This is a genomic window from Streptomyces sp. NPDC001093 (assembly GCF_040298985.1).
GTDB lineage: Bacteria > Actinomycetota > Actinomycetes > Streptomycetales > Streptomycetaceae > Streptomyces.
Genome location: NZ_JBEPBF010000073.1, coordinates 1 through 49,977 on the forward strand (window position 1 = coordinate 1; position 49,977 = coordinate 49,977).

At 70.3% G+C, this 49,977-nt stretch carries 45 protein-coding genes and 2 pseudogenes; 29 read left to right on the forward strand and 18 right to left on the reverse strand.

The features are described from left to right. The first annotated feature begins 1,069 nt into the window (after window positions 1-1,069). A complete protein-coding gene (locus tag ABT288_RS29845) occupies window positions 1,070-1,657 on the forward strand; it encodes a helix-turn-helix domain-containing protein (RefSeq protein WP_351614111.1) in 588 nt (195 codons plus the stop codon). Between the two features lie 355 nt (window positions 1,658-2,012). Here ABT288_RS29845 and ABT288_RS29850 read toward each other — a convergent pair whose 3' ends face one another. Beyond that, window positions 2,013-2,447, reverse strand: coding sequence for an ATP-binding protein (locus tag ABT288_RS29850; protein WP_351614114.1), 435 nt, complete (start codon window positions 2,445-2,447; stop codon window positions 2,013-2,015). Beyond that, window positions 2,444-2,875 carry a DUF6415 family natural product biosynthesis protein gene (locus tag ABT288_RS29855; protein WP_351614117.1) on the reverse strand — a complete coding sequence of 144 codons (432 nt, stop codon included), beginning with the start codon at window positions 2,873-2,875 and terminating at the stop codon, window positions 2,444-2,446. The genes ABT288_RS29850 and ABT288_RS29855 overlap by 4 nt, the downstream gene beginning before the upstream one ends. Before the next feature lie 193 nt (window positions 2,876-3,068). Between ABT288_RS29855 and ABT288_RS29860 the strand changes: the two genes are divergently transcribed. Continuing rightward, on the forward strand, window positions 3,069-4,424 hold the full coding sequence (locus ABT288_RS29860; protein WP_351614120.1) for an NsdA family TPR-like regulatory protein: 1,356 nt from the start codon (window positions 3,069-3,071) through the stop codon (window positions 4,422-4,424). A gap of 163 nt (window positions 4,425-4,587) precedes the next feature. Here ABT288_RS29860 and ABT288_RS29865 read toward each other — a convergent pair. After that, window positions 4,588-4,901, reverse strand: a pseudogene (locus ABT288_RS29865) (transposase); the annotation flags it as partial. A gap of 131 nt (window positions 4,902-5,032) precedes the next feature. Between ABT288_RS29865 and ABT288_RS29870 the strand changes: the two are divergent. Next, on the forward strand, window positions 5,033-5,698 hold the full coding sequence (locus tag ABT288_RS29870; protein ID WP_351614123.1) for a nitroreductase: 666 nt from the start codon (window positions 5,033-5,035) through the stop codon (window positions 5,696-5,698). A 71-nt stretch (window positions 5,699-5,769) separates the two neighbouring features. On the opposite strand, the gene ABT288_RS29875 is transcribed toward ABT288_RS29870, so the two are convergent. Further along, window positions 5,770-6,432, reverse strand: a complete 663-nt coding sequence (locus ABT288_RS29875; RefSeq protein WP_351614125.1) for a DUF4097 family beta strand repeat-containing protein — start codon at window positions 6,430-6,432, stop codon at window positions 5,770-5,772. Window positions 6,433-6,694: 262 nt separating this feature from the next. Between ABT288_RS29875 and ABT288_RS50315 the strand changes: the two genes are divergently transcribed. Next, complete coding sequence (locus ABT288_RS50315) at window positions 6,695-7,420, forward strand: GbsR/MarR family transcriptional regulator (RefSeq protein WP_450863529.1); 726 nt, start codon at window positions 6,695-6,697, stop codon at window positions 7,418-7,420. A 58-nt stretch (window positions 7,421-7,478) separates the two neighbouring features. Here ABT288_RS50315 and ABT288_RS29890 read toward each other — a convergent pair whose 3' ends face one another. Continuing rightward, on the reverse strand, window positions 7,479-8,048 hold the full coding sequence (locus ABT288_RS29890) for a dihydrofolate reductase family protein (RefSeq protein ID WP_351614128.1): 570 nt from the start codon (window positions 8,046-8,048) through the stop codon (window positions 7,479-7,481). A 103-nt stretch (window positions 8,049-8,151) separates the two neighbouring features. On the opposite strand from ABT288_RS29890, the gene ABT288_RS29895 reads away from it, so the two are divergent. Beyond that, window positions 8,152-8,742: a TetR/AcrR family transcriptional regulator gene (locus ABT288_RS29895; RefSeq protein ID WP_351614131.1), complete on the forward strand. Its 591-nt coding sequence runs from the start codon at window positions 8,152-8,154 to the stop codon at window positions 8,740-8,742. Here ABT288_RS29895 and ABT288_RS29900 read toward each other — a convergent pair. The 7 genes and pseudogenes from ABT288_RS29900 to ABT288_RS29930 form a co-directional block, all read right to left on the reverse strand. After that, window positions 8,717-9,052, reverse strand: a pseudogene (locus ABT288_RS29900) (cytochrome P450); the annotation flags it as partial. The gene ABT288_RS29895 and the pseudogene ABT288_RS29900 overlap by 26 nt on opposite strands. Window positions 9,053-9,134: 82 nt before the next feature. Further along, window positions 9,135-9,923: an ABC transporter permease gene (locus tag ABT288_RS29905; protein WP_351614134.1), complete on the reverse strand. Its 789-nt coding sequence runs from the start codon at window positions 9,921-9,923 to the stop codon at window positions 9,135-9,137. Further along, window positions 9,920-10,936, reverse strand: a complete 1,017-nt coding sequence (locus tag ABT288_RS29910; protein WP_351614136.1) for an ATP-binding cassette domain-containing protein — start codon at window positions 10,934-10,936, stop codon at window positions 9,920-9,922. The genes ABT288_RS29905 and ABT288_RS29910 overlap by 4 nt, the downstream gene beginning before the upstream one ends. Window positions 10,937-11,026: 90 nt before the next feature. Continuing rightward, on the reverse strand, window positions 11,027-11,869 hold the full coding sequence (locus tag ABT288_RS29915) for a DUF4097 family beta strand repeat-containing protein (RefSeq protein WP_351614139.1): 843 nt from the start codon (window positions 11,867-11,869) through the stop codon (window positions 11,027-11,029). 82 nt (window positions 11,870-11,951) lie between these two features. Then, the gene (locus ABT288_RS29920; RefSeq protein WP_351614141.1) at window positions 11,952-12,470 is read right to left on the reverse strand and encodes a hypothetical protein; all 519 of its coding nucleotides are present in this window, start codon (window positions 12,468-12,470) and stop codon (window positions 11,952-11,954) included. Between the two features lie 770 nt (window positions 12,471-13,240). Then, a complete protein-coding gene (locus ABT288_RS29925) occupies window positions 13,241-13,552 on the reverse strand; it encodes a cyclic nucleotide-binding domain-containing protein (RefSeq protein ID WP_351614218.1) in 312 nt (103 codons plus the stop codon). Next, window positions 13,552-14,004 carry a MarR family transcriptional regulator gene (locus ABT288_RS29930; RefSeq protein ID WP_228626272.1) on the reverse strand — a complete coding sequence of 151 codons (453 nt, stop codon included), beginning with the start codon at window positions 14,002-14,004 and terminating at the stop codon, window positions 13,552-13,554. The genes ABT288_RS29925 and ABT288_RS29930 overlap by 1 nt, the downstream gene beginning before the upstream one ends. Window positions 14,005-14,985: 981 nt before the next feature. Here ABT288_RS29930 and ABT288_RS29935 point away from each other — a divergent pair. Further along, window positions 14,986-16,251 (forward strand): ParA family protein, encoded by a 1,266-nt coding sequence (locus ABT288_RS29935; protein ID WP_351614144.1) that lies wholly within the window; start codon window positions 14,986-14,988, stop codon window positions 16,249-16,251. 50 nt (window positions 16,252-16,301) lie between these two features. After that, a complete protein-coding gene (locus ABT288_RS29940) occupies window positions 16,302-17,528 on the forward strand; it encodes a ParB/RepB/Spo0J family partition protein (protein ID WP_502972858.1) in 1,227 nt (408 codons plus the stop codon). A gap of 148 nt (window positions 17,529-17,676) precedes the next feature. Here ABT288_RS29940 and tpg read toward each other — a convergent pair whose 3' ends face one another. Beyond that, window positions 17,677-18,231 carry a telomere-protecting terminal protein Tpg gene (gene tpg, locus ABT288_RS29945; protein WP_351614150.1) on the reverse strand — a complete coding sequence of 185 codons (555 nt, stop codon included), beginning with the start codon at window positions 18,229-18,231 and terminating at the stop codon, window positions 17,677-17,679. 6 nt (window positions 18,232-18,237) lie between these two features. Then, the gene (tap, locus tag ABT288_RS29950; protein WP_351614152.1) at window positions 18,238-20,448 is read right to left on the reverse strand and encodes a telomere-associated protein Tap; all 2,211 of its coding nucleotides are present in this window, start codon (window positions 20,446-20,448) and stop codon (window positions 18,238-18,240) included. An 811-nt stretch (window positions 20,449-21,259) separates the two neighbouring features. On the opposite strand from tap, the gene ABT288_RS29955 reads away from it, so the two are divergent. From ABT288_RS29955 to ABT288_RS29980, 6 genes are all read left to right on the forward strand, one after another. Next, window positions 21,260-22,279 (forward strand): bifunctional DNA primase/polymerase, encoded by a 1,020-nt coding sequence (locus tag ABT288_RS29955; RefSeq protein WP_351614155.1) that lies wholly within the window; start codon window positions 21,260-21,262, stop codon window positions 22,277-22,279. After that, entirely contained in the window at window positions 22,276-23,817 is a 1,542-nt protein-coding gene (locus ABT288_RS29960) for a DNA primase family protein (RefSeq protein WP_351614158.1), read from the forward strand. The genes ABT288_RS29955 and ABT288_RS29960 overlap by 4 nt, the downstream gene beginning before the upstream one ends. 214 nt (window positions 23,818-24,031) lie before the next feature. Next, window positions 24,032-24,412 carry a DUF6009 family protein gene (locus ABT288_RS29965; RefSeq protein WP_351614160.1) on the forward strand — a complete coding sequence of 127 codons (381 nt, stop codon included), beginning with the start codon at window positions 24,032-24,034 and terminating at the stop codon, window positions 24,410-24,412. A gap of 657 nt (window positions 24,413-25,069) precedes the next feature. Further along, complete coding sequence (locus ABT288_RS29970) at window positions 25,070-26,182, forward strand: bifunctional DNA primase/polymerase (protein ID WP_351614163.1); 1,113 nt, start codon at window positions 25,070-25,072, stop codon at window positions 26,180-26,182. Beyond that, on the forward strand, window positions 26,179-27,741 hold the full coding sequence (locus ABT288_RS29975; RefSeq protein WP_450863515.1) for a DNA primase family protein: 1,563 nt from the start codon (window positions 26,179-26,181) through the stop codon (window positions 27,739-27,741). The genes ABT288_RS29970 and ABT288_RS29975 overlap by 4 nt, the downstream gene beginning before the upstream one ends. Further along, window positions 27,738-28,133: a DUF6009 family protein gene (locus ABT288_RS29980; RefSeq protein WP_351614165.1), complete on the forward strand. Its 396-nt coding sequence runs from the start codon at window positions 27,738-27,740 to the stop codon at window positions 28,131-28,133. Before ABT288_RS29975 ends, ABT288_RS29980 begins: the two co-directional genes overlap by 4 nt. A gap of 312 nt (window positions 28,134-28,445) precedes the next feature. On the opposite strand, the gene ABT288_RS29985 is transcribed toward ABT288_RS29980, so the two are convergent. Next, window positions 28,446-29,390, reverse strand: a complete 945-nt coding sequence (locus ABT288_RS29985) for a ScbA/BarX family gamma-butyrolactone biosynthesis protein (protein ID WP_351614166.1) — start codon at window positions 29,388-29,390, stop codon at window positions 28,446-28,448. Window positions 29,391-29,678: 288 nt separating this feature from the next. Between ABT288_RS29985 and ABT288_RS29990 the strand changes: the two genes are divergently transcribed. The 15 genes from ABT288_RS29990 (at window position 29,679) to ABT288_RS30060 (ending at window position 45,576) form a co-directional block, all read left to right on the forward strand. Continuing rightward, the gene (locus tag ABT288_RS29990; protein WP_351614168.1) at window positions 29,679-30,911 is read left to right on the forward strand and encodes a cytochrome P450 family protein; all 1,233 of its coding nucleotides are present in this window, start codon (window positions 29,679-29,681) and stop codon (window positions 30,909-30,911) included. 29 nt (window positions 30,912-30,940) lie between these two features. Next, on the forward strand, window positions 30,941-31,693 hold the full coding sequence (locus ABT288_RS29995; protein ID WP_351614170.1) for an HAD family hydrolase: 753 nt from the start codon (window positions 30,941-30,943) through the stop codon (window positions 31,691-31,693). Further along, entirely contained in the window at window positions 31,690-32,466 is a 777-nt protein-coding gene (locus ABT288_RS30000) for an SDR family NAD(P)-dependent oxidoreductase (protein WP_351614173.1), read from the forward strand. Before ABT288_RS29995 ends, ABT288_RS30000 begins: the two co-directional genes overlap by 4 nt. 118 nt (window positions 32,467-32,584) lie before the next feature. Next, window positions 32,585-33,244, forward strand: coding sequence for a ScbR family autoregulator-binding transcription factor (locus ABT288_RS30005; RefSeq protein WP_351614176.1), 660 nt, complete (start codon window positions 32,585-32,587; stop codon window positions 33,242-33,244). A 310-nt stretch (window positions 33,245-33,554) separates the two neighbouring features. Further along, window positions 33,555-34,217 carry a ScbR family autoregulator-binding transcription factor gene (locus ABT288_RS30010; RefSeq protein ID WP_351614178.1) on the forward strand — a complete coding sequence of 221 codons (663 nt, stop codon included), beginning with the start codon at window positions 33,555-33,557 and terminating at the stop codon, window positions 34,215-34,217. Between the two features lie 214 nt (window positions 34,218-34,431). Next, window positions 34,432-35,265: an AfsR/SARP family transcriptional regulator gene (locus ABT288_RS30015; RefSeq protein WP_351614181.1), complete on the forward strand. Its 834-nt coding sequence runs from the start codon at window positions 34,432-34,434 to the stop codon at window positions 35,263-35,265. A gap of 94 nt (window positions 35,266-35,359) precedes the next feature. After that, window positions 35,360-36,304, forward strand: a complete 945-nt coding sequence (locus tag ABT288_RS30020; RefSeq protein WP_351614184.1) for an SRPBCC family protein — start codon at window positions 35,360-35,362, stop codon at window positions 36,302-36,304. A 55-nt stretch (window positions 36,305-36,359) separates the two neighbouring features. Further along, window positions 36,360-37,685: a hypothetical protein gene (locus tag ABT288_RS30025; protein ID WP_351614187.1), complete on the forward strand. Its 1,326-nt coding sequence runs from the start codon at window positions 36,360-36,362 to the stop codon at window positions 37,683-37,685. After that, window positions 37,682-38,557: a 4'-phosphopantetheinyl transferase family protein gene (locus ABT288_RS30030; RefSeq protein ID WP_351614191.1), complete on the forward strand. Its 876-nt coding sequence runs from the start codon at window positions 37,682-37,684 to the stop codon at window positions 38,555-38,557. The genes ABT288_RS30025 and ABT288_RS30030 overlap by 4 nt, the downstream gene beginning before the upstream one ends. Window positions 38,558-38,690: 133 nt before the next feature. Continuing rightward, the gene (locus ABT288_RS30035) at window positions 38,691-40,736 is read left to right on the forward strand and encodes a condensation domain-containing protein (protein ID WP_351614194.1); all 2,046 of its coding nucleotides are present in this window, start codon (window positions 38,691-38,693) and stop codon (window positions 40,734-40,736) included. A gap of 87 nt (window positions 40,737-40,823) precedes the next feature. Next, complete coding sequence (locus ABT288_RS30040) at window positions 40,824-41,024, forward strand: acyl-CoA carboxylase subunit epsilon (protein ID WP_351614197.1); 201 nt, start codon at window positions 40,824-40,826, stop codon at window positions 41,022-41,024. Between the two features lie 42 nt (window positions 41,025-41,066). Then, window positions 41,067-42,659, forward strand: a complete 1,593-nt coding sequence (locus ABT288_RS30045) for an acyl-CoA carboxylase subunit beta (protein ID WP_351614223.1) — start codon at window positions 41,067-41,069, stop codon at window positions 42,657-42,659. 307 nt (window positions 42,660-42,966) lie between these two features. After that, window positions 42,967-43,842 (forward strand): AfsR/SARP family transcriptional regulator, encoded by an 876-nt coding sequence (locus ABT288_RS30050; protein ID WP_351614200.1) that lies wholly within the window; start codon window positions 42,967-42,969, stop codon window positions 43,840-43,842. A 38-nt stretch (window positions 43,843-43,880) separates the two neighbouring features. After that, window positions 43,881-44,612 carry a phosphopantetheine-binding protein gene (locus ABT288_RS30055; protein WP_351614203.1) on the forward strand — a complete coding sequence of 244 codons (732 nt, stop codon included), beginning with the start codon at window positions 43,881-43,883 and terminating at the stop codon, window positions 44,610-44,612. A 121-nt stretch (window positions 44,613-44,733) separates the two neighbouring features. Next, window positions 44,734-45,576 carry a 4'-phosphopantetheinyl transferase family protein gene (locus ABT288_RS30060; protein WP_351614206.1) on the forward strand — a complete coding sequence of 281 codons (843 nt, stop codon included), beginning with the start codon at window positions 44,734-44,736 and terminating at the stop codon, window positions 45,574-45,576. 64 nt (window positions 45,577-45,640) lie between these two features. Here ABT288_RS30060 and ABT288_RS30065 read toward each other — a convergent pair whose 3' ends face one another. Next, window positions 45,641-46,381, reverse strand: a complete 741-nt coding sequence (locus ABT288_RS30065; protein WP_351614209.1) for a thioesterase II family protein — start codon at window positions 46,379-46,381, stop codon at window positions 45,641-45,643. A gap of 285 nt (window positions 46,382-46,666) precedes the next feature. Between ABT288_RS30065 and ABT288_RS30070 the strand changes: the two genes are divergently transcribed. Then, entirely contained in the window at window positions 46,667-47,488 is an 822-nt protein-coding gene (locus ABT288_RS30070) for an AfsR/SARP family transcriptional regulator (protein WP_351614212.1), read from the forward strand. A 139-nt stretch (window positions 47,489-47,627) separates the two neighbouring features. Here ABT288_RS30070 and ABT288_RS30075 read toward each other — a convergent pair whose 3' ends face one another. After that, window positions 47,628-47,876, reverse strand: a complete 249-nt coding sequence (locus ABT288_RS30075) for a phosphopantetheine-binding protein (protein ID WP_351614215.1) — start codon at window positions 47,874-47,876, stop codon at window positions 47,628-47,630. A 118-nt stretch (window positions 47,877-47,994) separates the two neighbouring features. After that, window positions 47,995-49,122, reverse strand: coding sequence for a helix-turn-helix transcriptional regulator (locus ABT288_RS30080; protein WP_351614226.1), 1,128 nt, complete (start codon window positions 49,120-49,122; stop codon window positions 47,995-47,997). Between the last annotated feature and the right edge of the window lie 855 nt (window positions 49,123-49,977).

Consider the following 49,977-nt stretch of genomic DNA (forward strand, 5'->3'; position numbering starts at 1 on the left):
CTTCGGGCTGCGCCCGAAGCCAGCGAACACCCGCGCTCCGCGCGGCTGTTCCGCTCCCGCTCCGCGTGAGCGGAAACCGGCTCGCTACGCTCCCCGCTCAACGAGCCTGCTGCGCAGTCTCGTTGACGCTCCCTCCGCTGCGCTTCGGGAGCAACACACCCCGCAGTGCGGGGTGTGGCCGACCTTCGGTCGGCTGGTGGCCTCCGCTGCGCTCCAGCCACCCGTGACGCTCCGCGCCACCAGGCATGCCACGCTCCGCGCGGCCCAAATTACGGGCCTGACGGCCCGAGCTGGCGGCAGGAACAGTGTGGGCGGGAATGGTAACTGCCCGTCAGAGTGGCAGACCGTCCAGGAGCCAGACCTGCTGTGCAAGGGCCACCCTCATGTGCTTCAAAAACTGATGCGGATAGATCCTGGAAAAGACCACGACTCCCGGAACGGGATCTCCGCACCGCTGACACCGGACAAGTGGAGCCGCGTGTCACCGGCCGGCGCCCGGAACCGTGGCAGCCAACCGTAGAGAACAGGCCCGCGGAGACCGTGTCTGATACCTCCCACACGGATGAACCGAAACCACACACAAACCGACACCCAGGCCAGCTTCCTGAGACAACGCCAGATCCACCCCAGGCTACTGAAGACCCGACAGAGCGCTTCTTGGACAGGGTTAGAGCGGCCTGTCCGTTCGAGGGCTGTGAGGGTGTGGGCGGTGAGCCGAGCCCAGTTGCGGAAGTTGCCGTGCGCTGCGTGGCGGTCAGTGTAGGCGATTGTGAGAGGGCGCTCGTTCGTCGCATGTAGAGGGCGTAGCCCCCGCAAGCCTCTGACCTGCGGAAATATGCGCGCAATAGGCATCCTGCGATGCCCATATCGGCATCCTAGGATGCCGATACATGTCCTCCGTGATCATGTCGTGTTTGGTAATCGAAGGAACCGAGGGGTTCCTTCGATTACCAAACACGACATGATGTAAGTGGTAATCTACAGGTCGTCAGAAAGCAGGCCAAAGAACAGCGCAGGTCGGGGGACGTACGTGTCAGAGCAGGGACGCGGCCGACACGGCCGGAAGCTGGTGAACACCGCGACCGGCGAAATCCATGAGTTATGGGAGATCCGTGAGGAAGACGACCCTCGCCGCTCCTACGCCTTCGGCGGCCGGCACGGGCAGTTCAGCTTCGCCCGCATCATGGCCATGCTGGCCAAGGACTCCGGGATCACCGGTGACGATTTCCGCGTCTTTTTCTACTGCGGGATCATGACGTACGAAGAAGGTGGCGCGACCGCGAAGGAGGCCGCAGAGTTCCTCGGACTGACCCCGCAAGCCACCCGGAGGATCACCAAGAAGCTCGCCGAGCACAAGATGCTCCTCGTAGCCGAGATCATCGGCCGGACCATCAAATACCGGGCCAGCCCTCACATCATCTCCGCCCTCTCCGGACGGCAACAGTCCGAGCAAGCCGCCGCCTTCCACCTGCCGACCCTGCCAGGACGCTCCGGATCAGCGACGAAGGGCCGAACCAATGACACGTCAAGACCCGTACCCCGAACTCACCGCCCTGCAGGAACGGACGAGAGAACTGCCGCACCTGAAACAGAACATACTGATGACGTACGCGATCCTGGGCGGCCTGGAGCACGCCGTCGAACGCACCGCGGCTGAGCTGGCCGAACGCATAGGGGTTCCCGCCCCTCACTTCTCACGCGCCCGCGGAGAACTGACCGAAGACGAATGGCTGGAGCACACACACAGCCAAGGCCAGGTGAAGTTCTTCCGCCTCGGCAAAAAAGCCACTGGACGAGCAGTCGTAGTACCACTACGAAACCGAACAATCACCTGAAACGCGCGTCTCACCCGACAGCCTGCCCAACCACCGCCGCCTCTGTGCGGCATGCAGCTGTGCTCGGCCGGAGAGCACGGGGCCGACGAGGTCTATCCCAACGCCGAGGAACCGCGCGGAGACGAGCAAAGAGCACGGTTTCTGCGCGGCGGTGGTGCGTCGCGGTACGCCACAGCCTCACGGGCGTGTCTCCAGCAGGGCCCACACGCGCTTGCCCCAGGGAGAGATGCCACCGAGGACGTCACAACCCCAGCGCAGGGCGCACGCGTCGACCAGGAGGAGCCCTCGGCCGGCGGTCTCGTCCGGGCCCGGGATCCGCAGCGCGGGCAGGCGGCGCGGGGCACGGTCAACAACGGCGACATACACGCGGCCAGCATCGGGCCGGTCCACTCTGATCCGCAGCGCAGACCCCGCCGCATGCCGCACAGCGTTCGCGACGAGTTCAGCGACGACGAGTTCGGCCGTGTCGACATCGCGGCGGTCCACGCCCCACGCTGACAGTGCCACCCGGACCAGGCGCCGGGCCTCCTCGCCGCTCTGGGGGACTCGCTCACGTACGAGGGTGTAACCGGGGTAGCCGCGACTGCGGGGCCTCGCTGCTGTACGGGTCACCACTGGTCCCCGTCCGCGCAGTCCGCGGGCCGGTCATCTCCTGCGCTGAGCTGCTGGTACATGGCCAGCAGAGCGCGGCAGTGCGTGGCCAGGTCCAACAGGCCGGATGTGTCCGCAGGGTGGGGAGCGCCGGTGCGTACGGCGGAGAGGGTACGGCGGGCGTGGGTGAGAACGTGCAGGCCGGTGCGCCACCATTCGCCGCGCGCACGATACACGAGGCTGCGGACTTCGGGAAGCAGCAGCTGCACGTGCCCGACCAGCAACGCAGCCACGTCCCGTTCGTGTCCGGACAGGCGGGGAGCCCACAAGACCGCTTCGCAGGTGCGGCGGATCATGTCGGTATCAACCGCGGCGGATTGTGCGTCATCGACGACGAGTTCGTGCGCGGCGCGCCGTGTCGCGGTCGTCTCCTCGGACGCTCTGATCATGGTGGTGGGCCTCTTCGACATCGATGGGTGCCCGGCCCGCGCCCTCGGGGGCTGCGGAACGAGCCGGGCCGTCAGCCTGGTCGGACTCGGTCCCCGAACGGCTGGTAATCACTCAACGCCTGTGCGCGACTACGGAATAGGGAGGAAGCTGGAGTAACGGTTGAACTGGTTGAACGCACTCGGGGGTGCATCGATGGCACGTCGACCGCGAACACCGAACACAGCTCTTGCCGCCCTCATGCAGGCTGAGGGCGTCGGAAACGCACAGCTTGCGCGCCGGGTGAACGCTGTCGGCCGTGAACTGGGGCTCCAACTGCACTACGACAAGACGACCGTGTCCCACTGGCTCGCCGGGTCCACCCCAAAGTCCGAGGCGCGCGCTGCGATCGCCGAGGCACTGTCGCGGCTGGTCGACCGGCCCGTAACGTGCGCTGAGCTGGGCTGGGACACCAAGGGCGAGACCGGTGCAGAACCAGCTGACGGCCGCGATGTGGTGGCGGGAGTGATCGACCTGAGCCGAGCAGACATGGACCCCTCACGCCGAGGCATGCTCCAGACCGGGCTGTACGCCGCCGCCCTGGCCGTGCCCCGGTTCGAGGACGTCGCCGGACGGACGGAGGCAGCGAAGGCTGGACGGACCGTGCGCATCGGCGCCGCTGACGTCGAGACGGTCAGGCTCATGACCGACAAGGTGGCCGACATCCTTGATCAGGTCGGTGCAGGGCACGCCCGCCCGATGGCCGCAGCGTGGCTGGCGAACACCGCCGGACCCTACTTGCAGGCGGGCGGCACGGACCGGGCCCAACGCGACATGCGCGCCGCCGTCGCCGACTTCGTGTATCTGGTCGGCTGGATGGCCATGTACGAGAACCAACAGGGCCTCGGTCAGCAGTACTACCTGCGGGCCCTCGATCTCGCGGGCGCCGCCGAGGACCACGTGACCTACTGCCGCACCCTGCGCGGCATGTCGTTGCAGGCCACACACCTCGGGCATGGGCAGAAGGGTCTCGACCTGGCCGACGCCGCTGCCGAAGCCGCCCCGGCGGCCGGCCCCCGCTTGGTGGCGTTCCTGCGCGGGCAGCAAGCTGCCGCCTCTGCCATGGTCCCCGGCGACCGACGTACCGCTCTTGCCCGACTCCGCGAAGCCGAGGCCGCACTGTCCCGCGCCGACGACCGCCGAGACGCCGTAGGCGGCTACGACCGGGCCGCCCTCCTGTTCCACGAGGGACAAGTTCGGTGGTCAACCGGTGACCGCGCCGGCTCCATCGCGGCGCTGCGCCGCTCGAACCAGGCCCGGTCGCCGCTGGAGCGGCAGGGACGACTTCACTGCCTCGGGGTGATCGCAGAACGGCAGATGACCATGCGCCACGTTGAGGCCGCCTGCGAGACGTGGGGCGAATTCCTCGATGCTTACGCAGGCTTGTCATCAGCCCGGGGCGACCAACACCTGAAGACACTCCTCAAGTCTCTGTCTCCCCACCGCGGACTCGCCGCCGTCCGGGACCTGGAAGAGCGTGCGCGGCAGGTAGCCAAACTCAAAGCAGCCTAGAAGCACCCTGTACGGCCCTGCCGGCGCCGATCTGCATTCCCGATATCGGGACACTTACCAAGAAAGGCTGATCGGCGCCTACAGGTACTCAGCAGGTTCGAATCCTGCCCTCTCCGCACAAGCCCCCGTCATGGGGTGAGATCCAGGACGCGGACCGGCTCGGCGGTGGTGCCACACGTGCTCCGGCCGCGTGCTGGTGGGCCCGTACTGACGTCAAGTCCACGGAGATGGCCCAGTCGATGTCACCGACTGCGTCGGCCTCGGCCTGGAACCGCTGGAGCAGGAGTTCCCAAGTGCCATCTGCCGACCAGCGGCGATGCCGCTCGTGCACCGTCTTCCACGGCCCACAACACTCCGGCAGGTCACTCCACAGCACACCCGTCCTGATCCGGTAAAGAATCCCGTTGATCACCTGCCGCAACGCCCGTTACTCACCCGCAGAAGCAGCCGAAGCCGCTTCCACTGATCGTCCGTCACATCACCTCTGTCTTCCGCAGTCCCATCAACAACTGGACTGATCGTCGGGGGGCTGTCCAGCCCCTGACGACGCTCGGCTCTGACCGCTGAATACGGTAGAGCGGCCCGGTCGAGTGAGAGGACGCGATGACGTGGATGTGTATGAGGCCGTGGACAGTCGCCGGGCTGTGCGGGCGTTCAGTGATGAGCCGGTACCCAAGGAGATACTCGAACGAGTGCTGGCTGCTGCGACGCGGGCTCCGTCGAGCGGGAACCTCCAGCCGTGGCATGTGTTTGTGGTCACCGGCGAGCCCTTGGCCGAACTGAAGAGGCGCGCGACCGCCAGGGCACTGGCGGGAGACCCGGGGGACGAGCGGGAGTACCCGATGTACCCGGCCGAACTGAACTCGCCGTATCTGGACCGCTTTTCCGCCGCGGCCGCCCAGCGGTACAGAGCGCTGGGAATCGAGCGCGACGACCCCGACAGACCCAAGAAGATCGCCGCCTTGAACTCGGAAGCGTTCGGGGCACCGGTCGTGCTGTTCTGCTACCTCGACCGGACCATGGGGCCCGGACAGTGGGGGGACGCGGGCATGTACTTGCAGACGGTCATGTTGTTGCTGAGGGCGGAAGGGCTGCACAGCTGCCCCCAGGTGATGTGGACCATGTACCGCAAGACCGTCAGCCGGGCAGTGGGTGCCGACGACGGGCTCGTGCTGTTCTGCGGCGTCTCAGCGGGATTCGAGAAGGAAGACGCACCACGGCTGCGTACCGGGCGGGCAGACATGCGAGAAACAGTGAGCTTCATCGGAATGTGACCGCTAAGCAGTCAAGATCCCCAGTCCAGGCCCTACGGCCTGGACTCGAGCATGTGTGACGTTCTGCTTCTTCAGAGGCTGCGGGCGGTGATGTCGCCGTGGGAGGTCGTGGCGCGGATGTCGAGATCGGCGGTGCCGTCGTTCTTGAGGGCGTTGCTGATACGGCCGTAGCTGGTGCCGGCGTCCAGGGCGGCCGAGACGCCGGCGGCTGCGGTGACCGCGATGTCGCCGGAGGAGGTGCGCAGCACGACCGTGCCGCCCATGGCCTCGGCGATGCGGATGTCGCCCCTCGCGGTGCTGATCTGTGCGGGGCCGCCCAGCCGGCCGACCTCAACGTCGCCGTCGGTCGCGGTGAGGCGCAGGCTCGCGACCTCGTCCAGCTTGATCTGGCGGTACGCGCCGTCGAAGACGACGTCGCCGAGACGGCCGGCGGTCCGCAGTTCGGCACTGACCGTCTTGGCCTCGATACGGGAACCCGCGGGCAGCTTCACCGTCACCTCGACGGATCCGGAAGGGCCGAGGTACTCGTTCTTCGCCGCGCTCTCGATCCGCAGGACCCCGTCGGCGTAGTTCACCGTGGTCTGTTCCGCCGCCTTCACGTCACGGCTCTTCGAAGGGTTCGCCGGCAGGACCTCGACGGTGGTGTCGGCCCGGTCCGCGGCGATGAACTGGACCCGTCCCGCGGGGATCTCCAGGACGGCCAAGACGGGGGCGGGGGTGTCGAACTTCTGCATGATGCTCTCCTCTACGCTTTCGGCCCACTGTTTTCTGATACTGGAAACGCTACGTTGCTTTCCAGTTCAGTGCAACATGTTCTTTGCTTAGAAACAGTATTTGTGCAGGTAGATGGGCAATAATCATTGCAACGGTCTCTTGATTAACGCAACGAAATGGGCAGTGATCGTTGCAATACAATGACGATGAACGCTATCGTGGAAGCGCCAGGGAACGCCGGGCGCCACCACAGGACACCCATGGAGCACGAAAGGGGCTGCGATGCCGGGAGGCAGACTCACCCAGCAAGAACGCCAGCAGATCGCTGCCGGACTGGCCGACGGCCTCCCCTACGCCGAAATCGCCCGCCGTCTCGAGCGTCCGACCTCCACGATCACGCGTGAGGTGACGCGGAACGGCGGCCCCACCGGCTACCGCGCCGACCTGGCCCACCGCGCCACCCAGCAGCGCACCCACCGGCGCAAACCCGCCGCGCCCCAGGGGCCGCAGGCGCTTCCCCAAGCCCACGGACGCGATCCCGAAGCCGTACGCGACTACCAGGAAACCCTCACCAGCGTCCTCATGGCCTCAGGCGTGCCCAGGATGATGGCCCGGGTGCTGGGCTGCCTCTACACCACCGACACCGGCAGCCTCACCGCCTCCGAACTCGCCCAGCGCCTCCAGGTCAGCCCCGCCTCCGTCTCCAAGGCGATCACCTATCTCGAAAGCCTGGACCTCGTCCGCCGCGAACGCGACGAACGCCGCCGCGAACGCTACGTCGTCGACGACGACCTCTGGTACCAGTCCATGATCCGCAGCGCCCGCGCCAACGACCAGTTCATCGAGACCGCACGGCAGGGCGTCGCCGTCCTCGGCCGCGGCACCCCGGCCGCCAACCGCCTCGAAAACGCCGCCCGCTTCCTCGACTTCGTCGGCGAAGCACTCATCCGCGCCGCGGAACAAGGCCGCGAAGTCCTCTACACCAGAACCAAAAGCGCCCCGGACTGACCGGGAGAGTCCTGAGTGAAGGAGCCCCTACACGGACGGGGCGGGGAGTGCTCTCACGTCATTTCCTCGTATAGGTGACGATGCTGACACCGGAGTCGAAGCCGCGGCGTGCGGTCGGCAGAAAGCCGGTCGGGGCGAACGGGCCGTCGAACAGCGGGATTCCGGAGCCGATGACGACCGGATTGTGCTTGATGATCAGCTCGTCGATCTCGTCACGGAGCGCCGCGGCCAGCTTGCCGCCGCCTGCCAGCCAGATGCCCATACCGTCCTGTTGCTTCAGGTTGCGCACCAGTTCGGCCGGGTCGTCGGCGACGATCTCCACCTCCGGGTCGGCGGAGACCAGAGTGCGCGAGACGACGTACTGCCTCAGGTGGGCGTAGGGGCTGCTGATACCTGCTTTCAGGGCCGGCTCGTAGGTGCCGCGCCCCATGATCACGGTGTCGAAGTGCCGGTGCGGGGTGGCGGTCAGCCCGAGCGGCCCGCGAACGTGCACCGGCATGGTCTCGGGATACTCGGCGAGAATCGCCTCCCGAACCTCCCCCTCGAAGGGCAGGAAGTCGTAACTGCCGTCCGGGCCGGCGATGTAGCCGTCGAGGCTGGCAGCAACGTAGTAGGTGAGCTTACGCATCCGGTCTCTCTTCCTATGCGCCCATTGATGTACTGTGCTTGAAGTGGTTTGAATGTAGTACTGCACTTGCAGTGGCGTCAATGTGTTTTCTCAGGAGCTGCCCATGCGTCAGAACCCGGCCCGCCGCACCGCCTTGCTCGACGCCGCCATCGAGGTCCTCGCCCGCGAGGGCTCCCGTGGCCTGACCCTGCGCGCCGTCGACAAGGAGGCATCCGTGCCCACCGGCACGGCGTCCAACTACTTCGCCAACCGCGCCGACATGCTGGCCCAGGTCATGGGACGCACCCGCGAACGCCTGACACCCGATCCGGCCGAGCTCGCCGACACGATGAACGCCGAGCCGTCACACGAACTCGTCAAGACCCTGATGCTGCAGCTCGTCGACCGCATGCGCCGCGACCGCAGCAGCCACCTGGCCATGCTCGAACTGCGCCTGGAGGCCGCCCGGCGGCCCGAACTCCACGCGGAACTGACGCGGTTCCTCACCGCCGAGCTGGACACCAACATCGACTTCCACCTGGGGCGCGGCTTGCCCGGCGACCGCACCGGGGTGGTTCTGCTCTACCTGGCCATGCTCGGACTGATCGTCGATGACCTGACCGTCCCCGAACTTCTCACGGCACACCGGCTCGACACACTGATCGACACCATGGTCACGCGCCTCCTGCCTACGGAGCCGTTTCCGTCCACGTGACCGGCAGTTCGTGGACACCGTAGATATTCATGTCGGTCCTGAGCTTCACCTCGCCGGCGGGGACGGCGAGCTTGAGGGTCGGGAAGCGCCGCAGCAGGCCGGCGAAACCGGCGCGCATCTCGATGCGGGCCAGTTGCCGGCCGAGACATTGGTGGACGCCGTGGCCGAAGGTCAGGTGCCCTCGGGCCTTGCGGCGGATGTCCAGGGTGTCGGGGTTGTCGAAGCGCCCGGGGTCACGGTTGGCGGCCAGCAGTGAGACCACGACGGTCGACCCCTTGCCGATGGTTTCACCGCCGAGTTCGACGCACGAGGCGGCGTACTCCGACGTGGTGTCGTGGTACGCCGCCTTCGGGTGGAACGAGTTGGCGGGGTGGCCCGCGCTGTCACGGCGGTTACTTCGGGTCGCTGTTGAACTTCGAGGCGGACCAGAAGTAGCCGAGCACCGCGAGGCCGACGCACCAGGCGACGGCGAGCCAGCCGTTGTTGCCGATGTGGGTGCCGAGGAGGAGTCCGCGGAGGGTCTCGATGGCGGGCGTGAACGGCTGGTACTCGGCGATCGGCTGGAACCAGCCCGGCATGGAGTGCAGGGGGACGAAGGCGCTGGAGAGCAGGGGCAGCAGGATCAGCGGCATGGCGTTGTTGCTGGCGGCCTCGGCGTTGGGGCTGACCAGGCCCATCCCGACCGCGATCCAGGTGAGCGCCAGGGCGAACAGGACGATCAGCCCGAATGCCGCGAGCCAGTCCAGGGCGGTGGCGTCGGTGGAGCGGAAGCCGATAGCCACGCCGACGGCGCCGACGAGGACCACACTCATGACCGACTGCAGGACGCTGCCGATGACGTGTCCGATGAGCACGGAGCCGCGGTGGATGGCCATGGTGCGGAAGCGGGCGATGATGCCCTCGCTCATGTCGGTGGAGACGGACACGGCGGTGCCGATCGTGGTGGAGCCGATCGTCATCAACAGCAGGCCCGGCACGATGTAGGCGATGTAGTCGGAGCGGTGGGCACCGCCGCCGAGGCCCGCGCTCATCGCGTTGCCGAAGATGTAGACGAAGAGCAGCAGCAGTATCACGGGGGTGAGCAGCAGGTTCAGGGTGAGGGACGGGTAGCGGCGCGCGTGCAGGAGGTTGCGGCGCAGCATGGTGGTCGAGTCGCGTACGGCGAGGGAGAGGGAGCTCATCGCTGGGTCTCCTTGGGCTGGCTCGGCCGGCTCGGCTGGGCGGGCACGTCGGGGGTGTCGGTGAGGGCGAAGAACACGTCGTCGAGGTCGGGGGTGTGCACGGTCAGCTCGTCGGCCTCGATGTCGGCCGAGTCCAGCCAGTCGAGGATGGAGCGCAGCTCGCGCTGGCTGCCGTCGCTGGGTATGCGCAGCGAGAGGGATTCGTCGTCGCGGGTGGCCTCGCGCAGCGCGGAGGCGGCGGACTGGTACGCGGCCGGATCGGTGAAGCGGAGGCGTACGTGTCCGCCGGGGATGAGCCGCTTCAGTTCGTCGGCGGTGCCTTCGGCGGCGATCTTTCCGTTGTTCAGGACGGCGATGCGGTCGGCGAGTTCGTCGGCCTCTTCCAGGTACTGGGTGGTGAGGAAGACGGTGACACCGCCCGTGACCAGCTCGCGGATGATCTGCCACATGGTGTGGCGGGAGCGGGGGTCCAGGCCGGTGGTCGGCTCGTCGAGGAAGATGATCCGCGGGTTGCCGACCAGGGTCATGGCGATGTCCAGGCGGCGCTTCATGCCACCGGAGTAGGTGGAGGCGGGCTTCTTCGCCGCTTCCACCAGGTCGAACCGCTCCAGCAGCTCGGCGGCCACCCGCCGGCCCTCGCGCTTGGACAGGTGGTGCAGGTCCGCCATGAGGAGCATGTTCTCCTCACCGGTGATCAAGCCGTCGACGGCGGAGAACTGCCCGGTGACACCGATCGCGGCACGCACGGCCTGCGGGTCGACGGCGAGGTCGTGACCCGCGACCTGGACCTGCCCGCCGTCGGCGGTGACGAGCGTGGACAGGATCTTCACCGCGGTGGTCTTGCCGGCGCCGTTCGGGCCGAGCAGGGAGAAGATCGTTCCTTCCGGGACGGCCAGGTCGATGCCGTCGAGCACGGTCTTGTCGCCGTACGACTTGCGCAGCCCTGTGGCAAAGACGGCGGCGGGCACCTGCGGGCCGCCTCGCCTGGACGTGGGCATGACAGATGTGGGCATGGAGCCCTCCTGTTCGAAGGGTGAGGTGACGGGGTGAGGCGACTGGGATGAGGTGACTGGGGTGAGTGGACGAGTTCGCGGGGCCGGCGCTCAGGCCCGGGCGCGGCGGACGTCGATGTTGCCGTGGCGGGTGCGGGCGCGGATCTTGACGGTGTCCTCGGTCTTCTCCGGGGTCTCGGACGCGGTGAGCGAGTTACGCACCTGGCCGGAGCCCGAGTTGACGTCGAGCCAGGCGGCGGTGCCCTCACGGACGCCGACCTCGATGGCGCCGTAGGCGGTCTCCAACTGGACGGTGCCGCAGGAGACTTCGCCCACGCGCAGGGTGCCGTGGGCGGTGGTGGCGGTGACCGAGTCCTCGGCGCGCGCGATGTCGATGTCGCCGTTGGCACCGCTCACCCGCAGCTCGCCGGTCGCGGCGCCGACGGTCGTGGTGCCGTGCGAGTTCTTCAGGACGGCGGGGCCGTCGAGGAGGCCGACGCGCAGGCTGCCGGAGCTGGTGGTGATCTCGGCCATGCCCTCGACGCGGTCCACGGTGATCGATCCGTGCGATGCCTTCAGGTGCAGCGGGCCGGTGGTGTCGAGTCGGACGTCGCCGGACGAGGTCTTCACACGGACCTCGCCGAACCGGCCCTCGCCGAGCACCTGGGCCCAGGCACCGGTCACGTCGATGCGCGAGCCCACGGGCAGCTCGACCGTCACGTCGACGACGCCGGTGCGGCCGAACAGATTGGACTTGGGCGTCCTGATGGTCAGTGCGCCGCCCGCGTAGTCGACCTCGGTCTGCTCGGCCGCCCGCACGTCCAGGTCCTTCTTCGGGTCGCGGGGCTGCACCTCGACGACCGTGTCGAGGCGGTCGCCCGCGAGGAACTGGATGGAACCGGCCTCCACGCGCGCCGTGGCCGAGATCGCTTCGGGGGTGTCGAAAGAAGGCATGGCTGTCCCGTCCTCTTGAGTCTTTGGGTCGTCCCCGCTGGTGGGACGTGGTCTGGGTGAAGTGAGGCGGGCGGGGGCGCGGCTAGCGCACCCAGCCCGTGAAGCTCTGTCCGACGGCCTGGGTCCTCTCCGGCGTACGCGGCCGGGTGCCGCCCTCGACCGCAGCCGACACGGCCCGCACCAGCCATGTGTTGACCGACAGGCCCTCGCGGCTCGCCGCCTCTTCGGCGCGCGCCTTGAGGTGGGCCGGCAGACGCAGATTGACGCGGGCGGTGCCGCCCTCGCCGCCGTCGGCCGGGGCCGGGGTCCTGTACGGCTCGACGGGCGCGGCCGGTTCCGCGATGGCACCGCTGTCGGTGGGCGGCGGTGTCACCACGAAGTCGGGGTCCAGCCCGCGCAGCCGTACGTCGACCGAACCGGGCGCGAGCTCGCGGGTGATCTCATCCATCGCGGCGGAGAGCACATTGAGCATGGTCAGCCGGGTCGCCGACTCCAGAGGAGCGGTGAGCCGCTCGGCGAGCTCGCGGGCGTCTTCCCCGCCGGCCTCGGCGGCCACCGCAAGTTCGCGGCGGAGGGTGTCGACATACGGGGTGAGGTCCATGGCGCCATCATTGCACCACGATGGCGCCACATGCAAGCCCGAGTGGCACCTCTTAGGGGCGAGCTCGGGGATCAGGCGTCTCACCTGCGGAGACGCGAAGAAGGTGACCCGAGTCAGCGTGGCGTCATGCGCGCTCGTGCGCTGATGGAAGCGCGGAATGGTACCGACTGGCACCGCATGACGCCATGCGGTGCCATGCGGTGCCATGCGGCGCCATGGTGGCGCGGGTTCGCCGTGAGTTCCTGGCTGACGGTGAGCGGCGTGACGTCGGACGGGAGCCCGGCTTCCTGGCGTCAGATCCGCCAGGAACGGATGCGGTCGGCCGCGTCGTACCTGTCGGCGCGGACAGCTGGACGAGACCGACAGCGCCCGCCTCGCCCTGCAGGTCGGCGACATCACCGTCAGCGCCGCCCACGGCGACATCACCGCCCGCAGCCTGTAGTCAGCCGTGTGTGCGCCCGCCAGGCAGGCAGCTATTACGCCGTAATAGGGGCCGGGCTTATTACGGCGTAATAGCTGCCGACGCGCCTCGGCATGTTGCCAGGCAGCGTCAAGCCCCGGAGTCGGACCCCTCGAGGGTCCACGCAGGTTCGGATCCTGCCCTCCCCGCAACGCGAGAGCGCAGCAATATGGCCTCGGCCGCCGTGATGGCGGTCGAGGCCGTACGCGTACATGGCCGTAGCCGCTGTCCTTGCGTCAGGGTGAAGCGGAAACGGACCGGGGAGCTTGGCTCATGTACGTCACGTCAATGAGGTGCGCTCCCCGGGACGTCAGGTCGCCCGACGCAGGGGGACGACGACGTTCTCACCCAGTCGCTTGGGGTCGAGACGGTAGTACTTGATGTGCCCGATCCGCTCGGTCTCCTCCAGCCAGCCGGCCTCGATGACCTGCTTGCGGGTGCGGGAGAAGACGGGAGGGGCCATGCCCACGAGCTTGGCCAGGTTGGCCGCGGTCTCGAGGACGGCGCCGGACCGGTCGGTCGGGTGCAGGGCGTACAGCATGACGACGAGACGCTGGTTGGCGCTCATGCCCGCTGTCTTCTCAAGCAGTTCGAGGTTCTTCTGCTTGTCGTCGCTGCTGATCACTGGACCTCCCACCGTGCAGGAACATTGTCATCGAATCCGGGGATGTCCGGCGGGTTGCAGGTCTTCACCGCTTCGCGCTGCTCGATCCCTGTGCCGTGGAAGGCGATGTACGGGCTGATCCGGTAGAAGTTGTAGTTGCCGATGCGTCCACGGATGACCAGGATGCGGTGTTTGGCCAGCTTCCTATTGATCTTTCCGACCGCGTCGGTGGACATTCCCACTCGTTTGGCGATGTCCGCTCCGGTGGCCCGCAGCGGTTCCATGCCCTCGGGAGAGACCCCGATCCACCACAGAACGAGGAACTTCTGACTGGGCGTGAACGCCTTGGACTCGGTGATCGCCTCGACTCGTGCCTTGTCGACCTGTGTGTGCCGGCCGGAGAAGGCATACGGCGCATAGGGGACCGGCTCGCCGGTGTCGGCGTCGACCAGTCTGCGTACTGCTCCCAACGGGCCCTCCGTGGAAGGGGGGTGATTGGTGGTTCATGAGGGACGGCTCTGGGGCCGACCAGATGAACTTAACGTACATGAGCATGAAGTCAATCAGCTCCGCCTGTCGGCCGTGTCGCCTGCCGTCCCGTCAGGGCCTCGCTGTGCGGTCGCGGCCGCCTCGGGCACCGGCTCATGTACGCCACGTCAATCTGGTGCGGTTGGAGGATCGTGGTACCCGGTTTCTGCAGTCGGGGTGGCGGTTCTCTCGGTCGCTGTCCCGGTCCGGTCGGTCGTGGTGTGAGGTTGCCAGGACCGGGTGGTACGTCCGAGGGATCCGGGCACCCCGATCCGTGGATCGTTCTGCACGGTCCGTGGAACTGCCAGCCAGTTCCCACGATCTTGGTTGTTCGATGCGTTTCTGCAGGTCAGAGCCGTATTGGCGGCTGCGCTCTCTTCCCTTGGCAATCGGTGGTCGGCCCGCCCGCGCAGCCCCCCGAAGGGGCCGAGGGCTATTACGGCGTAATAGGAAGCAGCGACTCGCGCCGAACGGCGGCACACCCGACTGACCCCAGCCCGCGAACACGTCCGCCCGGTCCGGCCCTCGGCTCGACACGGGACCGAGCCCCGCTCGAGGCTCGCCCGGCAACGAGTCCTGGCGCGCACGAGCCCGTCGCTTCCCGGCGCGCACGGCTCGAGCCACGACGAAACGGGTTCGCGCCGGGAAGTGGCGGGGCAGCGGGGTCCAGGGGCCGGCGAAGGCCCCTGGTACCACGCGGCCCAGCCCACCTGCGTGAACGACCGGGACTGTGATGACGGCGGGTGCCGGTGGGAGGGTGGTGACCCGCGCCCATGAGCGGGCGAAGCGGGAGGAGAGTTCTGCGCCTGAGCTATTACGGCGTAATAGCTCAGGGCCGCGAGTGTCGTCTGGCGTTGCGTCAGAGCGCTTCAACTAACGTGTCGATGCTTCCAAAGATCTTGGACGTTAGTAAGGTGTCGTCTATGAGTTCGCCAGCCACGTCCAGCGACCGCGAGAAGGTCGTCTCCAAACTGCCGGGATGGCTCCGGCAGAACCTCAAAGTCAGAGCCGCCCAGCACGGCATCGAGATCCAGGCGGCTGTCGAGCAGGGCATCCGCGACTGGTGCACGCTCGCCTCCACTCCCCCGGCCATCGACACCTCACGCGCCGACTCGTTCTCCACGTTCCTGCCGCCCGGCCAGTGGGACGAGTTCCGCCAAGTCGCCGCGGAACGGCGTGTCTCGCTCATCCAGGGCCTGGCACAGTCGGTCCAACTGTGGCTCGACGCCAATCCCGCGCCGCACGTGGAGCGGCCCGAGATCACCCGTCGCATCATCGTGTGCAACCAGAAGGGCGGTGTCGGCAAGACGGCGATCACGGCGGGCCTCGGCGAAGCACTTGCCGAGGATGCCGACAGCCTGCATGCCGTCAGGGTGGCCAAGGCTCTCGCCGAGGCTCTGCGTGCGAGCGACACCGAGTCCGACGACGTGCCCGGCGGCGATGACCCGCTGAGCGTGGAGAGCCTGCCGGGACTCGGGCTGCGGGTCCTGCTGGTCGACTTCGACCCGCAGTGCCACCTCACCAACCAGCTCGGGGCAGCGCCCCTGCCCATGAACGGCGACAGCCTGACCAACCACATGGCGGGCGACCCCAAGGGCGACCTTCGCGACCTCATCGTCTCCGTCGACGACGAGACCTTCGGCGGCCGGCTCCATCTGCTGCCCGCCTGCAACGACGCCTTCCTGCTCGATGTCCGGCTCTCCGCCGTACGCGCCAGGGAAGCGGCACTCGAACGTGCCCTTGCCCCGCTCGAGGCCGACTACGACGTCATCCTCGTCGACTGCCCGCCCAGCCTCGGTCTGAGCATGGACGCCGCCGCGTACTACGGCCGCCGGCGCGACGGCGAGAAGCTCGGTCAGTCGGGCGCGCTGATCGTCGTGCAGGCCGAGGACAGCTCGGCGGACGCCTACGAGCTGCTCACCACTCAGATCGACGACCTGCGCGGCGACTTGCAGGTCGACATCGACTACCTCGGCATCGTCGTCAACCTCTACGACTCGCGCCGCGGCTTCATCGCAACCTCCTCACTCCAGGGGTGGGTCGACATAAAGGATCCGCGGGTCGTCGGGCTCATCGGCGATCTCAAAGAGCAGAAGGAAGCGGTCCGGATGAAGCGGCCCCTGCTGTCCTACGCCCCCAAGTCGCAGCAGGCGATCGGGATGCGCGCGCTGGCCCGGGAGATCGTATGAGCAAGGCCGACCAGCTGGGATCCGGGCGCTTCGGCGGGGGAGTGCGCCCCGTGAGCGCGCGTCGCCAGGCCGTGGCCGCCGCCACCGGGGTCCCCACCGAGGGCGTCGCCCCGCCCACCGAGCTTCCGCCGCACCGCATCAGCCTCAACCCCGACAACCCCCGCTCCCGTCTCGGTGACCTCACCGATCTGGCGGGCAGCCTGAAGACGCACGGCCAGAAGCAGGCGATCACGGTGATGAACCGCGATGCCTACATCAAGGTCAACCCCGAGCGTGAAGCCGACCTCGAACCCGACACCACCCACGTGGTCATCGACGGCAGCAGCCGCCTCGCCGCTGCCCGCGAGGCGAAACTGCCCGCCGTCAAGGTGATGGTCAGCGACGACCAGGGCACCAACTCCGAGGAACTCCTCGAGTCCGCCCTCGTCGCCAACATCCACCGCAGCGACCTGGGGGAGCTCGACGAGGCCCGGGCCCTGCGGCGGCTGCTGGCCATCCACGGCAGCCAGACCGCGCTGTCCAAGCGGCTCCACCGTTCCCAGGGCTGGGTGTCGCAGCGCCTGGCGCTGCTCAATCTGACTCCCGAACTGCAGCGCCGTATCGGTGACGAGCCCATCGATCTGCTGCGTGCGGTGGCCAACAAGCCGGCCGCGGAGCAGGAGGCGGCGCTCCGGGAACTCAAGGACGAGCGGGCCCGGAAGGAGGAGGACAAGCGCGGCCGGAAGACGGCGGGCGAGAGCGAGGCACCGGCAGTCACCGCCCGGCAGCAGCCGGAGGAGCCGGAGGGCTATTACGGCGTAATAGGGGGCGGCGAGCCGAGCGCGCCTGCGGTGACCGGTCAGGTGGAACGGACCGGTGCTACCGGATCGGGCCGGCAGGCCGGGACGGCCGACGGCTATTACGGCGTAATAGGGGATGCCGAGCCGGATGCGGCGGCCTCGGGGGCCTCAGCGGCCTCGGATGTCTCGGGTGTCTCGGGTGTCTCGTCGGCACCGACCGCCGGTGACGCAGAGGTGCAGCAGCCCGTGCCGGAGCCGCGGACGGAGGCGTCCGTCACCAGCCCGCAGGCGGATGCCTCGACCGGCGCTCATCCGCGCCGGGTGCCGTACAACGAGCCCGGGATCCTCGCCATGCTCCTGGACCGGAACATCGACAGCGACGACATCTTCTTCGACCTGCTCCGGTTCCTGGGCAAGAAGGGGCTGGAGCGGAATCCTGCCCGGCTGGCCGAGCTGGCGCGGTCCCTCGCCGAGCAGGCCGCCGTACCGGGCGACTGATCTCCACGTCGACCAGCGGATGGGCCGGCTCCCTCGGGGGCCGGCCCGTCCGCTGACGTCGTCCACCGCTATTACGCCGTAATAGCTCGGCCCCGCCGCCCACCCCTATTACGGCGTAATAGGTCGACCGCCGCGAGCCGCAGCGGCGCTACAGGGAGATGTCGATCTGATCGACGTCGGTGAACTCCACGTCCAGGCCCTGGGCTCGGGTGTTGTCGGCCCGGAAGTACATCTCTCCCAGGCCCTCCGCCGCGATCTGCAGAAGCTGGTCCTCGGTGGCTCCGGCGTCCCGGGCCGCGAAGAGCCGCTCGGCCCAGCGGGGCGGCAGAGCTTGGGTGATGTCGCGGATGCGGGCGTCGTCGGTGGTGCCCGGGGCGGCGGTGAAGCCGAATCTGGCCCGGGTGGCGAAGACCAGGCCGTCGGTGCTGACGGCCTTCTGCTTGGCCCGCGCCCGGACCTGCGGCTGCCAGCGGTGGCGCACCTCGCGCTCCAGGCGGGCGGCGAGCTCCGGACGGGGGTGTTTCAACTGGCCGGTCACATAGCGTTCCACGGTGCGCTGGGAGATGCCGAGCAGTTCGGCAACCCGCCTGGTGCCCTTGAGCTGCTTGACGAGGTATCGCATCCGGGCCGGGGCGCTCTTGGGGATGGGGCGGGTGAACGCCTGCTCCAGCGCGCGGTCCAGGCTGTCCCCTACCGAGTCCATGGCCGGCTACTCCCCTTCGGCGGCGGTGCCGTCGTTCTTGATGTGGTTGGCGATGTTGAACACACCGCCGTGCTCCTCGAACTGTTCCTCCGCCCACAGCACGGTCTGTGTGCCCTGGTGCTTGATCATGCCGGGGCTCACGCCCAGCCGGAACGTGCCCGGCACGGGCTTGCCTTCAGGGGTGTACGGCAGGAAGTCCAGCGGGCTGGGGCCGGGGGAGGGGTAGACGAGGGCGTCGGTGCCGATGGCCACGGGATAGAGGCCGGTGGCGGCCGCCGTCTTCATGATCTTGCGGTGCATGCTGACCCGGACCGTCGCCAGGACGGCCGCCCGGATGTCGGGGCGCCAGGTCGGGCGGGCGAGCGCCGGCCACGGCTCGTAGTACGGCACCTGGCCCCGGTTGCGCTGGCGCAGTTTGCCGATGCCGCCCTTGGCCGTCGCCTTGATGGCCTTGAGCACCAGGGCCAGCGTCGGATCGGCGTGCCGGGAGCGGGCCATGGCGTGCAGGAACTCCTCACCGTCCATGGCGGTGCTCACCCCGAGGTCGGCCATGGTGGCGATGTAGGCGTCGCGCAGCCGCTTGTACCAGGGGTCCAGATAGCGGCCGGTCCGGGTGCGGACGTAGGCCTCGATCGGTGTGACCTCGAAGCCGAGTTCCCGCGCGTACGCCACGGTCGGCGTGGCGTACCAGGCCGGGCCCTCCGGCCGGTCGCCCCTCGGCGTGAACGGCGACGGGAGCCGGTCGGCGTCCAGGGTGCGGCCGCCCACTTCCACCCGGGAGAGGTCGACGTGGGAGAGGTCCACCAGCCACGAGCCGGGCAGCGAGGGGTCGAAGCTCGGGTTGCCGGTGAGGTGGGTCGGTCCGTTCAGCCCGACGGTGAGACCGTTGGCGGCCGCCGCGAACGCCATGTTGACGTCGATGGCGACGAGGTACGGCTGCATGCACTCGTCGTCGGTGAGCTCCCGGCACCAGTCGTACGGTTCCTCCAGCAGCATCTCGGCCGGGGTCCGCTGGTGGTGGCGGGCGAACCTGCCCTTGAGCAGCGGGTGCTCGTCCGGGACCTCGCACTCGACGACGTCGTACACCTCGGTGAGGGCGTCGGCGTTGAAAGCCTGCTTGAACTCTCCGGTCTCCGGGTCCTTCTCCGCTCGGGTCGGCGGGCGCAGCGCTGTCATCAGCTCCAGGCCGGTGACCGCCGTGGTGCCGCGCGGGGTCATCACCCGTTCCGCGTAGGTGCCGAGGAACCGTGCGAGGTCGGCGGCCGGCATGCCCGGCAGGCGGGGGTCGTTCTTGTCATCCCACTCCTCCACGGGCAACGCGCCCCAGGACGGGATGCACAGCTGTACGCAGCGGCGGCGGGCGCCCTCGGGGTCGCGGTAGAGGCGCGCCCACGGTCCGAAGCCGAGCTGGGTCAGCTGCAGTTCTGCCTTCTTGACCTGCTTGACGACTCTGTGAGTGTCCTTCAGCCGTCCGGCGCGCCGTTCCTCCGGGGAGAGGGTGACGGGCAGGCCGTAGCGCTCCAGGGCGGCGGGGGTGAGGACCAGGACGGGGTCGGCGTCACGGCCGTGCCGGTGCAGCCGGGCCTGGCCGAGCCTGGCTTCGGTCAGGGTCCAGTCCACCAGGGCCGGGATGCTCTTGGCGGGTACGTCGAGGACCAGGCCGCCCACGCAGTAGGCCACCACCTGCTCGCCCTCGAGGTCGACGACGGCGAGGGGGCCGTTCTCGAAGCGGGGAGCCGTGGCCTCGGCCGTGGTCCCGGAGGGGGCCGGTGTCCCGGGGGGCTTCCTCGGTGCGGTCTTCGGCCGGGGGGCGGCCGGGGGCCGTGCTCCGGCCGGCCGGGGTTTCTCGGGCGCGACCTCGGGCTGTGGTTCCGGCTGGAGGGGAACGGAGGTTGCGGGCTCCGGGAGGGGAGGGGCCGGGGGTGGGGGAGTGGTGGACGTCTCCTGGGGCGGGAGGGCCGGGGCCGGGAAACGTTCGGCCAGCTTTTCCAGGAAGCGGGCGTAGGCGGCCCGTTGGGGCGGGCGGGGCTCGTTCCTGCCCGACTCCCAGCTCGCGACCGTCTCCCGGCGGGTCGCCAGTGCGGCCGCGACCTGGGTCTGGCTCAGCCCTGCGGCCTCGCGCAGGCGCCTGCGCTCGGCGGGCGACGGCAGGTCGTTCTGGGCGACTTCCTCGAGCAGCGCGTCGACCGCGCTGAACAGCTCGTCCTGAGTGGGCACGGAGCTCACCTCCAGCTCACACCCTATCCCCGCCGCTCTCTGGATCGCCCACCGAATCGCTTGCGGATCGCACACGACTGTCAGCGGGGGAGGGGCTGAACCCGCAGGGACCGAGGGATCAGGGACTGAAGGTGCAGGGCCCGGAGGGGCTTGGGTCCCTGGAGCGTTTTGCCTGGTCAGAGAGGTTTCGTGGCGCCATTCAGGGACTGTAGGGACTCAACTCCGCCATTATGACGTGAACTCAGAGGGGGTTCGTACGCGCGTGCGCATGCACGAAAACCACAAGATCAATAAAGCTAGTTCAGCTCATAACTGGGCACTTTCAGTCCCTTCAGTCCCTGCCGGGGGTGAGAAGGCCGCGCTGACCTGGGTTTTTCCTGGAAGGGACTCAAGGGTCCGAAGGGACTCTGGCAAGGGGCGGTCTTCAGTCCCTGGTCCGTGGGGCGACCTCGCGCTGGCGCTTCGCTCGAACTTGGCTCGAAAGTCCCTTCGGTCACTCAGAAAATGCGATAAACCGGCTTCTTCTGAGGAGTCCGTGGGTCGTCGCGCCTCCCGCAGGGACTCAAGGGACCGAACAGTCCGATACGACGGCACACGGGAGGGAGCTACGCCGCCCTGGGGCGGGGCGGCCCTACACTCTGTGCGAAAGACGGTCCCTTCGGTCCCTCAAAACGCCTCACGCCCCTGCCTCGCCTGGTGTTTTGCCCCCGTGCAGGGACCGAGAACGACAGCGACGAGGACGATCCACGTGCCGTGCCCGGGTGAGACCCACGCGCCTGCCCCGCAGGCCAGGCAGGCGACACCGCATGCCGTGGCCCGCTGGTGTGCCCTGCAGGGCTGGCCGGTGCATCCGCTCGCACCGGGGCGCAAGACGCCTGCCGCGAACTGTCCGGCCTGCAGGGACCGGAGCCATGACCCGCGGTCGTGCCCGTGCCCGGCCGAGGGCCGGGCCTGCCATGGCTTTCATGCCGCGACGACCGATCAGGAGCGCATCGACGCCTGGTGGGGGCGGAGTCCTGCGGCCGGTGTCGGCGTCGCCTGCGGCCCCGCGGGGCTCGTCGTCATCGATGTCGATGCCCATCCGGCCCCGGTGCCGGACCGCAGCCGGCTGCTGCCCGGCATTCCCATCCACGAGACCGTCGATCTGGCCGGTCTCGCCTCGGGTTTCGACACGCTGGCGCTGCTGGCGGCCTTCCGCGGGCAGCCCGACCCGGCCCGGGACGAGGGCACACTGCGGGTGCGGACCCCGTCGGGCGGCCTGCACATCTGGTACCGGGCCTGCGCGCCCGGCACGCGGTTTCGCTGCTCGACGGGGTCCAGTCCGAAGGTGGCGATGGCCTGGCAGGTCGACGTGCGGGCGCACGGCGGGTACATCGTCGCGCCCAGCACACGTACCGCTCAGGGCACGTACGAGGTGGAGGGTCCCGCCCGGACGCCGGCGCCGCTGCCCGCCTGGCTGCACGCCGAGTTGGTGCGCACCGGGCATCTGATCGCTCCCGCTCCGCCGCAGCCGCCCGCCGGAAGTGGTGCCACCCGCCGCAGGGGTCGCGGCGCGCCCGCCCGGCGGGTGCTCGCACCGTTGGTGGAGGAGGTCGTGCACTGCGGAACCGCGCCGGAGGGCACCGGGTTCACCGAGAAACTCAACCGGGCCGCCTACACGGCCGGTGGGCTCGTGGCCGCCGGGCACCTGGAGCACGCGGAGATACGCGAGGAGTTGCTGGCCGCGGCACACCGGGCGCGTCCCCGGCAGGAACGCCGTAACGAGAAGATCATCGATGACGGGCTCGCCGCAGGGGGCGCGCGCCCATTCCACCTCGAAGGACGTACATGAGCAGCGCCGAGAGCACGCCGCGGTTCGATCCCCAGGCTGCCGCTCAGCAGATGCTCGAGCTGCAGGAGAACGAGCCGGTCACCGCCGTCCTGCCCGCGCAGGTCGCCCCGCCCCAGGTCTTCTCGCCGCCGGACAGCGCGCGGCAGGAGCCGGTGCTGCTGCCGCCGCACTTGAGCGACCGCGGCAACGCCCGGCTGTTCGTGCAGCTGTACCGTGACCGGTTCCGGCATGTCGAGGGGCTGGGGTGGTTCGCCTGGGACGGCTACCGCTGGAAGCGCACGGGCGGCGAGAAGGCGGCCCTGTGGGCGGCGGGGGAGATGGCCGAGGACCTGCCGGACACCGACCCGCTCGGGCGGTACGGCGACCGTGAACTGGCCACCCACAAACGGCGGACGCTGTCCACGACGGGCATAAAAGCGCTGCTCACCCAGGCGAAGGCCGCCCCGGATCTGTCGGTCGATCCCGACACCCTGGACGGGGACCCGTACACGCTGTGCACTCCGGCCGGTGTGGTCGATCTGCGCACCGGTCAGCTGAACAAGCCCGATCCGCGACGGGACTTCCACTCCCGTGCCACCAGTGTCGCGCCGCAGCGGATGCCCACTCCCCGGTGGGAACGCTTCCTGGCCGACACCTTCGGCGACGACGCCGAGGGCCGGGAGACGATCGGCTTCCTGCACCTGCTGCTGGGTTACTCCATCACCGGCGACGTCGGCGCCCAGGTCCTGCCCTTCCTGCACGGCGAGGGCAAGAACGGCAAGTCCGTGCTGCTCGACACCATGATCCAGATCCTGGGGGACTACGCGGACGCCGCGCCCCCGGGCTTTCTGATGGACCGTGGTGCCTTCTCCGAGCACTCCACCGAACTGACGGAACTGCACGGCCGGCGCCTGGTGGTGTGCAGCGAGCTGAAGCCCAACGACAAGTTCGACGAGGCCCGTGTGCGGCTCCTGACCGGTGGCGACAAGATCAAGGCCAGGCGGATGCGGCAGGACTACTTCTCGTTCACGCCCACCCACCATCTGTGGCTGCTGGGCAACCACCGGCCCGAGGTGTCGACGGGCGGGTTCGCGTTCTGGCGGCGCATCCGGCTGATCCCGTTCACCCGGATCGTGCCCGCCGAGCGGCGCATCGACAACCTCGCCTTCGAGCTGGTCCGTGACGAGGGCCCCGGCATCCTCAACTGGCTCGTCGAGGGCGCACGCCACTACCTGGCCACCCGGGATCCACTCGACGGGCCCGACCGGGTGCGGGTGGCGACCACGGAGTACGCGCAGACCGAGGACCACATCGGGCGTTTCCTGAGCGAATGCTGCATCCGGGAGACCGCCAGCCCGGCCGAGCTGCGGGTGGAGCAGGGCCTGCTCTTCAGCGCCTACCAGGGGTGGTGCACCGCGGGCGAGGGCATCCGGCCGGCCAGTCCGCGGGCCTTCGCCACACGTGTCCGGCAGGAACTCGGCCTCACCTCTCCCGCCGCCATGATCAAGTCCAACGGCCGCAAGTACTACCCGGGGATCGCCCTCACGGGGTCCGAATGAGCGCCCCGTCCCGCCCGCAGGCCGTAGAGCCCCGTCCGCGGGCCGTACGGCGGCATCTCCGCCCCGAGCAGGGGCCCTCCTACGATGGAGGGCGAACGGCCGTTCCCGCGGCTCTCTCCCGCCCCGCCCACCGGGACGCGGACCACCACACGACGCACACACGCCAGGCCGGGCCCGCTGCCGGGGGCCGGTCGATGAAGGAGGGGCTGGAGCCATGAGCTCGCTTCTGAACGAGAGCGACCTCATCCACGAAGCCGAGGTGGTGTGGCTGGAGCCCCTGGACGGCCTCGACTACGTACGCCAGGCGCTGGACAAGACCAAACGCCGCAACACCAAGCCGCCGTACGCCCGGGACGGGCGCATGGTCGGTTACGCCGTTCTCGACGACGGAGCGGAGGCCGATCCCGACAGCGGGCTGTACCGGCGGCGGGTGTTCTTCCTGCTTCCCCACGACCGGGACAGCCTTCCCGAGGGGCTGTACCGGGAAGGGGCGCCCGGTGAGGCCGTGGACCCGCGCACCATCGAGCCCAGGAAGCCCGGGAGCAAGACGCCCCGGTCGCAGCGCGGGCCGTCCGCCATAGCCGCCGCGTCCTGAACCGCGGCGCGGAGGCTGCGCCGAGGGCCCGAGGACCTGCCCGGGCGAGCGGCGCGACGGCTGAGCGGGCGGTCCGGCCGCTGAGTCGCTTCGGTCGGTCGCTTCGGTCGCTGGTGCCGGGTGAACAGCCCGGTGAAGAAACGGTCATCCAGGTTCGGTCCAGAGTCGCTTGAGTCGCTTGGGTCGCTTCGGGTGCAGCGACCCAAGAACGGCGACAGGGGAGCAGCGACTGAAGAACAGCGACTGAACGAGGGTTGGGTCGCTGTTGGGTCGCTGCTCGGTAGCTGGGTGAAAGGCCAGGTCAGAGGCCTGTTGGGGGCCGAAAAGCGACTGAAGCGACTCAAGTTCCGGGTATATGGAGACATTCGCGTGTGCGCGTGTGTGCGCGTGTGCGCGTGAAGGCGTTATATGCAGGGATTTTGAGTCGCTTGAGTCGCTAATTGGGGGGTATTTGGCCCTTGACCTGCGGTTTTGACAGCGACTGAAGCAGCGACCGAAGCAGCGACCGAAGAGCTTCGGTCGCTGTGGGCCGGTCTTGGGTCGCTGCCGCACCCGGGATGCGGAATGGCTTCTTCGTTCACTTGGCCCCGCCTTTGTCAGCGCTTCGCTAGTGTGTTCCTATCCTTGAGTCGCTTCGGTCGCTGACGGGGGAAACACATGACCGATGAGCTGCGGGCTTTGCGCAGCGACTCACGGCGGCCCGCTGCTGCAGGAGCGGGCGCCTCGCAGTCCTTGGCCATCGCCCGGTGGTGTGCCGGCCGCGGCTGGCCGGTCCATCCGCTGGCCCCGGGACGCAAGACGCCCGCGGGCAACTGCGCGGTCTGCCGTGAGCCCGGGCACACCTACCGGGGATGCAGCTGTCCTGCTGCCGGGCGCTGGTGCCACGGATTCCGGGCCGCCACGCTGGACTTCGCCCGGATCCAGCAGTGGTGGGGGGCCCATCCGGAGTTCGGGGTCGGGATCGCCTGCGGGCCCGCAGGGCTGGTCGTCGTCGACATCGATGCCCACGCCCGGCAGTTGCCCGGACGCGACCGCCTGCTGCCCGGCATCGACATCGCCGAGACCGTGGACCTGACCGGGCTCGCCAACGGGTTCCACACCATCGGGGTGCTGGCCGCGCTGCGCGGTGCGACCTCTCCCGCCGACGACGAGACGACCCTGCGGGTGCGCACGCCCTCCGGCGGGCTGCACGTGTGGTACCGGGCGTTAGGAGGGCACCGCTGGCAGTGCTCCTCCGGTTCGGGCGGCGGCCGGGCGCTGGCCTGGCAGGTCGACGTACGTGCGCACGGCGGGTACATCGTCGCCCCGGGCACCGCGACGGCGGCCGGTACCTACGAGGCCCTGGGCGCGGCACGTGAGCCCGCCCCGCTGCCGGGCTGGCTCGCCCGGGAACTGGAGCGCACCGGCCATCTGCCGCCCGCGCACCTGCCCGCGCCCCGGCCGGTGCCGCCACGGGCCCGGCAGGCCGTCCTGGCTGCCGGAGGCGGCGGCGGAGCCGCGGACCGGGTGCTGGCGTCTCTGGTGGCCGAGGTGGCTGCCTGTGGTGCCGTCCCGGAGGGAGCGGGGTTCACCGAGAAGCTCAACCGGGCGGCGTACACCGCGGGCGGGCTCGTCGCCGCCGGCCTGCTGGACGCCGACGCCGCCGAGCGGGTCCTGCGGGAGGCGGCCGCGCAGGCCCGGCCCGGGCAGGAGCGGCGCTACGGTGCCGTCATCCGCGGCGGGCTGAGCGCGGGCCGTACCCGTCCGCTGGCCCCGGGAGGCCGCTTGTGACGGGCCACGACAACGCCCTCTTCGACGCCGGTTCGGTCGCCGCGCAGATCCTGGCCCAGAGGGTCCCTCAGGCGCGTACGGAGGCCCAGAGCGTCCCCGAGGCATGTACGGAGGCCCAGAGCGTCTCCCAGGCCCGTACGAAGGACCTGGGCGGCCCCAGGGCCGCCGGTGAGGCCACCGCCGACGGGCTGCTGCCCGACACCCTCAGCGACCGTGGCAACGCCAAGCTCTTCGTCAGCCTGTACGCCAACGACTACCGGCACGTGCCGGGGCTCGGCTGGTTCCGGTGGGACAGCACCCGCTGGCAGATCGACGAGGACGACACCGTGCTGTGGGCCGCAGGCGACCTGGCGGAGTCCCTCGCCACCAACGACCCGCGGGGGGTGCACAGCACGACCGCCCTGCAGCAGCACCGCCGGCGCGCGCTGAGCACCAGCGGGATGAACGCGATGCTCACCCAGGCCAAGTCCGCCCCCGGCATGGTGCTCAACGCGGCGCTGCTGGACGCCGATCCGTACGCGCTGTGCACGCCCGGCGGCATCGTCGACCTGCGGACCGGGCTCAAGCGCGTGCCGGACCCGAACAAGGACTTCCACTCCCGCTCCACCACGGCGACGCCCGAGCCGATGCCGACGCCGCGCTGGGACCAGTTCCTCGCCGACACCTTCGGGCAGGGACCCGAGGGCGCGGAGATGATCGACTTCCTGCACCTGCTGCTGGGCTACTCCATCACCGGCGACGTCGGCGCCCAGGTGATGCCCTTCCTGTTCGGCTCCGGCAAGAACGGCAAGTCGGTGCTGCTGGACGTGGTGATGAAGCTCGTCGGCGACTACGCGGACGCCGCGCCGCCCGGGTTCCTCATGGCCCGGCCCTACGAGGGACACCCCACCGACCTGGCCGAGCTGCACGGGCGCCGGGTCATCGTGTGCAGCGAGGTCAAGCCGGGGGACCGGTTCGACGAGGCCCGCGTGAAGCTGCTGACCGGCGGCGACCGCATCAAGGCACGGCGGATGCGGCAGGACTTCTTCAGCTTCCAGCCGACCCACAAACTGTGGCTGCTGGGCAACCACCGGCCCGAGGTGGGGACGGGCGGTTTCGCGTTCTGGCGGCGGATGCGGCTGATCCCGTTCGAGCGGGTCGTGCCGGACCACCGGAAGGTCGACAACCTGGCGGACATCCTCGTCACCGAGGAGGGGGCGGGCATCCTCAACTGGCTCGTCGCCGGGGCACGGCGCTACCTGAGCGGGGAGAAGGATCTGCTGGGCCCGGAGGCGGTGCGCATCGCCACCACGGCGTACGCGGAGACCGAGGACCACATCGGGCGCTTCCTCGGCGAGTCCTGCCGCCGCGAGCCGGGTCTGAGGGCGGAACAGGCCGGTCTCTACGCGGCCTACAAGACATGGTGTCAGAATGAGGGAGCGCCGGCCGTCTCGTCCCGGTCCTTCGCCGCACGGGTCCGGGAGGTGGTGGGACTGGCGTCTCCGAAGGAGATGATCCTGTCCAACCAGCGCAAGTACTACCCGGGCATCGGTTTGGCCGCCGACGAGGAGACAGCATGAGTGCCCTCATAGCCGAGGACGAGATCGTCCACGAAGTCGGCCTCGTCTGGCTGGAGGACACCAGCGGGCTGGACTACGTCCGTCAGAGTCTGGACCGGCTGCCGAGCCGCCGGGGCAAGCCCGCCTACCACCGCGACGGCCGTATGGTCGGCTATGCGCTGCTCGGGCCGCAGGCCAAGCCGTCCCGTTCGTCCGGGACCTTCCGCCGACGGGTGTTCTGGCTGCTGCCGCACGACCGGGACACCGTTCCTGACGGGTTGTACGCCACCGGGGCGCCCGCCGAGGCCGTCGATCCGCGCACACTGGCGCCGGGCAGCAAGGGGCGCAAGACGGAGCGGTCGGAGGGCGGGGCGGTGTCGTCGCCCCTGCCGGGGGCATCGCTGTCGACGTAGCCGGCTCGGCGTGTGGTCGCTTCCAGCAGGCGAACGCCGGACGGCCTTGCGCCGACGAGATGCTGAGGGACAGCCGGTCCGGGCAGCCGTGAGGGCTGTGCGGACCGACTGTCACGGTGAGTGGAACGGGGGAGGGCCGCTCATGGGTGTCACGTCCATGGAGCCGGGGGAGGGTGCCGTACGGCTGTCACACGCACGGGCGCGTGAGCGGCCGGTGTGGCCTGGTGCCGCTGTCTGCGTGTTGCGGTGCTCGCGTCGCGCAGACGGTGGCACGTGACGGCCAGGACGGGCCGGAGAGGTACTCGGCCGCCTTCAGAAGGTCCGCCCGGTGAGAGTGGAGACGAAGACCGTCTCCCCGTCCTGGCGGCCGGTGACTCCCACGGTCATGTTCCCCCCGCCCTCGGGCGAGACCCGCGTGATCTCCAGCCAGCACGGCCGGTCGAATTCGGCGTAGCGGAAGAATTCGGTGGAGGCGTTCGTGGGCTTCAGCCGCTTCGGTGCGAGCGAGGCGGAGGCCGCCTGTCGCGCGCCTTCCAGCAGGACCATGCCGGGTATGTGGTCGTCGGCGTGGTCGAAGAAGATCGGATGTGTCAGGTCAGGGGTGAGCAGCCAGCGGCTGGGTGTCTCCGTGGGGGAGAGCACCACGTCCGCCGTGGAGGTGCGCCCGACGGCCACCGGCGCGAGCGGAGCGCGGCTCTCGGATATCGCGAAGGCCTCGCCCGACCACGGTGTGCGGTTCGCGCGCAGTCTGCTGTACACCGCCTGCGGGACGGCGGAGATGGAGCCTCCCCCGTGTGCGACAAGGGCTCCGTCGCGGTGGATGGACATCTCGAACCGCAGCCAACTGGCTGCTCCTCTCCGCCAGGTGACCTCCGGGCACCTGGCGGAGAGGAGGAAGTCCGTCGGTGTGAGGGTGATGCCCATGTTCTTGGGGTGTGTCGTGTAGCTGAGGTTCCACATCACGAGCCGGTGGCTGAGCGGAACACCCAGTTCCGCGTGGGCGATGAACATCCCCGCCTGGCGAAACGTCTCTGCAACCTGGAGCGGATCGTGGGCGCTCCCGTCGGTGCTGTTGAACAGGGTGTGGGCACGCGGCCACTGTCCCGTGAGGGAGAAGTTGTGCTGCTGGCGAGCGGTGCAGCCGGTCAGGAACACCTCGGCCAGGCTGGCGCGGTGCACGTATTCCTTCGGGACCGTCGTGGTCAGCCGAGGAAGTGCGGACAGTCCGACTGTCTGTGGTGCCGAACCCAGTCCCATCTATGACCCCCGGTTTTGAAAGCACTGTTCGACGACGTCTCATAAGATACGGACCTACCGGTTTTCTAGGCGACCCGGCATGGTAAAGGATTACCCAAGTGTCGAGACGGAGGGTGAAGGAATGATTCCGCTTGTGCTGATTAACTCCCGCAGATCACCATAGAGTTAGCGGGGTAAACACGGCAAACTGGACAAGACTTGTGTTCGAACTTGTTGATGCTGTGGACTTCACCCCTGCATTAAAAAACCTGTTTCGCGGTTTCTTTTGGTCTCTCATAGGAGGCAGCTGTGCACAAGCTCCCCGTTCCCCTGGTCCTGGACCCGTCCGGCCAGGACCTGCACGGCGAGGCCGCTGTTCTGCGGCAGCTCGGTCCGGTCGTCCAAGTCGTGCTGCCAGGCGGGGTGAAGGCCTGGTCGGTGAACCGGCTCGACCTGATCAAGCAGGTGATGACGGACCCGGCCGTGTCCAAGGACGCCTACCAGCACTGGCCCGCGTGGATCAGCCGCGAGGTGGACGACTCGTGGCCGCTCGCCATGTGGGTGTCGGTGCGCAGCATGCTCACCGCCTACGGCCCGGAGCACACCCGGCTCCGCAAGCTGATCGCCGGGGCGTTCACCACCCGGCGCGTGACGGATCTGCAGCCCCGTATCAGGGCGATCACCGACGAGCTGCTCAGCCGCCTGGAACGCCACCCGGTGGGTCAACCCGTGGATCTGCGCAGGGAGTTCGCCTGTGAACTGCCTCTGCAGGTGATCTCGGAGATGCTCGGCCTGGACGGCGACGAGCGGCACGACTTCCACCGGGTGGTCAACACACTGTTCACCACCTCGACCACGCCCGAGAAGGCGCAGCAGAACCAGATCGAGCTGTACAGACTCCTGAACAACCTGGTGCGACGCAAACGCACCGAGCCGGCCGCCGATCTCACCAGCGCCCTGATCGCCATGCGGGACGAGGACGGGGGAGGGCTGACCGAGAAGGAACTCGTGGACACGCTCCACCTGATCCTGGGCGCAGGACACGAGACGACCATCAACCTTCTCGACCACGCCATCTGCGCACTGCTCACTCATCCCGAGCAGCTCCGGTTCGCCCGCGAGGGCGCCGTCACCTGGGAGGCCGTGGTGGACGAGACACTGCGCTGCCAGGCCCCGGTGGCCAACATTCCGCTGCGGTTCGCCACGAAGGACATCGACCTGGACGGGACCGTGGTCCCCGCCGGGGAGCCGATTCTCCTGTCGCTCGTCGCCGCCGGCCGCGACCCCGACACCCACGGTCCGGACGCCGGCACCTTCGACGTGACCCGCGCGCACCGCGAACACCTCTCCTTCGGCCACGGTGTGCACCACTGCCTGGGCCGTCCGCTGGCCATGAGCGAGGCGACCATCGCCCTGCCCGCTCTCTTCGAACGATTCCCGCACCTCCGGCTGGCCGTGCCGGCCCACGAGCTGCGCCGCTCGGAGTCCTTCATCTCCAGTGGGCACGCCGAACTCCCCGTCCTGCTCACGCCTGAGAACTGACCCTTCTCATCACTCCAGGGGGAACTGCTGTGTCACACCCTCCGCTGCGCACCCTGCGGCTCGCGGCCGTCAATATCGACGGCGTCCTGCTCAACGACACCTTCAGCCCGGTCATCCACCGACTGGTCGTCCAGCACGGCCTCACCTATACCTCCGACCTCGAGCGGGCCTTCCTCTCCCAGAACCAACTGACCGCCGCCCAGGCCTTCGCGGAAGCGACCGGGAGCACGGCGAGTCCCCAGGGGATACTCAGGGCCTACTTCACGGAACGTGAGCGTTACCTGCGTACGGACCCGTTGAGGCTGCTCGACGGGGCGGTCGCGCTCCTGGAACGGCTGCGGGCACTGGGACTCGAGATCGTGTGTTACGGCGGTCTGGACAAGAGCCACTTCGACCGTCACCTCGGGTCGTGGGCCTTTCTGTTCACCGAGCCGCGCTACATCTGCACCAACGACTTCCGCCCGGGCGTCCGTGAGATAACCCAGGACTTCTTCGGCCTGGCCCCCGCCCAGGCGGTCTTCATCGACGATGTGGCGGCCGTGGCCGAGCGGGCCCGGGAACTGGATGTTCCCTTCATCGGGCACCCCAGTTCCTTCGCGCACGGATTCCAGCGGAGCCTCATGGAGGAAGCCGGTGTCCGGCACATCGTGTCGAGCCTGTCCGGCATTGATGAGCAACTGCTCCGTGCCGTGGACCACGAGGCCGGCGAGGGCAGCGTCTGGCGGCAGGCCGAGGGCATCGGGGCTGCTGGTGCGCCCGGGCGCGGAGAGGAGATGTCGTGACCGCCGACAGGGACGGGGCTCCGCTGGCCGGCAAGGTCGCGTTCATCACCGGGGCCAGCAGCGGCATCGGCGCCGCCGCCGCGCGCGTGTTCGCCGGCCAGGGAGCCGCGGTCGTTCTCTCCGCCCGTCGGGAGGAGCGGTTGCTGGACCTTGTCGCCCAACTGCGCCAGGCCGGGGCGGAAGCGAGCCACTGGGTTGCGGACGTACGTAGCGGCGACGAGGTCCGACGCGCGGTCGAACACGCCGTGGAGCGCCACGGACGCCTGGACATCGCTTTCAACAATGCCGGTGTGGGAGTCCCGAAGGAGCCCCTGCACCGTCTCGGGGACGACGCCTACGACTTGGTCATGGACACGAACGTGCGCGGTGTCTGGAACTGCATGCGCCACGAGATCACGGCCATGCTGGCGGGCGATGGCGGCGCGATCGTCAACACCAGCAGTGTCGGCGGGCTGGTCGCCTCCTCGACGGCCGCGCCCTACATCGCCGCCAAGCACGCCGTGATCGGACTGACGAAGGCGGCGGCGGTGGAGTACGCCCCGCACGGCATACGGGTCAATGCGATCGCTCCGGGACTCACGCGTTCCGAGATGATCGACGAGTGGTTCAGGCACAGCCCGGAAGCAGAGCAACGTGCCTACCGGTCCGCGCCCCAGGGCCGGGCCGCCGATCCCGTGGAGGTGGCCGAGACGGCCGCCTGGCTGGGCAGTGACAAGGCGAGCTTCGTCACCGGCGCGACGCTGGCCGTGGACGGCGGCCGGACCGCATGGTGAACCCACGCCCCGCACCGGACCGAACGCCATGTTTGTCATCGCGTGGCTGAGGTATCGAGGTGTAGAGGGGGTAAGGTACGTAGCGTTCGGTTTTAATTTCTCTGCCAGGGAGGGTCCCATGGCACGGCAAGAGCGTGCGGTACGGACCCGACGCGCTGTTATTCAGGCCGCGGCAGAGGTCTTCGCCGAGCGGGGCTACGCGGCGGCGACCATCGCGGAGATCCTGGACCGGGCCGGTGTCACCAAGGGCGCGCTGTACTTCCACTTCGACTCGAAAGAGGCCCTGGCGCGCGGCGTGATCGAGGCGCAGATCTCGGACGGCGCCTGGGCTCCGCGCGAGCTGAAGCTCCAGGAGTGGGTGGACGTGGGCATGGTGCTGGCCCACCAGATCCCGAGGGACGTGATTCTCCTTGCGGGCATCCGCCTGTCGGCGGACCTGCAGGGCCGCCGCATGTTCGGGAGTGCCTGGCCCGCCTGGATCGAGCTGTCCACCAAGCTTCTGGCCGAGGCCAAGGAGCGTGGCGAGGTCCTGCCGCATGTCCTCCCCGCCGAGACCGCCGAGTGCTTCCTCGGAGCATGGATAGGCACGCAGATGTTCTCCGAGGCCTCCACCGACTGGTCGGACCTGAGTGAGAGGGTCTCCGTCCTCTTCAACCACATGCTGCCGGCCATCGCCACGCCCGCGGCGTTGATCAGACTGGACACGGCACCCGACCGGGGCGCCCGGGTCGTCGGGGAAGCGAGGCGCGCCGACGCGCTCGTGGCAACCGAGTCCTGACAAGCGGGCTCTCCGCGAGCTGAAAAGGGCAGCGTCTGAAACCGGGCAGAAGGTTTCATACGCTGCCCCTTTTTTGGTGGTGGGTGCCGTGCGTCAGGTCAATGGAACAGACTAAATGTTCTGTTTAATTATTGACTAATTGTCGCTCCTGTGATGGCCTGGCTGTGACCCTGGGGGCCTGATCAGGGAGATTTACTGTTCCTGTCGAAGCTTGCGGTAGATGCCCATGACGAGGGCAGGCTTCTAAACCAACCAGTCATGCGGTTTAATATGATCCCTGCGCGAGAGAACGGGTACGGAGGAGGACGCGGTGGTCAAGCAGGTGCGGGCGGCTCGTACGCGTCAGACTCTCCTCCTCGCGGCGGCCGAGATCTTCGCCGACGAGGGCTATGTGCTGGCCACTCTGCCTGCCATCAGCAAGCGGGCCGGGGTCAGTTCCGGCGCTTTGCACTTCCACTTCGCGAGCAAGGACTCCCTGGCCGCCGAGGTGGAGGCCGAGGCCGCGGAGTCGGTGCGCAAGCTGGCCGACCGCTGCCGCTCCGAGGCCCGCACCTCCTTGCAGGCGCTCGTGGACACCACCTGCCGCCTGCTGCTCGTCCTCGCCGCCGATCCCGTCGTCCGGGCCGGCTTCAGGCTGAGCTGTGATCCCTCGCGCAAAGGTGAGGCGGAGATGCTGCAGTGGTGGCGCACGCTGGTGCACGACCTGATCATGCAGGCCGAGCGGGCGGGTGAACTGGCGCACGACGTCTCGCCGGAGGCCGCGACGGTCGCAGTCGTGGCCGCCACCCTCGGTTTCCAGGCCGCCGGTGCGGCGGACCGTGCCTGGCTCGCGGCGGAGCGCGTGGCGCAGTTCTGGACCTTCATCCTGCCGCGGCTCGCCTCGTCCCCCGAGCACGGCCTGGTGCCGACCGCTCCGGGGGTGGCCTGGACGGACGGCCCGCGCGAGTCTGCGCATACGGTTGCAAACAGTTGACAAAGCCGGGGTGGGGCTTCCTCGCCCGCCGCGGCTCACCGGCGATGCGAAATCCCCTGCCGGCAGCGTGCATTCGGCCTTCTCGACGGGGTCTCGGGTCTGCCTGGAATTCAAGTTGGGCGACCGGTACGGGATTGACATACCGCGCGCGCTGTTTTTTACTCAGGAGTGCTGGGGGATCGCTCCAGAGGGCGCCTACAACGGGGGAGACGTCGTGGACATCGAGGTACTCGGCACACTCGCCGTACGGGTGGGCGGTGTCTCCATCACGCCGACGGCGCCCAAGCCGCGCCAGGTGCTCGCCCTGCTCGCGCTGCGCGCCGGGCAGGTCGTCCCGGTGGGTGTCCTGGCCGAGGAGCTGTGGGGGAGCAAGCCCCCGCGCAGCGCCCGCGCCACCCTGCAGACCTACATCCTGCAGCTGCGTGAACTCATCACCGCCGCCCTGGACAACGGCGCCGGGGGCGACGCCGGGCAGCGCCGTCAGGCCAAGGACGTGCTGCTGACCGTCCCCGGCGGCTATCTGCTCAAGGACGGCGACGGCACCAGCGACGTACGGGAGTTCGAGCGGCTGGCCGGCACCGGGTACCGGGCCATGGACGCCGAGGACCACCCGCAGGCCGCCCGCCTGCTGCGTCAGGCGCTCGAGCTGTGGAGCGGACCCGCACTCGCCGACGTCCACACGGGTCCCCATCTGCAGACCGAGGTCAAGCGGCTGGAGGAGAGCCGGCTGTGCGCGCTCGACCAGCGCGTCGAGGCGGACCTGCGGCTCGGCCGGCACCGTGAGCTGCTCGCCGAACTGACCGTGCTCGTCAACCGGTACCCCACCCACGAGAGCCTGTGCGGCCAGTACATGCTCGCGCTGTACCGCTCAGGGCGCCGGGGCGAGGCGCTCGACGCCTACCAGCGGCTGCGCGCCACCCTGGTGCGCACCGTGGGCCTCGAGCCGTCCCCCGCGCTCGCCAAGCTGCAGCGCTCCATCCTGATGTCCGGTCCCGACACCCTCACGGCCCGCCCCGCGCAGGGCGTGTCCGTGACCCCCGTGGGCTGACGCCTCGTCCCCCCTCCGCTTCCTCCACCAGGAATCGAGTCGCGCCCAGGTCCGGCGGTGCAGCGTTGATCGCACCTGGAGGAGGGGGTCGCGCATGTCGTCGCAGCGAGTGCACTCCGCCCAGCACACGGTCCTGGTCGCGGCGCCCGCCGGTGTCGTCTACGGCCTGCTCGTCGACGCCCCCCGCTGGCCGGTCCTGCTGGCCCCCTACGTTCACGTCGAACGCGTCGACTTCGACGGCACCGTGGAGAACCTGCGGCTGTGGCACCTGCGGGACGGCCACGTGCGTTCCGCCCTCGCCCGCCGCGTGCTGCACCCCCGCGAGCGCCGTATCGAGTTCGAGTGGCGCGATGCCCTGCTGCCCGGAGCACCGACGTCCGGTGCCTGGAGCGTGACACCCGACGGCGACGAACGGTGCCTGCTGACCCTGCGTCATGAGCGCCCCGCCGGGCCCGGGGAGACACCCGGCATCCTGGAGACGGACGTGCGGGCCGGGCTGGAGGCGCTGCGCCGGGCGGCCGGGCACTGGGACCGGCTGGACGAACTGCTGCTGTCCTTCGAGGACAGCGTGTACGTCTCCGGCTCCGCCGAACTCGTCTACGACTTCCTCTACCGCATCGAGGACTGGGTCGACCTGGTGCCGGACGTCGAGTGGGCCCAGGTCACCGAGGACCAGCCGGGTGTGCAGGCGACGGTCCTGCACACCTGTGCCCCGGAGACCGGGGAGACGATCCTCTCCGAGGCCGTACGGCTGTGCTTCCCGGCCGCCGGACGGATCGTGCACAAGGAGACCGTGACACCCGACCCCGTCGCCGCGCACTACGGGGAGTGGTACCTGGAGCCCGACGAGACCGGGGTGCGGGTCGTCTCCGCCCACCACGTGATGCTCAGGGAAAGCGCCGTGGAGGCCGTCCTGGGCGGCGGCGCCCTCCTCGTGGACGCCCGCCGGTACGTGCGCGAGTGGCTGGGCCGCTCCAGCACCGAGGCCCTGAGCCTGGCGCGGTGGCACGCCGAGAGCGCCGTACGCCGACTGCGATGAGCCCGCCGGAGACGACCGTACGGCGACCGGCACCACGACGACGAGGAGATCGCCGATGGCTCTGACCCGGCCCGTCCCGCTTGTCGGACGGCCCCCGACACCCCGGACACCGCCTGACCCCGCAGAGCCACCGGCCGACGCGGCGCGCCTCGAAACACTCCTCGGCGACCCCCGGGACCCCGGCAACCCCTACGGCCGGGCCGCCCTGCGGGCCGCGGGGCACGTCGGTCTGCCCGCCCCTCCCGCCGGCCTGCCCGGCGCCGAGGGGCCGCCGCCGGCCGCCGACCGGCTCGCCCGTGCCCTGCGACCGCTCTTCCGCCGTGATCTCGCTCTCGCCCATGCCTGGAGCATCCGTCCGCTGCTGGGCGCACCGGTTCCGCACCCGGCGGCGGCGCTGCTCGGGCCGGCGGCGCTGATCGCGGCGGGCGGCGGCGTCCTGCGCGGTGCGGCCCGCATCGTGGACGGCCTCGGCAGGTACGAACCCGGCGCCCGGCAGTGGCAGCCGGTCCTGGCCTCGGCCTGGGCGGATCTGCTGGCCTGCGAGAGCTTGACGGTCGTGGCCCTGCGGTCCCGTCCGCGGCCGGCGCCGCTCGCGGCCGGCCCGGAGCCGGCGCGGGAGCCGGGGGAGGGGCTCGTCGCCCTCGTGGGGTATCTGGTGCCCCAGCTGGTCGGTGAGCTGCTGGACGATCTCGAACTGGTGCTGGACGAGTGCGGTTTCGACGGTGACACCCCGGAGCGACGCACGCTGGCCAAGCTCGTCGGGGACCGGGCGTTCGCCGGGGTCGACTGGACGGCCGCCAGTGCCGCGCAGGCACGGATCGTGCGGGGGCTGAGCGGAGCGGGCGGCTCGTGGCCGGGTGCCGGTGACGGTGCCGGTGACGGTACGGAGTGTGCCGCGTTGTTCCGGATCACCGAGGCCGCCCCCGTCGGGGCGCCCGGCACGGACCGCGTGCAGGCCGTCGCGGCGACGCTGGCCGGTGCCACCGCCCGGCTGGCCGGTGCGGACGGCCCCGACAGCGCGGCGCTCGCCCGGGTCGGCCGCAGACTGGTCATCGAGCAGCGGGCGTTGACCGCCGCCTGCGCGGCCACCGCCGTGCACGACCCGGCCGATCCGGGGGCGCGGGCGCTGGCGGACCGTCAGGCCCTGCTGATGCTGGCCGCCGCCGCGCTGGGCGTGCGGGAAGCGGCGGCCGGGGCGCGGCTGCCCTTCCTCGGCGGAGCCGGCTGGGCGCTGCTGGCGCTCGGACGGATCACCGAGCGGCTCGGGCTGCCGCTGCCCGACCGTACGCCCGATCCGCAGCCGGGCGTCTGGGCCGAGCTGGCCCGGCGCGGGGCGCTCGGCGCGGACTGCGACCTGTATGCGACGAGGCTGCGGTGGTGAGCGCGCAGGGCCGCATCCCGGCGGGGCCGTTTCCGCCGCCCTGTCACGTTCCCGGGCCGGACGGGCCCTGGGAGGAGGTGCAGGAGCGGATCGAGGAGACCGGCCGGGCGATGGTGCACACCACGTGGGGCCAGTGGCTGACACCCGCCCTGCTCGATCCCGCGCTGCGTACGCTGCTCGGCCGCGACTGGCCCCGCTACCGGCAGCGCCCGGCCCCGGCCGGGCGGCTGAGCTTCGCCGTCTCCCGGGTGGTGGTCAAGCACGCGGCCGCGGCGGCCCTCCAGGTGCCCGCGGGCCGGCTCGACCTCGCCTATCTGCCGGGCGGGCGGCCCGTGCTGCGCGGACTCGGGGCGGAGCTGCAGGTGAGCCTCTCCCACACCGACGAGCTGATCGTGGTCGGTGTCAGCCGCGTCGGTCCGGTCGGCGTGGACGCCGAGCCCGCCGGGCGCCGGATCTCCCTCGAGCTGCTGCGGGGGCATGTGTGCACCGCCGAGGAGGACGCAATGCTCGCGGCCCTGCCAGAGGAGGAGCGCATCGACCGGTTCCTGCGCCTGTGGACGCTCAAGGAGGCGTACACCAAGGCACTCGGGCACGGCCTGCGGCGCCGGTTCTCGGGGGTCGGCTTCGAGTGGGACGCGTCGGGAGGCGCCCGGCTGACCGGGGACACGGCCGGGCAGTGGGCCTTCGCCACCCATCTCGTCGAGGAGCGCTTCCTGGTGAGCGAGGCACACCGCCGCGACGCCGCGCCGGTGTCACCGGGCGGGGCCCGGGCACCCTTGTCCGGGGCCGAGCCGGGGAGGCTTCCTGCGGCGGAGTCGTCGGAGCCCCGCGTCGTCGGCTTCCTGGGGCCGCAGGGCCCCGGGCCGCGGTGACCAAAGGCGTCGGCCGGGCCGGGCGGGACTGCCCGGCCATGGCCGAAGACGCTGTGCAGAAACGATTCGAAAAGGAGGTCGGGGCGCTGGACACCTCTGCGGCGGCACAGGTGTCCGGTCCCCCGGGGAGCGGATGAGGAGTCATCACTCGCACGCGGGCGCCGTCCTCGCCGTCGTGCACGAGCCGCTCGGCGCCCGGACCTGGTCACCGCTCGTCTTCGAGCTGTGCGGACTCGTCGGCACGGAGGCCGAGGCGGTCGCCGCCCGTGTGGCCGAGCGCCATCCCGAGTACGACGTCGACCTGGACGGCGTACTGGACGCCGGGCGCCCCGGCCGGCATCTCCTGCGGCTCACCCCGCGCGACCCGGCCGGCCCTGGCGGGCCGCTCGGCGACGACCTGGTGGCCGACCTGCTGGCACCGCTCGCGGCGGGCACGATCGCCGTGACGGGGCATCAGCGTGAGCTGCTCACCGCCGCGGTGGACGGTCAGGGCGGCGCCGGCCGACACGTGGAGCAGTTGTTCTGGGACTGGGCGGGGCCCTTGGACCTCACCCGGTTCATCGCCGCCTGGCAGTCCGTCGCCGAGCGCGAGGCGGTGTTGCGGGCGTCCTTCGACTGGTCGGGCGCCGCCCGACTGGTGCTGCACGAGCGCGCGGTGGTGGAGGTCGTACGCCATGTCCACACCGCCGTCGGCTGGAGCGAACTGCTCCGGCAGGACCGGGCCCGCGGCTTCGAGCTGTTCCGGCCGGGCCTGCTGCGGGTGTCCCTGCTCGACGGGCCGCCGGACACCACCGGCGCCGGGCGGTCGCCCACCCGCGTGCTGGTGACCTATCACCGGGCACTTCTCGACGAACGAGGCGCACGTCTGCTCCTGCGGCAGTTCTACCGCTCCTATCTCGCCGGCGGGGTGCTGCCCGGCGGGGACCGGCGGCCCGACATCCGCGACCACTCCGAGTGGCTGGCCCGCCAGGACCCGGCCGGCGCCCGGGAGTTCTGGGCGGCGGCCGCACCGCCCGCCGACGCCGCCGTCAGCCCCGGCCGCCCTGGCGGACCGCCCCGGCACACCGAGGGCCCCGGCCGGATCCAGCGCCGGCTCAGGCCGCCCCAGACCTCCCGGCTGCGCTCCTGGGCCGCGGGCCGGGGCGCGGGGGAGAGCAGCGCCCTGCACGTGGTGTGGGCCCTGTTGCTGTACCGGGCGGCCGGGGCCGACGGGCCGCTGCCGGTGGCGTTCGGCGTGCACCTGTCCGGGCGGGACATGTCGCTGCGGGCCGCGGCCGACATCCCCGGACTGATGGGCAACCCGCTGCCGATGACCGTCACCGTGGACCCCGCCGCGCCGCTGGTGGACCTGCTGCTGCAGGTGCGGGACGCCGCGCTCGACCTCAACCCCTACGCCTGGGTCTGCACCGACCGGATCCACGAGTGGTGCGGGCGGGCCCCAGGCTCCGACCTCACCGAGACCACCGTCCGCTTCGACAGCCATCCCGACATGCCGGACAACCTGCGCGCCGAACTGGCGGCGCAGGGCGTCCGGGTGGGCGTGCCGCAGAGCGCGGGCGGTGACACGACCCTGCCGGTCACCCTCGTCGCGCACTACGACGCCGAGGGCGCCCTCGTGCTGACCGCCCTGTACGACCGGGCCAGGTTCACGGACACCGACGCCTCCGGCACCCTCTCGCAGTGCCTGCACCTGCTGCGCAGCCTGCCCGAGCACCCGGACGAGACGTTCACCGTCGCCGACGCGCTGCGGTTGCTGCGCACCTCCGAGGTGCCCCGTATGACATCACCGGGCCCGGGCGGCAGCCGGCTCGGGCTGGCGGTCCTCCGGGCCGGGGAACCCCAGGCGGACGTGGTGTGCCTGGTCACCGTCCCCGGAGTCACGCCCGGTGTGTACGACACGCTCGTGCGCGAGCACGAGGGGCCGGAGCGCATCGTGCTGCTCAGCGTGGCCGGCCAGGCCGTGTCGCCCGGCACCCTCCAGGAACTCCTCGGCCCCGGCCGGCAGTTGGTCCTGTGCGGTGCCGGTCCGGCCGGCCGGGTCGCCCATGAGATCGCTCGCCGCACGGCGGAGCAGACCGGTGAGGCTCCGGCGGTGGTCATGACCGGGGTCGGCGGTGCCACGGAGAGCGCGCAGGCGCTGTCCCAGGCCCTGCGGGCGGTGCGGACGCGCAGCACCTGACCGGTGCCGGCGGCCGACCGGTTTTCTAGCGGGCCGAGATCTCCTCTTGAGCGCCATGGCGGACCGTGGCCGGAAAGAGGAGGCGGTATGGGCGATACGGACCGCGGGGAACCGGCTCTGCGCGTGGAGCGCGGCACGGCGACCGAAGAGGAACTGGCCGCACTGACCGTCGTGCTGCTGGCCCTGCGCGGCCGGCCGGCGGACGAGGACGCACAGCGGCGGCCGGTCAACGGTTCGCGCTGGTGGCGGCGGCCAGGGGACTACCAGGGATCGCGCAGCTGGCAGTGATGGATGCTCCGCCCCTTCAGGAAGGGATCTGACGACATGTCGATGACGATTGCCGCTGCTGAGGCCGAGGCCGAGGCCGGTCCCGCCGACATCCGCGGGCGGGTCGCCGAGTTGCACGAGATCCGTGCGCGGGCGGTGGCGGGACCGAGCGAGAAGGCGACCGAGGCGCAGCACGCCAAGGGCAAGCTGACGGCGCGGGAGCGGATCGAGCTGCTCCTGGACCCGGGGTCCTTCCAGGAGGTCGAGCAGCTGCGCCGGCACCGCGCGCAGGGCTTCGGCCTGGAGGCGAAGAAGCCGTACACCGACGGTGTGATCACCGGCTGGGGCACGGTGGAGGGCCGTACGGTCTTCGTCTACGCGCATGACTTCCGGATCTTCGGCGGTGCGCTGGGCGAGGCCCACGCCACCAAGATCCACAAGATCATGGACATGGCCATCGCGGCCGGTGCCCCGCTGGTGTCGCTCAACGACGGCGCGGGCGCCCGGATCCAGGAGGGCGTCTCGGCGCTGGCCGGCTACGGCGGCATCTTCCAGCGCAACACCAAGGCGTCCGGTGTCATCCCGCAGATCTCGGTGATGCTCGGTCCCTGCGCGGGCGGCGCGGCCTACAGCCCCGCCCTGACCGACTTCGTGTTCATGGTCCGCGAGACCTCGCAGATGTTCATCACCGGCCCGGACGTGGTCAAGGCGGTCACGGGCGAGGAGATCACCCAGAACGGGCTCGGCGGCGCCGACGTCCACGCCGAGACCTCCGGCGTCTGCCACTTCGCGTACGACGACGAGGAGACCTGCATCGCCGAGGTGCGGTACCTGCTGTCGCTCCTGCCGCAGAACAACCGCGAGAACCCCCCGCGCGTGGTCTCCTCCGACCCCGCCGACCGGCGCGGTGAGGCCCTGCTCGACCTGGTGCCGCTCGACGGCAACCGCCCGTACGACATGACCCGGGTCATCGAGGAGATCGTCGACGACGGCGAGTACCTCGAGGTCCACGAGCGCTGGGCGCGGAACATCATCTGCGCGCTGGCCCGCCTGGACGGGCACGCGGTCGGCATCGTCGCCAACCAGCCGCAGACGCTGGCCGGTGTCCTGGACATCGAGGCCAGTGAGAAGGCGGCGCGCTTCGTGCAGATGTGTGACGCCTTCAACATCCCGATCCTGACGCTGCTGGACGTGCCCGGCTTCCTGCCCGGTGTCGACCAGGAGCACGGCGGAATCATCCGCCACGGCGCGAAGTTGCTGTACGCCTACTGCAACGCGACCGTGCCGCGGATCTCGCTGATCCTGCGCAAGGCGTACGGAGGTGCCTACATCGTCATGGACTCCCAGTCGATCGGCGCCGACCTCACCTACGCCTGGCCGACCAACGAGATCGCCGTGATGGGCGCGGAGGGCGCCGCGAACGTCATCTTCCGCCGCCAGATCGCCGGCGCGGAGGACCCCGAGGCCATGCGCCAGAAGATGGTCAAGGAGTACAAGGCCGAGCTGATGCACCCGTACTACGCGGCCGAGCGCGGCCTCGTGGACGACGTCATCGACCCCGCCGAGACCCGCGAGGTGCTCATCCGCTCGCTGGCCATGCTGCACCAGAAGCATGCCGAGCTGCCCTCCCGCAAGCACGGCAACCCCCCGCAGTAGGCCAACAGACAAAACCCGATGGTCTGTTTGCTGTGGTCCAATGGTGATGGACGGTCTGTTCCTCGGAGGTGTGAGAGGGAGCGTCCCCGTCGGTGGGGGCGTGCGCCGGTCCGAGGTGGGGCCGTAACGACCCGTCAGCCGAGCTGAGTTCTGAGGAACTTCGCAGGTGGTTGGGGGTCTTCGAGGGCTGCTGCACTGCCACTTGAAGGTTGTTAAAAACAGAACGGACGGTTTGATATTGACATACCGTGTGCGCTGTTTTTAAATCGTGTAGTGCCAGCAGTGCACGTGGACCAGGGGAGACGGCGTGGACATCGAAGTACTGGGCGCACTGGATGTGAGGGAGAACGGGGTGTCCGTGGCCCCGACGGCGCCGAAGCCACGCCAGGTCCTGGCGCTGCTGGCGCTGAACGCGGACCGGGTGGTGCCGGTCGCCTCGCTCATCGAGGAGCTGTGGTCGGGCCGGCCACCGCGCAGCGCGCGCACCACCTTGCAGACCTACGTGCTGCAACTGCGCGAACTCATCGCGGCGGCACTGGCCCGCGACACCGCGGAGCAACCCGCCGACCGACCCGAACGCCGTACGGCGAAGGACGTGCTGCTCACCCTGCCGGGCGGATACCTGCTCTCCTCCGGCGGCGGCACCAGTGACGTCCGCGATTTCGAACGGCTGGCCGGACTGGGCTACCGGGCCATGGACGCCGGTGACTTCGCGGGTGCCTCACGCACCCTCGCCACCGCGCTGGAACTGTGGTCGGGATCCGCCTTCGCGGACGTGCAGACCGGGGTCCAGCTCGCCATGGAGGCCAAGCGTCTCGACGAGAGCCGGCTGTGCGCACTCGACCAGCGCATCGAGGCGGACCTGCGGCTCGGCAGGCACCGCGAAGTCCTCGCCGAGCTCACCGTACTGACGAGCCGTTACCGCACCCACGAGAACCTGCACGCCCAGTTCATGCTCGCGCTGCACCGCTCCGGGCGCCGCGGCGAGGCGCTCGCCGTCTACCAGCAGCTGCGCACGACCCTCGGCCGCGACCTGGGCCTGGAACCGTCACCGCGGCTGCGCCGGCTCCAGCACTCGATCCTGATGGCCGCGACCGAGACCACGCCGACCCCGGCGGGGCCCGCCCAGGCTCCCCGAGCCGCGCACGTTCCGCACGCCGGACCCCTGGCACCGACCCACTGACCCTCCGGCGAGGGGGCCGATCCTTGGAGGCATCCACCATGACCAGTGAGCCGACGGCACCATCCGGTGTCCCCGGAGACATCCTGGTCGAGCTCACGGCCGTGCTGGCCGGCGTCGTCCATGTCGACCCCGACCGCGTCGACCCCGAACAGCCCTTCCCCGTGCTCGGCCTGGACTCGCTGCTCACCGTCGAGTTCGTCACGGCGGTCAGCCGGCACTTCGGCGTCCGGATCGCCGCCGCGGCGCTCTACGAGCACCCCACGCCCGCCCTGCTCGCCCGCCATGTGGCAGCCGTCCGCGGCGGAGCCGACGAGAGCCCCGCCGTCCAGGACCCCGGTGCCTCCGCCGCGGTGCTCCAGGTGCTGCGCGAGCAGCTGGCGCGGATCCTGCACTGCGCCCCCTGGGAGATCGACGGCGGTGCCGCCTTCGCCGAGCTGGGCATCGACTCCGTCCTGGCTGCCGACTTCGTCGCCGGCGTCAACCGCGCCTACGGCCTGACCGAACGCCCCGTCACCGTCCACGAGCATCCCAGCCTCGCCGCCATGGCCTCCTACGTCGCCTCCCGCACCCGGGGCACGGTGACCCCGGCGGCACCGGGCGCCGGCAGTGCCGCACCGGCCGGCCCGGAGCCGGTGCGGGCGCCGGTCACCACGGCCGCGCAGCGGCCCCCGAGGTCCCAGGACGAGGTGGTCGCGCTGCTCGACGCGGTGCGCGGCGACCGGATCGGCGTCGACGAGGCCGCCCGGCTCCTGGCGGACCGCTCCTCCTGAACGGGACCCGAACCGTGGACCACCGACAGGTCTCCGCCCGCCTTCGCACCGGCGGCCCCCGATCCGCGATGTCGCGTCGTCCGCCGTGGGACGGCGAACCGAGCACGGACGAGACGACACCATGACCATCACCGCACCGGAGCTCCCCGGCGCCGGGCCCGCACCGCTCAAGGAGACGGCGGCCCCGGTGAAGCTGTGGCTGTGCCCCAACGACGCCCTCCCGCCGGCCGTCGCCGGAGTCCTGGCAGCGCACTGGCTCGACGAGCGCGAACACAAGACCGCGGCCCGGTTCCTCTTCGAACGCGACCGCCGGCAGTACCTGGTCGCCCACGCCCTGGTCCGCCGGGCGCTGGCGCTGGAGGCCGGCCTTGCCGAGGCCGAACTGGTCATCTGGCGCTCCTCGCGCGGGCGGCCCTTCCTGCAGCCGCTGCCCGGCGGCCTGCCGCGCGGCGGCGACCACCTGGACTTCAACCTCTCCCATGCGGGGGGCTACAGCCTGCTCGGAATCGTCCGCAGGCACCGCATCGGAGTCGACGTCGAGGGCCTCGGGCGGGACGCGCAGGCTCTGGAGACCATCCTGACCACCTTCACCCCCGAGGAACAGCGGTGGGTGGCCGGCGCGCCCCGGGGACGGGAGTGGGACCGGCGGGTGCTCAGGCTGTGGACCCTGAAGGAGGCGTACGCCAAGGCCCGCGGACTGGGCCTCGGACTGCCCTTCGACGAGTTCTGCTTCACCCTGGCCGACGACCGGGGCGTGCTCGCCTTCCGGCCGCCCGCCGACGACCTGGCCGGGCGCTGGCGGTTCCTGGAGCTGGAGCCGGTGCCGGACGTGCTGGCCGCCGTCGCCGTACCGGCGGACGAACACGGCGCCCCGCGGCTCGAGTTGCACCACGGGTTCCCCTGGGCCCGGGCCACGCCGCACACCATCGCCCTGCCCGAGCCCGTGGGCGCGACGCATGGCTAGGTCCCGTCGCCGGTGTGGTGCGCTCCGGGCGGGCGGCGGGAGTCCGCGGGCGGGGCCTGGCGGCTCAGCGGCCGGCCACGGGCGCGGACGACAGTCGCAGGGCCTCGGTCACGTCGTAGGTCATCGCGCGGATCACGGCGTCGAGGTCGTCCTGGAAGTAGAAGTGGCCGCCCGGGAAGACGTGCGTCGCCAGCAGCCGGGCACACTGCCCGCTCCAGCGTTCCAGCGCGGCCAGGCCCACGACCGCGTCCTCGGCGCCGCCGAACAGGGACACCGGCACCGGCAGCGGTTCGCCGGCGGGCGCCTGACGCCAGCTCTCCACCAGCTGCAGGTCGGCGCGGATGACCGGCGCGAAGTACCGCCACAAACCGGGGTGGTTCAGCACCTTCGGCGGGGTGCCGCCCAGCCGGGCGACCCGGCGCCGCAGCTCCTCGTCGGACAGCTCCCGTGCGGGTATGCGCACGGGCGGGCCGTCCGGGCGGGGCGCACCGCAGGCCGACAGGCCCAGCCACACCGGAGGGCGGCCCCGCGCCGTCAGCCTGCGGGCGACCTCGTACGCCACCAGCGCGCCCATGCTGTGGCCGAACAGCGCGAACGGGGCGCGGGAGGCGTCCAGTTCGGGGATCAGCCGGTCGAGGTGGTGAGCCACCAGGGAGTCACCGTCGCTCAGCGGCGGCTGCCCCATGAGCGTGCCGTGGCCGGGTGCGTCCCGAGCCGTCACCCGCCAGCCGGCCGGGAAACGGGCGGGCCAGTTCTGGTACATCAGCCCTGAGCCGCCCGCGTGCGGAAAGAGGTAGAGGCGCACCGCGGGTCTCCGTTCACGTCGGCGGGCGGGAAAAGACCGTATACAGGGCGAGGTTATCCGTCGTACGGAATTCCGCACCGGAATCACCAGTTCATTTCCAGCATGGGTACATGTGTTCTTGAGGACTTTATCGGCGCTGCGCAACACCCCACTTGGAGCGCCGCTAGAGGACCGCTACAGGAAATCGCTCGGGGGGCACGGACACGGCTAGCGTGCGTAGTGGCGGAGAATTCTGGCCACCAAAAGGAACTGGACAAGGAACTCGACGAGGTGGGGAGGCCACCGATGCAGATTCAGGTTCTGGGTCCGTTGAGTGCCGAGGTCAACGGGGGATCAATCGTTCCGACGGCCGGTAAGCCGCGACAGATTCTGTCGCTGCTGGCACTCTATCCCGGGCGGGTCATGCCCATTCCCACACTCATGGAGGAGCTCTGGGGAACCGAACCTCCGGCGAGCGCGCTGACGACCCTGCAGACCTACATACTCCAACTGCGCAGGCGGCTCGGTACGGCCATGGGCCCGGGCTCCCCGAACGGAGCCAAGGACATTCTGGCCACCCGGCACGGTGGATATCTGCTGCAGATCGGCAAGACCTGTGTCGACGTCCACCAGTACGAGGACCTGGTCCGGCAGGGGCAGGCCGCGTTCGAGGCGGGGGACAACGAGGTGTCCGCGGCGCAGTTCCGTGCGGCGCTCGACCTGTGGACCGGCGCACCGCTGGTCGACGTGAAACTCGGGCCGGTCCTCGACATCGAGGTGATGCGGCTCCAGGAGAGCCGGCTGGTGACCGTGGAGCGGCGCATCGACGCCGATCTCCGGCTCGGCCGCCATGCGGAGCTGATCGCGGAGCTGACCGAGCTGACCGCCCGCCATCCGCACCACGAGGGCCTGCACTCGCAGGTCATGCTGGCGATGTACCGGTCGGGCCGGCAGGCCACCGCGCTGGAGGTCTACCGCAGACTGCGCATGCGGCTCATCGACGAACTCGGGGTGGAACCCTCGCCGCAGCTCCAGCGCATGCACCAGGCCATGCTGGCCGTCGATCCGTTGCTGGACGTGCTGGCCGGACCGCGCCGTACCTCGACGTTCGACCTGTTCGCGGCGTGACGGGCGGCACCGCCCGGCCCACGGCCGGCGCCATGCCGCATCCGCCGCCGCACCGTCCACCGCCCCACCGACGCATCGCACCGCCGAGCCGCCGAACCGCCATCCGGGGACGGCGGCTTCGGCGTGTCCCGTACCGGGCTCAGGCGGCAGCCTGCAACCGGGTCACCGTCTCCCACAGGACCGCCGGCGTGGCGAAGGTGTCCAGGGAGAGGGCCTCGTCCACGAAGCGGATGTCGTAGGCGCTCTCCAGCGAGCCCAGCAGCTCCACCGCGCCCAGCGAGTCCAGACCCGAGACCCTCAGGTCCGTGTCGGGCTCCAGCGGTTCGTCCGCGTCGAGGAACGGCAGGTAGTCGCGCAGGAGTTCCTCGAACTTGTTGTCCCAAGCCATTGCTGACCTCACCCTTTGTGTGTCGTCGGTTCGTCGATGGAAAGCCGTGGTCGTACGTCGCACCGCGTACGGCGTCCGGGTTCTGAGCCAATACGGTCGTGTCGGCAGGGGGAACCCGTCAGTCACCCCTAACCAGTTGCCCGGCCGTGGTGGGCGGGCCGTCGGGGGACAGGTCGAACGGCAGATCGCCGCGTCCGCTGATCTGGAGCTTGCGGTACACCTTCGTCAGGTGCTGCTCGACCGTGCTGACGGTGAGGTAGAGCTTCGCGGAGATCTCCCGGTTGGTCAGGCCCTGTGCCGCGAGCGTCGCCACCCGCTGCTCGGAACTGCTCAGCCTGCTCTCCAGACGTTCCGGCCCCGGTCGCTCGGCATGGTCCGGCGCGGGCTCGCTGAGCGGCGCGTCGGGCAGGATCTCCTTGCACAGCGCGGTCGCGCCGCACTCCTTCGCCAGGTTCCACGCCGCCCTGATCGTCGCCGTCCCCTTCGCCGGCGCGCCCGCCTCCGACTGCCGGGCCCGGCCGAGGTCGGCCATCGCGCGGGCGGTGGCCAGCCGGTCCCCCGACCGGTGCAGTTCGTTCACCGCCTGCTCCAGCAGCGAGACGCGCTGCCGTGCCGAACCGTTGGTCAGCGCCCGCTGGTGCAGCGAGACCCCCCGGACCCACGGCCGGCGGGCGTCCGGCAGCGCCAGCTGCTGCAGCACCAGCCGCTCGGCCTGCTGGGACTTGCCCAGACGCAGCAGTGCCTGGGCGGCGTCGGTGCGCCACGGCAGGCACGCGGGCCGGTCGATGCCCTGGGCCTGCATGATCCGGCCGATGGTGAGGAAGTCGGTGAGCGCGGCCTGCGGCTGGTTGCCCGTCAGGTGGTGCAGGCCGCGGGCGTGCAGGAAGGCGAGCCCGTCCAGGCTGTCCAGCAGGGCCGCCGGCACCGGACGGTCACACAGCCGGGACGCCTCGGTGTAGTGGCCCATGGCACTGTGGGCGCGGATCAGCACCGCCGTCGCCGCGTACGGCAGGGCGCCGCCGCTGCGCTCCGGCAGCGCCGACAAGGCCCGGCTCGCGTAGGCGCGGGCCTCGGCCAGGTCGCCGATGCGCAGCAGCGCCTGTGCGTGCAGCGTGGCGAACACCGCGGCCCAGCCGGGCGCGTCACGCCGTTCCGCGTCCTCCAGCAGGGTGCGGCTCCAGGGGACGGCCCGCTCGGGATGGTCGGACAGCAGCAGCGAACGCAGCGCCTGCACGATCGGTGTCATCGTCGCCTCCGCCGGGCCGGCGGAGCGCAGCAGGCGTTCGGCGGCGCAACCGGAGTCGATCACCACGTCCAGCGGGGAGGCGCCCGGTTCCTCGCCCTCGGGCTCGCCGTCGCCGAGCAGGCGCGCCGCGTCGGTGAGCCGCCCCTGCAGCAGCAGCAACTGGGACAGCGGCTGGGCGCCTTCGCCGTCGAGGCGGCCCTCGCGCAGCGCGGCGAGCGGGCCGGTGACCAGCCGCTCGGCGGCGGCCGGGTCGAAACGCCAGGTGACCTGGGCGAGCCGGATCGCCACACCGTCGCGCCGCAGGTCGTCGGCGCACAGCCGGTGGGCCGCCTCCAGCAGGGCGAGCGCGCCACGGCCGTCGTCCTCGGCGAGCCGGCTCTCGGCCGCGTCGCACAGCAGCTCCGTCTCCTCGCCGGTGGCCGACCGGACCGTACCGGCCAGGGCGGCGGCGGACAGCAGGTGCCCGGCCGCCTCCACCGCCGGGCGGCCCTGGCGGTGCAGCAGCAGGGCCGCCCGGCGGTGGAGGGCGGCCAGCGTGGCGGGGTCATGGGCGCCGAGGATCGCGTCGCTCACGGCGGGGTGCGCGGAGCCGGCGTCGTTCAGCAGACCCGCCCCGTGCAGGGCGGCCAGGCCCTGTCGTACGGCGGGCGGCGCGATGCCGGCCAGCTCCGCGATCCGCTCCGGCGTGGCGGACTCGCCCAGCAGCGCGGCGGCCTGGGCGACCGTCGCCGCGGTGGCGCCCGCGCGGTGCAGACAGGCGTGGACGGCCGGCACGTGCCCGAGCTGGACCGGGCGCTCGCCGGGCTGCCCCCGGTCGACACCGACCCGCAGGTCCGCTTCCTGCACGCCTGCCGC

Excerpts from the sequence above, each read along its gene's own strand:
- ABT288_RS29855 (WP_351614117.1), bottom strand. The coding sequence starts at position 2,875 with ATGATCAGAGCGTCCGAGGAGACGACCGCGACACGGCGCGCCGCGCAC.
- ABT288_RS29860 (WP_351614120.1), top strand. The coding sequence starts at position 3,069 with ATGGCACGTCGACCGCGAACACCGAACACAGCTCTTGCCGCCCTCATG.
- ABT288_RS29875 (WP_351614125.1), bottom strand. The coding sequence starts at position 6,432 with ATGCAGAAGTTCGACACCCCCGCCCCCGTCTTGGCCGTCCTGGAGATC.
- ABT288_RS50315 (WP_450863529.1), top strand. The coding sequence starts at position 6,695 with ATGCCGGGAGGCAGACTCACCCAGCAAGAACGCCAGCAGATCGCTGCC.
- ABT288_RS29890 (WP_351614128.1), bottom strand. The coding sequence starts at position 8,048 with ATGCGTAAGCTCACCTACTACGTTGCTGCCAGCCTCGACGGCTACATC.
- ABT288_RS29895 (WP_351614131.1), top strand. The coding sequence starts at position 8,152 with ATGCGTCAGAACCCGGCCCGCCGCACCGCCTTGCTCGACGCCGCCATC.
- ABT288_RS29905 (WP_351614134.1), bottom strand. The coding sequence starts at position 9,923 with ATGAGCTCCCTCTCCCTCGCCGTACGCGACTCGACCACCATGCTGCGC.
- ABT288_RS29910 (WP_351614136.1), bottom strand. The coding sequence starts at position 10,936 with ATGCCCACATCTGTCATGCCCACGTCCAGGCGAGGCGGCCCGCAGGTG.
- ABT288_RS29915 (WP_351614139.1), bottom strand. The coding sequence starts at position 11,869 with ATGCCTTCTTTCGACACCCCCGAAGCGATCTCGGCCACGGCGCGCGTG.
- ABT288_RS29920 (WP_351614141.1), bottom strand. The coding sequence starts at position 12,470 with ATGGACCTCACCCCGTATGTCGACACCCTCCGCCGCGAACTTGCGGTG.
- ABT288_RS29935 (WP_351614144.1), top strand. The coding sequence starts at position 14,986 with ATGAGTTCGCCAGCCACGTCCAGCGACCGCGAGAAGGTCGTCTCCAAA.
- tpg (WP_351614150.1), bottom strand. The coding sequence starts at position 18,231 with ATGGACTCGGTAGGGGACAGCCTGGACCGCGCGCTGGAGCAGGCGTTC.
- ABT288_RS29960 (WP_351614158.1), top strand. The coding sequence starts at position 22,276 with ATGAGCAGCGCCGAGAGCACGCCGCGGTTCGATCCCCAGGCTGCCGCT.
- ABT288_RS29965 (WP_351614160.1), top strand. The coding sequence starts at position 24,032 with ATGAGCTCGCTTCTGAACGAGAGCGACCTCATCCACGAAGCCGAGGTG.
- ABT288_RS29970 (WP_351614163.1), top strand. The coding sequence starts at position 25,070 with ATGACCGATGAGCTGCGGGCTTTGCGCAGCGACTCACGGCGGCCCGCT.
- ABT288_RS29980 (WP_351614165.1), top strand. The coding sequence starts at position 27,738 with ATGAGTGCCCTCATAGCCGAGGACGAGATCGTCCACGAAGTCGGCCTC.
- ABT288_RS29985 (WP_351614166.1), bottom strand. The coding sequence starts at position 29,390 with ATGGGACTGGGTTCGGCACCACAGACAGTCGGACTGTCCGCACTTCCT.
- ABT288_RS30005 (WP_351614176.1), top strand. The coding sequence starts at position 32,585 with ATGGCACGGCAAGAGCGTGCGGTACGGACCCGACGCGCTGTTATTCAG.
- ABT288_RS30020 (WP_351614184.1), top strand. The coding sequence starts at position 35,360 with ATGTCGTCGCAGCGAGTGCACTCCGCCCAGCACACGGTCCTGGTCGCG.
- ABT288_RS30025 (WP_351614187.1), top strand. The coding sequence starts at position 36,360 with ATGGCTCTGACCCGGCCCGTCCCGCTTGTCGGACGGCCCCCGACACCC.
- ABT288_RS30035 (WP_351614194.1), top strand. The coding sequence starts at position 38,691 with ATGAGGAGTCATCACTCGCACGCGGGCGCCGTCCTCGCCGTCGTGCAC.
- ABT288_RS30040 (WP_351614197.1), top strand. The coding sequence starts at position 40,824 with ATGGGCGATACGGACCGCGGGGAACCGGCTCTGCGCGTGGAGCGCGGC.
- ABT288_RS30045 (WP_351614223.1), top strand. The coding sequence starts at position 41,067 with ATGACGATTGCCGCTGCTGAGGCCGAGGCCGAGGCCGGTCCCGCCGAC.
- ABT288_RS30055 (WP_351614203.1), top strand. The coding sequence starts at position 43,881 with ATGACCAGTGAGCCGACGGCACCATCCGGTGTCCCCGGAGACATCCTG.
- ABT288_RS30060 (WP_351614206.1), top strand. The coding sequence starts at position 44,734 with ATGACCATCACCGCACCGGAGCTCCCCGGCGCCGGGCCCGCACCGCTC.
- ABT288_RS30070 (WP_351614212.1), top strand. The coding sequence starts at position 46,667 with ATGCAGATTCAGGTTCTGGGTCCGTTGAGTGCCGAGGTCAACGGGGGA.
- ABT288_RS30075 (WP_351614215.1), bottom strand. The coding sequence starts at position 47,876 with ATGGCTTGGGACAACAAGTTCGAGGAACTCCTGCGCGACTACCTGCCG.
- ABT288_RS30080 (WP_351614226.1), bottom strand. The coding sequence starts at position 49,122 with ATGACACCGATCGTGCAGGCGCTGCGTTCGCTGCTGCTGTCCGACCAT.